At 70.6% G+C, this 57,671-nt stretch carries 48 protein-coding genes (2 of these 48 only partly in view); 32 read left to right on the forward strand and 16 right to left on the reverse strand.

Annotation, left to right across the window (positions count from 1 at the left end):
- From ACGF5O_RS24845 to ACGF5O_RS24865, 5 genes are all read right to left on the reverse strand, one after another.
- Positions 1–1,788, reverse strand: the 5' portion of a protein-coding gene (locus tag ACGF5O_RS24845; protein ID WP_393812075.1) for an NACHT domain-containing protein. 1,206 nt of this gene lie to the left of the window's left edge; the window shows 1,788 of its 2,994 coding nt (coding positions 1–1,788); it begins with the start codon at positions 1,786–1,788; the stop codon falls past the left edge of the window.
- A 367-nt stretch (positions 1,789–2,155) separates the two neighbouring features.
- A complete protein-coding gene (locus ACGF5O_RS24850; RefSeq protein ID WP_393812076.1) occupies positions 2,156–3,772 on the reverse strand; it encodes an FAD-dependent oxidoreductase in 1,617 nt (538 codons plus the stop codon).
- A gap of 53 nt (positions 3,773–3,825) precedes the next feature.
- Entirely contained in the window at positions 3,826–5,367 is a 1,542-nt protein-coding gene (gene glpK / locus ACGF5O_RS24855; protein ID WP_362594270.1) for a glycerol kinase GlpK, read from the reverse strand.
- 65 nt (positions 5,368–5,432) lie between these two features.
- Positions 5,433–6,227: an MIP/aquaporin family protein gene (locus ACGF5O_RS24860; RefSeq protein ID WP_393812077.1), complete on the reverse strand. Its 795-nt coding sequence runs from the start codon at positions 6,225–6,227 to the stop codon at positions 5,433–5,435.
- Positions 6,228–6,622: 395 nt separating this feature from the next.
- On the reverse strand, positions 6,623–7,387 hold the full coding sequence (locus ACGF5O_RS24865; protein WP_351490182.1) for an IclR family transcriptional regulator: 765 nt from the start codon (positions 7,385–7,387) through the stop codon (positions 6,623–6,625).
- Between the two features lie 361 nt (positions 7,388–7,748).
- Between ACGF5O_RS24865 and metH the strand changes: the two genes are divergently transcribed.
- From metH to ACGF5O_RS24880, 3 genes are all read left to right on the forward strand, one after another.
- Positions 7,749–11,264 carry a methionine synthase gene (gene metH, locus ACGF5O_RS24870; protein WP_393812078.1) on the forward strand — a complete coding sequence of 1,172 codons (3,516 nt, stop codon included), beginning with the start codon at positions 7,749–7,751 and terminating at the stop codon, positions 11,262–11,264.
- Between the two features lie 130 nt (positions 11,265–11,394).
- The gene (locus ACGF5O_RS24875; RefSeq protein ID WP_393812079.1) at positions 11,395–12,096 is read left to right on the forward strand and encodes an HAD family hydrolase; all 702 of its coding nucleotides are present in this window, start codon (positions 11,395–11,397) and stop codon (positions 12,094–12,096) included.
- Between the two features lie 423 nt (positions 12,097–12,519).
- Entirely contained in the window at positions 12,520–14,124 is a 1,605-nt protein-coding gene (locus tag ACGF5O_RS24880; protein WP_393812080.1) for an ABC transporter substrate-binding protein, read from the forward strand.
- 101 nt (positions 14,125–14,225) lie between these two features.
- On the opposite strand, the gene ACGF5O_RS24885 is transcribed toward ACGF5O_RS24880, so the two are convergent.
- Entirely contained in the window at positions 14,226–14,897 is a 672-nt protein-coding gene (locus ACGF5O_RS24885) for a response regulator transcription factor (protein ID WP_030608351.1), read from the reverse strand.
- A gap of 16 nt (positions 14,898–14,913) precedes the next feature.
- Positions 14,914–15,855 (reverse strand): RecB family exonuclease, encoded by a 942-nt coding sequence (locus ACGF5O_RS24890; protein WP_393812081.1) that lies wholly within the window; start codon positions 15,853–15,855, stop codon positions 14,914–14,916.
- A gap of 140 nt (positions 15,856–15,995) precedes the next feature.
- On the opposite strand from ACGF5O_RS24890, the gene ACGF5O_RS24895 reads away from it, so the two are divergent.
- From ACGF5O_RS24895 to ACGF5O_RS24905, 3 genes are all read left to right on the forward strand, one after another.
- The gene (locus ACGF5O_RS24895; protein ID WP_393812082.1) at positions 15,996–17,564 is read left to right on the forward strand and encodes a site-2 protease family protein; all 1,569 of its coding nucleotides are present in this window, start codon (positions 15,996–15,998) and stop codon (positions 17,562–17,564) included.
- A gap of 165 nt (positions 17,565–17,729) precedes the next feature.
- Positions 17,730–18,632: a tRNA (adenine-N1)-methyltransferase gene (locus ACGF5O_RS24900; RefSeq protein WP_089103073.1), complete on the forward strand. Its 903-nt coding sequence runs from the start codon at positions 17,730–17,732 to the stop codon at positions 18,630–18,632.
- 213 nt (positions 18,633–18,845) lie between these two features.
- Positions 18,846–19,427 (forward strand): hypothetical protein, encoded by a 582-nt coding sequence (locus ACGF5O_RS24905; protein WP_393812083.1) that lies wholly within the window; start codon positions 18,846–18,848, stop codon positions 19,425–19,427.
- A gap of 82 nt (positions 19,428–19,509) precedes the next feature.
- Here the strand turns inward: ACGF5O_RS24905 and ACGF5O_RS24910 are convergent, their stop codons facing one another.
- Positions 19,510–19,815, reverse strand: a complete 306-nt coding sequence (locus tag ACGF5O_RS24910) for a ferredoxin (protein WP_362584271.1) — start codon at positions 19,813–19,815, stop codon at positions 19,510–19,512.
- A gap of 537 nt (positions 19,816–20,352) precedes the next feature.
- On the opposite strand from ACGF5O_RS24910, the gene arc reads away from it, so the two are divergent.
- From arc to prcA, 6 genes are all read left to right on the forward strand, one after another.
- The gene (gene arc, locus ACGF5O_RS24915) at positions 20,353–22,119 is read left to right on the forward strand and encodes a proteasome ATPase (protein WP_366352991.1); all 1,767 of its coding nucleotides are present in this window, start codon (positions 20,353–20,355) and stop codon (positions 22,117–22,119) included.
- A 244-nt stretch (positions 22,120–22,363) separates the two neighbouring features.
- The gene (dop, locus tag ACGF5O_RS24920; RefSeq protein ID WP_393812084.1) at positions 22,364–23,875 is read left to right on the forward strand and encodes a depupylase/deamidase Dop; all 1,512 of its coding nucleotides are present in this window, start codon (positions 22,364–22,366) and stop codon (positions 23,873–23,875) included.
- Positions 23,876–24,064: 189 nt separating this feature from the next.
- Positions 24,065–24,283 carry a ubiquitin-like protein Pup gene (locus tag ACGF5O_RS24925; protein WP_132889128.1) on the forward strand — a complete coding sequence of 73 codons (219 nt, stop codon included), beginning with the start codon at positions 24,065–24,067 and terminating at the stop codon, positions 24,281–24,283.
- 402 nt (positions 24,284–24,685) lie between these two features.
- A complete protein-coding gene (locus ACGF5O_RS24930; RefSeq protein WP_393812336.1) occupies positions 24,686–24,919 on the forward strand; it encodes an endonuclease domain-containing protein in 234 nt (77 codons plus the stop codon).
- The gene (gene prcB, locus ACGF5O_RS24935; RefSeq protein ID WP_393812085.1) at positions 24,871–25,716 is read left to right on the forward strand and encodes a proteasome subunit beta; all 846 of its coding nucleotides are present in this window, start codon (positions 24,871–24,873) and stop codon (positions 25,714–25,716) included. Before ACGF5O_RS24930 ends, prcB begins: the two co-directional genes overlap by 49 nt.
- Before the next feature lie 69 nt (positions 25,717–25,785).
- On the forward strand, positions 25,786–26,553 hold the full coding sequence (prcA, locus tag ACGF5O_RS24940) for a proteasome subunit alpha (protein WP_393812086.1): 768 nt from the start codon (positions 25,786–25,788) through the stop codon (positions 26,551–26,553).
- Positions 26,554–26,635: 82 nt separating this feature from the next.
- On the opposite strand, the gene ACGF5O_RS24945 is transcribed toward prcA, so the two are convergent.
- Complete coding sequence (locus tag ACGF5O_RS24945; protein ID WP_393812087.1) at positions 26,636–27,694, reverse strand: LacI family DNA-binding transcriptional regulator; 1,059 nt, start codon at positions 27,692–27,694, stop codon at positions 26,636–26,638.
- Between the two features lie 46 nt (positions 27,695–27,740).
- On the opposite strand from ACGF5O_RS24945, the gene ACGF5O_RS24950 reads away from it, so the two are divergent.
- The 11 genes from ACGF5O_RS24950 to ACGF5O_RS25000 all read left to right on the forward strand — a co-directional run bounded on the left by ACGF5O_RS24950 (position 27,741) and on the right by ACGF5O_RS25000 (position 39,117).
- Positions 27,741–29,000: an MFS transporter gene (locus ACGF5O_RS24950; RefSeq protein ID WP_393812088.1), complete on the forward strand. Its 1,260-nt coding sequence runs from the start codon at positions 27,741–27,743 to the stop codon at positions 28,998–29,000.
- Between the two features lie 9 nt (positions 29,001–29,009).
- Positions 29,010–30,371 (forward strand): Pup--protein ligase, encoded by a 1,362-nt coding sequence (gene pafA / locus ACGF5O_RS24955; RefSeq protein ID WP_028801611.1) that lies wholly within the window; start codon positions 29,010–29,012, stop codon positions 30,369–30,371.
- A 114-nt stretch (positions 30,372–30,485) separates the two neighbouring features.
- The gene (locus ACGF5O_RS24960; RefSeq protein ID WP_393812089.1) at positions 30,486–31,484 is read left to right on the forward strand and encodes an FKBP-type peptidyl-prolyl cis-trans isomerase; all 999 of its coding nucleotides are present in this window, start codon (positions 30,486–30,488) and stop codon (positions 31,482–31,484) included.
- 74 nt (positions 31,485–31,558) lie between these two features.
- A complete protein-coding gene (locus tag ACGF5O_RS24965) occupies positions 31,559–31,930 on the forward strand; it encodes an FKBP-type peptidyl-prolyl cis-trans isomerase (RefSeq protein WP_393812090.1) in 372 nt (123 codons plus the stop codon).
- 206 nt (positions 31,931–32,136) lie between these two features.
- Positions 32,137–33,090 carry a helix-turn-helix transcriptional regulator gene (locus tag ACGF5O_RS24970; protein ID WP_393812091.1) on the forward strand — a complete coding sequence of 318 codons (954 nt, stop codon included), beginning with the start codon at positions 32,137–32,139 and terminating at the stop codon, positions 33,088–33,090.
- A gap of 19 nt (positions 33,091–33,109) precedes the next feature.
- Entirely contained in the window at positions 33,110–34,123 is a 1,014-nt protein-coding gene (locus ACGF5O_RS24975) for a WYL domain-containing protein (RefSeq protein WP_362584304.1), read from the forward strand.
- A 59-nt stretch (positions 34,124–34,182) separates the two neighbouring features.
- Positions 34,183–34,443 carry a hypothetical protein gene (locus tag ACGF5O_RS24980; RefSeq protein WP_362584307.1) on the forward strand — a complete coding sequence of 87 codons (261 nt, stop codon included), beginning with the start codon at positions 34,183–34,185 and terminating at the stop codon, positions 34,441–34,443.
- Between the two features lie 9 nt (positions 34,444–34,452).
- Positions 34,453–34,647, forward strand: coding sequence for a hypothetical protein (locus tag ACGF5O_RS24985; protein ID WP_362584310.1), 195 nt, complete (start codon positions 34,453–34,455; stop codon positions 34,645–34,647).
- Between the two features lie 260 nt (positions 34,648–34,907).
- Positions 34,908–35,192 (forward strand): Sec-independent protein translocase subunit TatA, encoded by a 285-nt coding sequence (tatA, locus tag ACGF5O_RS24990; protein WP_393812092.1) that lies wholly within the window; start codon positions 34,908–34,910, stop codon positions 35,190–35,192.
- Positions 35,193–35,239: 47 nt separating this feature from the next.
- Entirely contained in the window at positions 35,240–36,181 is a 942-nt protein-coding gene (gene tatC / locus ACGF5O_RS24995; protein ID WP_393812093.1) for a twin-arginine translocase subunit TatC, read from the forward strand.
- 83 nt (positions 36,182–36,264) lie between these two features.
- Positions 36,265–39,117 carry a DEAD/DEAH box helicase gene (locus ACGF5O_RS25000; protein WP_393812094.1) on the forward strand — a complete coding sequence of 951 codons (2,853 nt, stop codon included), beginning with the start codon at positions 36,265–36,267 and terminating at the stop codon, positions 39,115–39,117.
- Between the two features lie 78 nt (positions 39,118–39,195).
- On the opposite strand, the gene atzF is transcribed toward ACGF5O_RS25000, so the two are convergent.
- Genes atzF through ACGF5O_RS25020 form a run of 4 tightly spaced genes read right to left on the reverse strand, consistent with a single transcriptional unit; the run spans position 39,196 to position 45,825 of the window.
- Positions 39,196–40,851 (reverse strand): allophanate hydrolase, encoded by a 1,656-nt coding sequence (gene atzF, locus ACGF5O_RS25005; RefSeq protein WP_393812095.1) that lies wholly within the window; start codon positions 40,849–40,851, stop codon positions 39,196–39,198.
- A gap of 17 nt (positions 40,852–40,868) precedes the next feature.
- The gene (locus ACGF5O_RS25010; protein ID WP_393812096.1) at positions 40,869–44,381 is read right to left on the reverse strand and encodes a 5-oxoprolinase/urea amidolyase family protein; all 3,513 of its coding nucleotides are present in this window, start codon (positions 44,379–44,381) and stop codon (positions 40,869–40,871) included.
- Entirely contained in the window at positions 44,378–45,004 is a 627-nt protein-coding gene (locus ACGF5O_RS25015) for an urea amidolyase associated protein UAAP2 (RefSeq protein ID WP_393812097.1), read from the reverse strand. The genes ACGF5O_RS25010 and ACGF5O_RS25015 overlap by 4 nt, the downstream gene beginning before the upstream one ends.
- Entirely contained in the window at positions 45,001–45,825 is an 825-nt protein-coding gene (locus ACGF5O_RS25020) for an urea amidolyase associated protein UAAP1 (RefSeq protein WP_393812098.1), read from the reverse strand. The genes ACGF5O_RS25015 and ACGF5O_RS25020 overlap by 4 nt, the downstream gene beginning before the upstream one ends.
- Before the next feature lie 186 nt (positions 45,826–46,011).
- Between ACGF5O_RS25020 and ACGF5O_RS25025 the strand changes: the two genes are divergently transcribed.
- From ACGF5O_RS25025 to ACGF5O_RS25050, 6 genes are all read left to right on the forward strand, one after another.
- Entirely contained in the window at positions 46,012–46,638 is a 627-nt protein-coding gene (locus tag ACGF5O_RS25025) for a TetR/AcrR family transcriptional regulator (RefSeq protein WP_393812099.1), read from the forward strand.
- A gap of 335 nt (positions 46,639–46,973) precedes the next feature.
- The gene (locus ACGF5O_RS25030) at positions 46,974–48,593 is read left to right on the forward strand and encodes a sensor histidine kinase (RefSeq protein WP_393812100.1); all 1,620 of its coding nucleotides are present in this window, start codon (positions 46,974–46,976) and stop codon (positions 48,591–48,593) included.
- Positions 48,590–48,997 (forward strand): roadblock/LC7 domain-containing protein, encoded by a 408-nt coding sequence (locus tag ACGF5O_RS25035; RefSeq protein ID WP_089103096.1) that lies wholly within the window; start codon positions 48,590–48,592, stop codon positions 48,995–48,997. Before ACGF5O_RS25030 ends, ACGF5O_RS25035 begins: the two co-directional genes overlap by 4 nt.
- The gene (locus ACGF5O_RS25040) at positions 48,994–49,422 is read left to right on the forward strand and encodes a DUF742 domain-containing protein (RefSeq protein WP_393812101.1); all 429 of its coding nucleotides are present in this window, start codon (positions 48,994–48,996) and stop codon (positions 49,420–49,422) included. The genes ACGF5O_RS25035 and ACGF5O_RS25040 overlap by 4 nt, the downstream gene beginning before the upstream one ends.
- Positions 49,403–50,023, forward strand: coding sequence for an ATP/GTP-binding protein (locus tag ACGF5O_RS25045; RefSeq protein WP_393812102.1), 621 nt, complete (start codon positions 49,403–49,405; stop codon positions 50,021–50,023). Before ACGF5O_RS25040 ends, ACGF5O_RS25045 begins: the two co-directional genes overlap by 20 nt.
- 52 nt (positions 50,024–50,075) lie before the next feature.
- A complete protein-coding gene (locus tag ACGF5O_RS25050; RefSeq protein ID WP_393812103.1) occupies positions 50,076–51,554 on the forward strand; it encodes a cytochrome P450 in 1,479 nt (492 codons plus the stop codon).
- Here ACGF5O_RS25050 and ACGF5O_RS25055 read toward each other — a convergent pair.
- Positions 51,551–52,507, reverse strand: a complete 957-nt coding sequence (locus tag ACGF5O_RS25055) for an RluA family pseudouridine synthase (protein WP_393812104.1) — start codon at positions 52,505–52,507, stop codon at positions 51,551–51,553. The genes ACGF5O_RS25050 and ACGF5O_RS25055 overlap by 4 nt on opposite strands.
- A 110-nt stretch (positions 52,508–52,617) precedes the next feature.
- Positions 52,618–54,144 (reverse strand): amino acid permease, encoded by a 1,527-nt coding sequence (locus ACGF5O_RS25060; protein ID WP_393812105.1) that lies wholly within the window; start codon positions 54,142–54,144, stop codon positions 52,618–52,620.
- A gap of 237 nt (positions 54,145–54,381) precedes the next feature.
- On the opposite strand from ACGF5O_RS25060, the gene ACGF5O_RS25065 reads away from it, so the two are divergent.
- From ACGF5O_RS25065 to ACGF5O_RS25075, 3 genes are all read left to right on the forward strand, one after another.
- Complete coding sequence (locus ACGF5O_RS25065) at positions 54,382–55,017, forward strand: PadR family transcriptional regulator (RefSeq protein ID WP_393812106.1); 636 nt, start codon at positions 54,382–54,384, stop codon at positions 55,015–55,017.
- Between the two features lie 197 nt (positions 55,018–55,214).
- Positions 55,215–56,228: an ATP-binding cassette domain-containing protein gene (locus ACGF5O_RS25070; protein ID WP_393812107.1), complete on the forward strand. Its 1,014-nt coding sequence runs from the start codon at positions 55,215–55,217 to the stop codon at positions 56,226–56,228.
- Entirely contained in the window at positions 56,225–57,001 is a 777-nt protein-coding gene (locus ACGF5O_RS25075; RefSeq protein WP_393812108.1) for an ABC transporter permease, read from the forward strand. The genes ACGF5O_RS25070 and ACGF5O_RS25075 overlap by 4 nt, the downstream gene beginning before the upstream one ends.
- Positions 57,002–57,094: 93 nt before the next feature.
- On the opposite strand, the gene ACGF5O_RS25080 is transcribed toward ACGF5O_RS25075, so the two are convergent.
- Positions 57,095–57,671: the 3' portion of a siderophore-interacting protein gene (locus ACGF5O_RS25080; protein ID WP_393812109.1), read on the reverse strand. Its footprint extends 269 nt past the window's final position; 577 of the gene's 846 nt are visible here — the last part of the coding sequence; its start codon lies beyond the right edge, outside the window — the gene reads right to left on this strand; it ends in the stop codon at positions 57,095–57,097.

The raw sequence follows: 57,671 nt of genomic DNA on the forward strand, positions 1-57,671 counted from the left end.
CCCCGCCCCGCCGAGCAGCAGGACCGCCCCGCACAACCGGGCCGTCGCGCGTTCCCCGGCACCGCTCCACGGCAGACCGAGCGGCACCGGCCGCCGGGACAGTCCCGCGGTGCCGAAGAACAGGGTGAACAGGAGGGAGAACAGGCCCCCGCCGAGCAGATCGGGCAGCCAGCCGTCGGTCACCGACCCGAAGCGGAAGCCGAACCGCAGGTCGTCGGCGTACGCGAAGGCCGCCCACAGCACCCCGGTCACGCCGACGGCGGTCAGCCCCTGCCGGACGAGGAACCGCGGGTCGGGGCCGCCGCCCGCCGGTCCGCCGTCCGGCCGGTCCGGGCCGTCCGGCAGCAGCCGCGCCACCCCGAAGGCGAAGCCCAGGGTCTGCCCCACCAGCGCGGCGACGAGCGACAGGACGTCCTCGACACCCGTCAGCCGGTGCACGGCACGGGTGACCGTGACGGGCACCAGCAGCGCCGACAGCACGGCCATGGACAGCAGCCCCGGCCCGAACACCCGCAGCGCCCGCGGCAGCAGCGACTCCAGCTCCCACCACGCCAGCCGTCCGGTGTCCCGCCGGTGCAGCGCCCGCGCCAGCAGGGTGAGCCGCCGTACCGCGTCCGCGGCCGTACCCGGATCGGCGTCCGCGAAGGCGGCCGGTACGAAGGCCCCGAGCAGGTGCTCCTCGACCGCGCCCACCGAGGCGAAGCGCTCCCCGTCGAGCAGTTCCGAGGGGTCCCGGGAGGTGTCGCCGTAGACCGCGCGGGCCAGCGTCACCATCAGCGGGGTGGTGAGCGCCCGGGCGGGGGCGGAGCCGGGGTGCCGGGCGAGTTCCCGCAGCACCGGCGTCCACACGGTGCCGGGCGCCCCGTCCGCCGTGCGCAGCGGCCGTGCCGTCCGCTCCAGGTGGGCCGAGGCCTGGGCGAGGTCCAGGGGCAGGAGCTCGACCACCTCGGCGGCGGTGAGCACGTCGCCGTCGGCCACCGCGGCCGACCAGGCCGCGCGGCGGCTGGTGAGCAGCAGTGGCAGGTCGTCGTCGAGTTCGGCGTTGATGCGCCGCACGGCATCCCCGTAGGCGGGCCGGGCCAGTTCGTCGAAGCCGTCGAGGACCGGCAGCACCAGACCGGTGTCCAGCAGGGAGCGGGCGAGGGTGCGGGACCCGTCGAGCACGGCGCCCAGCGGCCGGTAGTCGGCGGCCAGCCGGTCCGCGAGCCAGTCGCGCAGCCCGGTGTGCCTCGGGTCCCAGCCGGCCAGCGGGAAGAGCACCGGCACCGGTCCGCCCGGGCGCCGGGCGGCGAGCCGGGCGAGGACGAACCGCATCGCCAGCACGGACTTGCCCGCGCCGGGGCCGCCCAGGACGACCAGCCGGCGGCCGGGGAGGCCCGCGAACCAGGCGGCCAGGTCCTCGACCCGCCACGCCCGGGGCGCGGGGAGCCGGCCGCCGCGTCCGACGTTCTCCGGATGGTCGGCGAGCCGCCGGTCCGCGGGCGCCCAGCCCACCTCGATCGGCTCCGGGTCCCGGAGCCGCCGCAGCCGGGCCTCCGCCGCCCACTGCTCCCGTACGGCCTCGGCCAGCGCGTCGGCGGCCCGTCGCCGGTCCTCCTCGGCCGACCGCGGGGCCGGGTCGGCATCGCCGCGCAGCACGTCGGCCACGAGCGCGGCGACCGACACCAGGGTGCCGATCGCCGAGACCAGGACGCCCTCGGTGGCGGCGTCGTCCCACGAGAACCGCAGTACCCCGGTGAGGGCGGCGAGGGCCGCCGCGCACGCCGACAACCCCAGGCGCCGCCGCACCCGGGCACTCTGCCATCCGCCGCGCATATGCCGCTCCCGGTCGTGCCGTGCCGGCACCGCATACCGCCGAGCCTGCGTGCCCGTGCCTGCGTGCCGTAACGACCCGTTCTAGTCGCAGGACCTTTGGCGAAGCCGCTGTTCGAAACACGTGTGAGGGAGCGCGCGGGTGTGTTCGGGGGGCGGCCGGTGGCACGGGCGCCCTGCCCGGGCAGATAGGGCGGGCACATGGCGGCGGCATGCGACCCGTGGGCACGGCGGGCATGCGAAAGGGGCGGCTCCCAAGGGGAGGGGGAGCCGCCCCTCGCGTGTCCGGCCCCGGTCAGGGGAGGGGCCGGTCGTCATTCACCTCTTGTCGAGCCCGTACGGCTCACTTCTTGTCGAGCAGGTCCTGGACCTTGGCCCGGACGTCGTCCGTGGCCAGGCCGCGGATGGTCAGGGTGGTCCGGCGGCGCAGCACGTCGTCCGCGGTCTCGGCCCACTCGTGGTCGCGGGCCCAGACGACCTGCGCCCAGATCTCCGGGGCGTCCGGGTGGACGCGCTCGGCGAGCAGCGGGTCCTCGTTGGCGATGCGGGCGATGTCGAAGGCCAGCGAACCGTAGTGGGTGGCCAGGTGCTTCGCCGTGTCGGCGGCCATCCGCGGGCCCGGGGCCGGGTTGTCCACCAGCAGGCGGTGGGCGACGGCACGGGGGTTGGCGACGCCGGGCAGCGGCAGCTTCTTCGGCAGCGAGGCGATGGGCTCGAAGTCGTCGCCCAGCGGATGGCCCGGCAGCGCCTCCAGCTTCTCCATCACGGTGCGGCCGATGTGCCGGAAGGTGGTCCACTTGCCGCCCGCGACGGACAGCATGCCGCCCCTGCCCTCGGTGACCACGGTCTCCCGCTTGGCCTTGGCGGTGCTGCCGGGGCCGCCCGGCAGCACCCGCAGGCCGGCGAAGGAGTAGGTGATCAGGTCGCGCTCGAGCTGCTGGTCCCGGACGGAGAACGCGGCCTCGTCCAGGATCTGGGCTATGTCCTTCTCGGTGACGGAGACGTCCGCCGGGTCGCCCTCGTACTCCTCGTCGGTGGTGCCGAGCAGCAGCATGTCCTCCCAGGGGAGGGCGAAGGTGATCCGGTACTTGTCGATGGGGGTGGCCAGCGCGGCCTTCCACGGCGCGGTCCGCTTCAGGACCAGGTGCGCGCCCTTGGACAGGCGGATGGACGGGGCCGCGTTCGGGTCCTCCATCTTGCGCAGGTGGTCGACCCAGGGGCCGGTCGCGTTGAGCACCAGCCGGGCGTTGACGCCGAACTCCTCGCCGGAGACCGCGTCCTTGAGGTCGGCACCGGTCACCCGGCCCTTGGTGAAGCGCAGGCCGGTGACCTGGGCGTGGTTGAGGACGACCGCGCCCGCCTCGACGGCCGCGCGGACCGTCATCAGCGCCATGCGCGCGTCGTTCATCTGGTCGTCGCCGTAGACCGCGACGGCCTTGAGGTTCTCGGTGCGCAGCTCCGGCACGTCCCGCTGGGCCCTTGCGGGGGAGAGCAGGTGGCCGACGCCGTCACCGAACGCGGAGAGCGCGGAGTAGGCGAAGACGCCCGCCCCGAGCTTCGCCGCGCCGTGCGGACCGCCCTTGTACACGGGGAGGTAGAAGGTGAGCGGGTTCGCCAGGTGGGGGGCCACCTGGCGGGAGACCGCACGGCGCTCGAAGTGGTTCTCCGCCACCAGCTTCACCGCGCCGGTCTGCAGGTAGCGCAGACCGCCGTGGAGCAGCTTGGAGGAGGCGGAGGAGGTGGCGCCGGCGAAGTCGCCGGCGTCGACCAGTGCCACCCTGAGCCCGGACTGCGCGGCGTGCCAGGCGGTGGAGATGCCCAGGATGCCGCCGCCGATCACGAGAAGGTCGTACGACGCCTTGGAGAGCTGCTCCCTGGTCTCGGCGCGGCTCGGAAGCGAGCCGGAGGCCGGGTGCGTCCCCAGGGCAGGTACGGACTGCAGGGTGGACTGACTGGTCATGTCGGGTTCTTACTCCTCGTCAGAGCTCGATCGTGAGAGCTTGTGCGCTCTCGTCAGCTCTCGTCGTCGTCGATCCAGCCCATGGTCCGGTCGACGGCCTTGAGCCAGTTCTTGTACTCACGGTCGCGGGTCTCCGCGTCCATGCGGGGGGTCCATTCGGCGGCCCGGCGCCAGTTGGCGCGCAGTTCGTCGGTGCCGGACCAGAAGCCGACGGCGAGGCCGGCGGCGTAGGCGGCGCCGAGGCAGGTGGTCTCCGCGACCATCGGGCGCACCACGGGCGCGTCGAGGACGTCGGCGAGCTGCTGCATCAGCAGGTTGTTGGCGGTCATGCCACCGTCGACCTTGAGGGCCACCAGCTCGTCGCCGGAGTCCTTCACCATGGCGTCCGCGATCTCGCGGGTCTGCCAGGCGGTGGCCTCCAGGACGGCGCGGGCCAGGTGCGCCTTGGTGACGTACCGGGTCAGGCCGGCGATCACGCCGCGGGCGTCGGAGCGCCAGTGCGGGGCGAACAGGCCGGAGAAGGCCGGCACGAAGTAGGCGCCGCCGTTGTCCTCGACCGAGAGCGCGAGCGTCTCGATCTCGGCCGCGGTGGAGATCAGGCCCATCTGGTCGCGCATCCACTGCACCAGCGAACCGGTGACGGCGATCGAGCCCTCCAGCGCGAACACGGTCGGCTGGTCGCCGATCTTGTAGCCGACCGTGGTCAGCAGGCCCGCGTAGGAGTTGATGATCTTGTCACCGGTGTTCATCACCATGAAGGTGCCGGTGCCGTAGGTGGACTTGACCTCGCCCTCGGAGAAGCAGCACTGGCCGAACAGGGCCGCCTGCTGGTCGCCGAGCGCGGAGGCGACCGGGATGCCGCCGAGCAGGTCGCCGAGCGATCCGCCGGTGACCTCGCCGTAGACCTCGGCGGAGGAGCGGATCTCGGGGAGGATCTGCAGCGGCACGCCGATGGACTCGGCGATCTTCTCGTCCCACTGCGTGGTGTGCAGGTTCATGAGAAGGGTGCGGGAGGCGTTGGTGACGTCGGTGACGTGCTTGCCGCCGTTGACACCACCGGTCAGGTTCCAGATGACCCAGGTGTCCATGGTGCCGAAGAGGATGTCGCCCGCCTCGGCGCGCTCCTGGAGGCCGTCGACGTTGTCGAGCAGCCAGCGGGCCTTGGGGCCGGCGAAGTAGGAGGCGAGCGGGAGGCCGGTCTCGCGGCGGAAGCGGTCCTGGCCGACGTTGCGGCCGAGCTCCTTGCAGAGGGCGTCGGTGCGGGTGTCCTGCCAGACGATGGCGTTGTGGACGGGCTCACCGGTGTTCTTGTCCCACAGCACGGTGGTCTCGCGCTGGTTGGTGATGCCGATGGCCTTGATGTCGTCGCGGGTGATGCCGGCCTTCTGGATGGCCCCGGCGACGACTTCCTGGACGTTGGTCCAGATCTCGTTGGCGTTGTGCTCGACCCAGCCCGGCTTCGGGAAGATCTGCTCGTGCTCCTTCTGGTCGACCGAGACGATCCGGCCGTCCTTGTCGAAGACGATGCAGCGGCTGGAGGTGGTGCCCTGGTCGATCGCGGCGATGAAGGGGCCTGCGGTGTGGGCGTCGGTCACTGTGTGCTCCTCAGAGGTCCGTGCTGTGTGGCGGTACGTCTGTTTCTTGGGCGAGGCCTGCTGGTCTAAGCGAAGGCGACGTTGTAGATACCCGCGGCTATCGCTCCGCCGATCAGCGGGCCGACCACCGGGATCCAGGCGTAGCTCCAGTCGGAACCACCCTTGTTGGGCAGGGGGAGGAGTGCGTGCACGATGCGCGGGCCGAGGTCACGGGCCGGGTTGATCGCGTAGCCGGTCGGGCCGCCGAGCGACAGACCGATGGAGACGACCACCAGGGCGGTGATGAGGCCGCCCAGCACACCGAGGCCGTTGCCCTTGTCGTTGAGGCCCTGGGTGAGGACCGCGAGGATCAGCACGACGGTGCCGATGATCTCCGTGGCGAGGTTCTGCACCGCGTTCCGGATCTCCGGACCCGTGGAGAAGATGCCGAGCACCGGACCGGCGCCGGTCTCCTCGGCCTCGACGGCCTTGGTCTTGGTGGCCTGTGCGCCCGGGCCGCCGACGATCTCCTTGTCGGTGAGGTGCGCGTGGAACTGGCCGTAGTAGGCGACCCATACCAGGGAGGCGCCGATCATCGCGCCGAGCAGCTGTCCGGCGAAGTAGACCGGGACGTTGCTCCAGTCGCTGTTCTTGATGGCGAGAGCGACGGTGACGGCCGGGTTGAGGTGGGCACCGGACAGCGGTCCGGAGATGTAGACCGCCGTCATGACGGCGAAGCCCCAACCGAAGGCGATGGCGAGCCAGCCGGCGTTGCGGGCCTTGGAGGCCTTGAGGGTCACGGCGGCGCAGACGCCGCCGCCGAGCAGGATGAGTATGGCGGTACCGATGGTCTCGCCGATGAAGATGTCGGAGCTGGACACCCGCGACTCCTTTGTCCTTCGTCCAGGGAAGCCGAACCCCGAGTCCCTTCGGGGTGTTGGCGCCCTCGGGGGTGAGAGCGATGTCGGCCTATGGCGTTGTCACACTCTAGCGCGTATTGCCGGTAAGTGTTCGACAATGCCGACCGATGGACGGGAGTCTTGCCCCGGCGTTACGCGCGCGTCAAGAGTTCTGTTATCGAAAGCGCGATCGTTATTGATTGCTGTGGGTTATCGATGAGTCGGGTCGTCCGCCGGGTGTCCTGCGTTAGCTCCACTGATCTGCGGATTTGACCTGTTATGTCCATCTCAGGGTACGGCTGAGGCCGGTCCGCCACACGCGAACCGGCCTCGGTCGTCGATCAGTCGTCGATCAGTCGTTGATCATGGGTGCGCCGTCAGAACCGGCCCGCGCCCAGGTCCCGCGAGACCGCGCGGGCGCAGTCCCGCACCGCCGCGATCAGGTCGGGACGCAGCTCCCCGTCCTTGCAGAGCCGCTCCACCGCACCCGTGATGCCCACCGCGCCCACCGGCATCCGGCGGCGGTCGTGGATCGGGGCCGCGACCGAGGCCACGCCCTCCCAGGTCTCCTCCACGTCGGCCGCGTACCCGCGGGCCCGCGTGATGTCGAGGATGTGCTCGAAGGCGTCCAGGTCACAGGTGGTGCGGTCGGTGAAGGGCTTGCGGTCGGCCTCCAGCGCCTCGCTGTGCGCCACCGGGTCGTAGGCCGACAGCACCTTGCCGAGTGCGGTGGAGTGCAGCGGCTGCATGGCGCCGATCTCCAGCACCTGCCGGCTGTCGTCGGGCCGGAAGACGTGGTGCACGATCAGCACGCCCTGCTGGTGCAGCACGCCCAGGTAGACGCTCTCCCCGCTGGAGCGGGCCAGGTCGTCCGTCCATACCAGGGCCCGGGCCCGCAGCTCGTGGATGTCCAGGTAGGTGGTGCCGAGCCGGAGCAGCTCGGCGCCCAGCTGGTAGCGGCCCGAGACGTCGTCCTGCTCGACGAACCCCTCCTGCTGGAGGGTGCGGAGTATGCCGTGGGCGGTGCCCTTGGCGAGGCCCAGCGACGAGGCGATGTCCGACAGGCCGAGCCGTCGCTCGCCGCCCGCGAGCAGCCGCAGCATCGCGGCCGCCCGTTCGAGCGACTGGATGTTCCGTGCCATCGCCGTTCTGCCTCCGTCCCCTGTGACCCTCACCGTCACGGCGCCGTAATCATCGTTCGGCAATGCCGAACACTACCGGTCCATGCCGACTCACCGCTAATGGGTGGTCGACATCCGTTACTTCACGCGTGACCCGCCCTTGGGTGTCCGGCCACGCACGTCCGCCCCGCACCATGACCCGTGAGCGGCCGAAACGCCATGGCCGGGGTCATACTGCCCGCCCCGCCGGTCACTCGTCCGCCACATGGACGCCCTGCCCATCCAAGCCCACTCCCGGTTACGCTGGCGCCGTGCGTCCGTACCCGGGTCCGCCCGGGGAAACCGCATAGCCGACAGCCGTCGCATCCAAGGGAGCCCTTCCATGGCCTCGTTGCCACCGTCCCCTTCCGCCGACAGCCGGACCCGTGTGTCCGCGCTCCGCGAGGCGCTCGCCACACGTGTGGTGGTCGCCGACGGAGCCATGGGCACCATGCTCCAGGCGCAGGACCCCACGCTCGACGACTTCGAGCAGCTCGAAGGCTGCAACGAGATCCTGAACCTGACCCGCCCCGACATCGTGCGCTCCGTCCACGAGGCGTACTTCTCGGTGGGCGTGGACTGCGTCGAGACGAACACGTTCGGGGCGAACCACGCGGCCATGGCCGAGTACGACATCGCCGACCGCGTCCACGAGCTGTCCGAGGCCGGCGCCCGCATCGCCCGCGAGACGGCCGACGACTTCACCGCCCGGGACGGCCGGCAGCGCTGGGTCCTCGGCTCCATCGGCCCCGGCACCAAGCTGCCCACCCTCGGCCATGTGCCGTTCGTCACCATCCGTGACGGCTTCCAGCAGAACGCCGAGGGCCTGCTCGCCGGCGGCGCCGACGCCCTGATCGTCGAGACCACCCAGGACCTGCTCCAGACCAAGGCCTCCGTCCTCGGCGCCCGCCGCGCCATGGCAGCCCTCGGCACCGAGGTCCCGCTCCTGGTCTCCATGGCTTTCGAGACCACCGGCACCATGCTCCTCGGCTCCGAGATCGGCGCCGCGCTGACCGCGCTGGAGCCGCTCGGCATCGACATGATCGGCCTGAACTGCTCGACCGGCCCCGCCGAGATGAGCGAGCACCTGCGCTACCTCACCCGGCACTCCCGCATCCCGCTGCTGTGCATGCCGAACGCGGGTCTGCCGGTCCTCACCAAGGACGGCGCCCACTTCCCGCTCGGCCCCGAGGGCCTGGCCGAGGCCCAGGACAACTTCGTCCGCGACTACGGCCTCTCCCTCATCGGCGGCTGCTGCGGCACCACCCCCGAGCACCTGCGCCAGGTCGTGGAGACGGTCCGCGGCGTCACCCCGCCCGAGCGCAGCCCGCGCCCCGAGCCCGGCGCCGCCTCCCTCTACCAGACGGTCCCGTTCCGCCAGGACACCTCCTACCTGGCCATCGGCGAGCGCACCAACGCCAACGGCTCCAAGAAGTTCCGCGAGGCCATGCTCGCGGCCCGCTGGGACGACTGTGTGGAGATGGCCCGCGAGCAGATCCGCGAGGGCGCCCACATGCTGGACCTCTGCGTGGACTACGTCGGCCGCGACGGCGTCGCCGACATGGAGGAGCTGGCCGGCCGCTTCGCCACCGCCTCCACCCTGCCGATCGTCCTCGACTCCACCGAGGTCGACGTCATCCAGGCCGGCCTGGAGAAGCTCGGTGGCCGCGCGGTCATCAACTCCGTCAACTACGAGGACGGCGACGGCCCCGAGTCCCGGTTCGCCAAGGTCACCAAGCTGGCGCGGGAGCACGGCGCCGCGCTGATCGCGCTGACCATCGACGAGGAGGGCCAGGCCCGCACCCCCGAGAAGAAGGTCGAGATCGCCGAACGGCTCATCGACGACCTGACCGGGAACTGGGGCATCCACGAGTCGGACATCCTCATCGACACCCTGACCTTCACCATCTGCACCGGCCAGGAGGAGTCCCGGGGGGACGGCATCGCCACCATCGAGGCGATCCGCGAACTCAAGCGCCGCCACCCGGACGTCCAGACCACCCTCGGCCTGTCCAACATCTCCTTCGGCCTCAACCCGGCCGCCCGCATCCTGCTCAACTCCGTCTTCCTCGACGAATGCGTCAAGGCGGGCCTGGACTCGGCGATCGTGCACGCCAGCAAGATCCTGCCGATCGCCCGGTTCACCGAGGAGGAGGTGCAGACCGCCCTCGACCTCGTCCACGACCGCCGCACCGAGGGCTACGACCCGCTCCAGAAGCTGATGGCCCTCTTCGAGGGCGCCACCGCCAAGTCCCTCAAGGCCGGCAGGGCCGAGGAACTGGCCGCCCTCCCGCTGGACGAGCGCCTCAAGCGCCGCATCATCGACGGCGAGAAGAACGGCCTGGAGGCCGACCTCGACGAGGCGCTGACCACCCGCGCCGCCCTGGACATCGTCAACGAGACCCTCCTGGACGGCATGAAGGTCGTCGGCGAGCTGTTCGGCTCCGGCCAGATGCAGCTGCCGTTCGTCCTCCAGTCCGCCGAGGTCATGAAGACCGCCGTCGCCCACCTCGAACCGCACATGGAGAAGTCCGACGCCGAGGGCAAGGGCACCATCGTGCTCGCCACCGTCCGCGGCGACGTGCACGACATCGGCAAGAACCTCGTCGACATCATCCTGTCCAACAACGGCTACAACGTCGTCAACCTCGGCATCAAGCAGCCCGTCTCCGCGATCCTGGAGGCCGCCGACGAGCACCGGGCCGACGTCATCGGCATGTCCGGCCTGCTCGTCAAGTCCACGGTGATCATGAAGGAGAACCTGGAGGAGCTCAACCAGCGCGGCCTCGCGGCCACTTACCCGGTCATCCTGGGCGGCGCCGCCCTCACCCGCGCCTACGTCGAGCAGGACCTGCACGAGCTCTACGGGGGCGAGGTCCGCTACGCCCGCGACGCCTTCGAGGGGTTGCGCCTGATGGACGCGCTCATCGGCGTCAAGCGCGGGGTGCCCGGCGCCGTGCTGCCCGAGCTGAAGCAGCGCCGGGTGCGGCCCGCGGCCACCGTCGAGACCGAGGAGCGGCCCGAGGAGGGCCACGTCCGCTCCGACGTCGCCGTCGACAACCCGGTGCCCACCCCGCCGTTCTGGGACACCCGCGTCATCAAGGGCATCCAGCTCAAGGAGTACGCGAGCTGGCTGGACGAGGGCGCCCTCTTCAAGGGCCAGTGGGGCCTCAAGCAGACCCGCACCGGCGAGGGACCGACCTACGAGGAACTCGTCGAGACCGAGGGCCGGCCCCGGCTGCGCGGCCTCCTCGACCAGCTCCAGACGGAGAACCTGCTGGAAGCGGCCGTCGTCTACGGCTACTTCCCGTGTGTCTCCAAGGACGACGACCTGATCATCCTGGACGAACAGGGCAACGAGCGCACCCGGTTCACCTTCCCGCGCCAGCGCCGCGGCCGCCGGCTCTGCCTCGCCGACTTCTTCCGCCCGGAGGAGTCCGGGGAGACGGACGTGGTCGGCCTCCAGGTCGTCACCGTCGGCTCCCGCATCGGCGAGCAGACCGCCAAGCTCTTCGAGGCCAACTCCTACCGCGACTACCTCGAACTGCACGGCCTCTCCGTCCAGCTGGCCGAGGCCCTCGCCGAGTACTGGCACGCGCGCGTGCGCGCCGAGCTGGGCTTCGCCGGCGAGGACCCGGCCGACGTCGAGGACATGTTCGCCCTGAAGTACCGGGGCGCCCGGTTCTCCCTCGGCTACGGAGCCTGCCCGAACCTGGAGGACCGTGCCAAGATCGCCGACCTGCTCCGGCCCGAGCGGATCGGCGTCCACCTGTCCGAGGAGTTCCAGCTGCACCCCGAGCAGTCCACGGACGCGATCGTGATCCACCACCCGGAGGCGAAGTACTTCAACGCCCGCTGAGCGGCACGCCCGCACCGAGACGTGTCCCACAGAGCACACTGATCGGATAAGTCGTACACTGGTCGGTCCACAGCAGGCCGGTTCCCCGCATGGGAACCGGCCTGGTCGTCCCTCAAGGAGGTGTGTGGATTTGACCAGTACGGTCCCCACGCTCGGAACCCGTACGGCGGAAGGCTCGGCCCTCCAGGCGGTGCTCCTCGACATGGACGGCACCCTGGTGGACACCGAGGGCTTCTGGTGGGACGTCGAGGTCGAGATCTTCGACCGCCTCGGCCACACCCTCGACGACTCCTGGCGCCATGTCGTGGTCGGCGGCCCCATGACCCGCAGCGCCGGGTTCCTCATCGAGGCGACCGGCGCCGCCATCACGCTCGCCGAGCTCAGCGTGCTGCTCAACGACGGCTTCGAGGCGCGCATCGGCACCGCCCTGCCGCTGATGCCCGGCGCCCAGCGGCTGCTCGCCGAGCTGTACGAGCAGCAGATCCCCACCGCCCTGGTCTCCGCCTCGCACCGGCGCATCATCGACCGGGTCCTGACCTCGCTGGGCCCCCAGCACTTCGCGCTGTCTGTCGCCGGCGACGAGGTCTCGCGCACCAAGCCCCACCCGGACCCGTATCTGCTCGCCGCCGCCGGACTGGGTGTGGATCCGGCCAGATGCGCGGTCGTGGAGGACACCGCGACGGGCGTCGCCGCCGCCGAGGCCGCCGGCTGCCAGGTGGTCGCCGTCCCGTCCGTCGCGCCGATCGCCCCCGCCGCACGGCGTACCGTGGTGACCTCACTGGAAGAGGTCGACCTGGCTTTTCTGCGCGGGCTGATGACGGAAATGGGCTAGCCGTTCACCCAGCGTACAAAGTCCATTGGTCGAAATCCCGACACCGGTCATTCAACGGAATTCGCAACTGTTCAACCGGCTGAATTCCGATACTCCGTCACAGAAATGCGCGTGTGACGTTCCCCACGTGTAGGACGCTCGACAACGTTGCCCGATTGTGCCGCCCACCCCCGTTCGGGGGGAAACGGGACGACCTTGTGTCCCGATTGGGGAGAGGCTGCACTAATCCTGCCGCTGTCGGGTTTTCGGTCCGTCCACAACCGGTTCCCCTGCGTGATGGGACCTCAACTCGCGCCGCTGCCAACCGTCCTGCGGGCGCGGACTAATCTCGTCGCGAGAACATCGCCGTAACCCCCGTGATCCGCTTCGACACCCCATGTATGCGGGATACACGGACACGAACAGCTCTGGAGAACTTCGAGCATGAACCGTAAGACTTTGGTGCTGCCGGCCGTGGTCGGCCTGCTCACTCCGGTGCTCGCCGCGTGCGGTGGATCCGACAGCGGGAGCAGCAGCAGCGACGCGATCGTCGTCGGCACCACCGACGGGTTCACTGCCACGAAGGACGCCCCGGCCCCGATCGACCCGGCGTACTCCTACGACGTCGGCGGCTGGAACATCCTGCGCCAGACCGTGCAGACCCTCATGTCCCAGCCCAAGGGCGAGGGCGACCCGGTCCCCGACGCCGCCGAGAGCTGCTCCTTCACCGACAGCGGCAGCGAGCGCTACGCCTGCAAGCTGCGCGAGGGCCTGAAGTTCTCCGACGGCAACGCCGTCACCGCCGAGGACGTCAAGTGGTCCATCGAGCGCGCCCTGCGCATCAAGTCGGACAGTGGGGTCTACGGCCTCCTCACGAACATCGACACCATCGAGACGCAGGGCGACCGCGAGGTCGTCTTCCACCTCAAGACCGCCGACGCCACCTTCCCGTACAAGCTGTCCACTCCGGTCGCGGGCATCCTGAACCCGAAGGACTACGAGAAGGACAAGCTCCGCGACGGCTTCGACATCGACGGCTCCGGCCCCTACACCTTCAAGGCCGACGTCAAGAACGACGAGCTCGTCTCCGCCACCTTCACCAAGAACCCGAACTACAAGGGCAGCGTGAAGGTGAACAACGAGCAGGTCGTCCTGCGCTCGTACAAGGACGCCGCCGCCATGGGCGAGGCGATCGACAAGGGCGACATCGACGTGATGACCCGCTCCATGTCGCCGGCCCAGATCAACAAGCTCGACGCCGGCACCGACAAGAACGTCAACCTCGTCGAGATGTCCGGCCTGGAGATCCGCTACCTCGGCTTCAACACCGACGCGCCCTCCGTCAAGGCCAAGGCCGTCCGGCAGGCCATGGCCCAGGTCGTCAACCGCGACGAACTCGTCTCCAAGGTGTACGGCCAGCAGGCCGAGCCGCTGTACTCGCTGGTCCCGGCCTCCATCACCGGCCACTCCAACGCCTTCTTCAACAAGTACGGCGACCCCAGCGTCGCCAAGGCCAAGAGCCTGCTGACCGCCGCGAACATCACCACCCCGGTCAAGCTCACAATGCACTACACGACCGACCACTACGGCCCTGCCACCAAGCAGGAGTTCGAGGTCCTCAAGCAGCAGCTCAACGACAGCGGGCTGTTCGACGTCAGCATCGAGGGCACCCCCTGGTCGACCTACCAGACGGCCGAGCGCAAGGGCGCCTACGACGTCTACGGCATGGGCTGGTTCCCCGACTTCCCCGACGCCGACAACTTCCTCGCGCCGTTCCTCGACAAGGACAACTTCCTCAAGTCGCCCTACGTCAACAACCGGATCATCAACACGCTGATCCCGGAATCCCGCCGCGAGGCCGACCGCGCCAGCGCCACCGGCAGCCTGAACGAGATCCAGGACGACGTCGCCACCGACGTCCCCGTGCTGCCCCTGTGGCAGGGCAAGCAGTACGTCGCCGCCCGCGACGACATCACGGGCGTCGCCTACGCCCTCAACTCCTCCGCCAGCCTCCAGCTGTGGGAGCTCGGCCGCGGCTCCAGCAGCTGACACCCGGTCACACCACGTGAAGGGGCCCCTCTCCCGGCCGGGAGAGGGGCCCCTTCACACAGGCAGCCGTGTCACAGGCGCAGCCGCGGCCGTACCGCCGTCTACTGCGCGCCGGGGCGCACCAGACCGCTCTCGTACGCGTACACCGCCGCCTGCACCCGGTCCCGCAGCCCCAGCTTGGTCAGCACGTGCCCGACATGGGTCTTCACCGTGGTCTCGCTGACGAACAGGTCCGCGGCGATCTCCGCGTTCGACAGCCCCCGCGCCACCAGCTTCAGCACCTCCACCTCACGGTCGGTGAGCGTGTGCAGGGTGTCCGGCACCGGCTCCTCACCGGACGGCAGATGCGTCGCGTACTTGTCCAGCAACCGGCGCGTGATGCTCGGCGCCAGCATCGCCTCGCCGTTCGCCACCACCCGGATCGCCTGCACCAGCTCGTTGGCCGGGGCGTCCTTCAGCAGAAAGCCGCTGGCCCCCGCCCGCAGCGCCTCCACCACGTACTCGTCCAGATCGAACGTGGTCAGCACCAGCACCTTCGCCGGACCGTCCCGTCCCGGACCGGTGATCTGCCGGGTCGCCTCCACGCCGTCCATCCGCGGCATCCGGATGTCCATCAGCACCACATCGGGCTGGAGGGCGCGCACCTGGTCGAGTGCCTGCAGGCCGTCTCCGGCCTCGCCCACGACCGCGATGTCCTGCTCGGCCTCCAGAATCATCCGGAACCCGGTACGCAGCAGCGGCTGGTCGTCGACCAGTAGGACGCGGATGGCCACGGTGAGTCTCCTTCTGCTAGTCCGCGCCCATTCTGCCCTGCGCCACGTCCCCGGACGCGGCCGACCTCACCGGCAGCGGATACGGCGGGGGTGTGCCGCCGAACTCCGGGCAGTGCGCCTGGTGGTCGCACCAGCCGCACAGCTTCGTCGGCCGCGGCCGCCACTCACCCGACTCCGTCGCCTCCCGGATCGCCTCCCACAGCGCGAGCAGCTTGCGCTCGACCCGCTGCAGATCGGCGAGGACCGGGTCGTACGTCAGCACGTCACCGCTGCCGAGATAGACCAGCTGCAGCCGCCTCGGCACCACGTTCTTCAGCCGCCACACCACCAGCGCGTAGAACTTCATCTGGAACAGCGCGCCCTCGGCGTACTCCGGCCGCGGCGCCTTGCCCGTCTTGTAGTCGACGATCCGCACCTCACCCGTCGGCGCCACGTCGACCCGGTCGATGATCCCGCGCAGCCGCAGCCCCGACTCCAGCTCCGTCTCCACGAACAGCTCCCGCTCCACGGGCTCGAGACGGACCGGATCCTCCAGCGTGAACCAGCGCTCGACCAGTTGCTCGGCCTCACCCAGCCAGCGCGCCAGCCGCTCGCCCCGCGGATCCTCCGCGAACAGCTCCCCGAGCTCCGGCCTGGACTCCCGCAGCCGGTCCCACTGCCCGGGGACCAGCGACTTGGCCCGCGGCGCCGTCCGCTCCGCCGCGGGCGCGTCGAAGAGCCGCTCCAGCACCGCGTGCACCAGCGTCCCCCGCGTCGCCGCCTCACTCGGCTTCTCCGGCAGCCGGTCGATCACCCGGAACCGGTACAGCAACGGACACTGCATGAAGTCACTGGCCCGCGACGGCGACAGCGAGACGGGCGGCGCGGCCGCCCGCCCCGAAACCGCCGTGACCGGCTCGTCTCCCCGCGCGACGACCGCGCCCCGATCCCGCGCGGCGTCCTCGATGCTGCTGTCCATGACCACAGACCATACGGCCCGCCACTGACAGTCACCCAACCCGCACGACGCCCCGGCCAACACAGGGGGTGCCGGGGCGGAACACGCCACGACAGCCGCATACCATCGACCAGAGAAGACGCATCTATCGAGGGGACACCGTGGACGTGAGCGGCGGCAGCGGGCAGCCCCGGTCGGACAGTGCCGAACCGACACGGCAGACGACCGGCGAGGAGCCCGCACCCCCAGTCCCGCAGACCCCCGGGAAACCGGCGACCACGGCGGCGCCGGAAGAGCCCGGGCAGCCCGGGCAGCCCGAGACGGCCGGCGCACCGGACCCCGCGCCCGCACCGCACACCGATACGACCCCCGAGACCCCCGAGATTCCCGAGACCCCCTCGGCGTCCGAAGCCCGCGAGGCCCCGGAACCCCCTGAGGCCCAGAAGGCGCCCGAGGCCCGCGACGACGCGCCCCCCGCCACTCCCACTCCCACCGCCGCTCCCGGCCCAGGCGACGGACCGGCACCCGCGCCGTCCCCGCCCGGCATGACCAAGGGACAGCCGCCGCAGCGGCCCAAGGAACCCGGCGGCGGACTGCTCATGGGGCGGCCCTTCGGCGTCCCCGTGTACGTCGCGCCCAGCTGGTTCGTCGTCGCCGCACTGATCACCTGGGTCTTCGGCGGCCAGCTCGACCGCGTGCTCCCCGAACTCGGCGCCGCCCGCTACCTCGTCTCCCTCTTCTTCGCCATCGCCTTCTACGCCTCCGTCCTGATCCACGAACTCGCCCACACGGTCGCCGCGATCCGCTTCAACCTCCCCGTCCGCCGCATCCAGCTCCAGTTCTTCGGCGGCGTCTCGGAGATCGAGAAAGAGGCCGAGACCCCCGGACGCGAGTTCGTGCTGGCCTTCGTCGGGCCCCTGCTCTCCCTGGTCCTCTCCGGCCTCTTCTACCTCGCCATGCAGCCCGTCGAGCCCGGCACCGTCCCCGGCGTCCTGCTGGCCGGCCTGATGGTCTCCAACCTCATCGTCGCCGCCTTCAACCTGCTGCCCGGCCTGCCCCTCGACGGCGGCCGGATGCTCCGCGCCGTCGTCTGGAAGATCACCGGCAAGCCCATGAGCGGCACCGTCGCCGCCGCCTGGGTCGGCCGCGCCCTCGCCGTCTCCGTCCTCATCGGCCTCCCGCTGCTCAACCACTGGGGCTCCTTCGGCGGCGGCACCGACGACAGCACCGGCATGGACGCCGTCACCGACGCCCTGCTCGCCGCCATCCTCGCCGCGATCATCTGGACCGGCGCCGGCAACAGCCTCCGCATGGCCCGGCTTCGTGAACACCTCCCGGAACTGCGCGCCCGCACCCTCACCCGCCGCGCCGTCCCCGTCGAGACCGACACACCGCTCTCCGAGGCCCTGCGCCGCGCCAACGCCGCCGGCGCCCGCGCCCTGGTCATCGTCGACGCCGACGGCAACCCGCTCTCCCTCGTCCGCGAGGCCGCGATCGTCGGCGTACCCGAACACCGCCGCCCCTGGGTCGCCGTCAGCGGCCTCGCCCAGGACCTCACCGACGGCATGCGCGTCTCCGCGGAACTCGCCGGCGAAGACCTCCTCGACGTCCTGCGCGCCACCCCCGCCACCGAATACCTGGTCGTCGAGGAGACCGGCGAGATCTACGGCGTCCTGTCAGCCGCAGACGTCGAACGCGCCTTCGTCAGGGCCATGGCCAGGCCCGCCTGAAACGCCCCGCCCCGAAAGCGCCCCGCCCTGAAAGCTCCCCGCACCGGAGCGCCCCGTAAGGGGCGCGGGGAACTGCGCGACCAGCCCCCACGGCCCGCACCCGACGCACCCACCCCCGCCCCCCTGTCGGTCAGGCCCCCTGCCGGGAACCGGTAGGCTGTTCACATGTCCGAACCGACCGGTGCCGCCCGCAGGCGCGGGCCCTTCAAGGTCGGGGACCAGGTACAGCTGACCGACCCCAAGGGTCGCCACTACACGTTCACGCTCGAAGCCGGGAAGAACTTCCACACCCACAAGGGCTCCTTCCCGCACGACGAACTGATCGGCGCTCCCGAGGGCAGCGTTGTCCGGACCACCGGCAACGTCGCCTACCTCGCGCTGCGCCCCCTGCTCCCCGACTACGTCCTGTCCATGCCCCGCGGGGCCGCCGTCGTCTACCCCAAGGACGCGGGGCAGATCCTCTCCTTCGCCGACATCTTCCCCGGCGCCCGCGTCGTCGAAGCCGGCGTCGGCTCCGGATCGCTCAGCAGCTTCCTGCTGCGCGCCATCGGCGACCAAGGCATGCTGCACAGCTACGAGCGCCGCGCGGACTTCGCCGAGATCGCCCAGCAGAACGTCGAGCGCTACTTCGGCGGCCCGCACCCCGCCTGGCAGCTCACCGTCGGCGACCTCCAGGACAACCTCTCGGACACCGACGTCGACCGGGTCATCCTCGACATGCTCGCCCCCTGGGAATGCCTGGAGGCCGTCTCCAAGGCGCTCGTCCCCGGCGGCATCCTGTGCTGCTACGTCGCCACCACCACCCAGCTCGCCCGGACCGTCGAGTCCATCCGCGAGATCGGCTGCTTCAACGAGCCGACGTCCTGGGAGACGATGATCCGCAACTGGCACGTGGAAGGCCTCGCCGTCCGCCCCGACCACCGGATGATCGGCCACACCGGCTTCCTGCTCACCGCCCGCCGCCTCGCCGACGGTGTCGAGCCGCCCATGCGCCGCCGCCGCCCCGCCAAGGGCGCCTACGGCGAGGACTACGACGGCCCCAACGCCGACGGCGGCGCCGGCCGCTGAGCCCGTCCCCGCAGCCGGTCCAACGGACGAGTGCCGCCGCCGAGTTCCCCGAACCCCCGGGAACTCGGCGGCGGCACTCGTCCGTTGACGGCCCCCGCACAGCCCGGCACCCCACCAGCAGCGAAAGCCCACCCCGCCGTTCCCTCCCCACTGTGACGTGTGGCACGATGCAGGCCACCCCCACCGGCACAGGCCTCACAGGAGACACTCCTAGTGCAGCAATCCGTGGTCCCGGAGCTCGCGCACACCGACACCCGCCCCATGCACTGGCTGGCCACCGCCGCCGCGCTGGCCGGTGTCGTCGCTCTGTCGTCCCTCTTCCAGCCGGGCTCGGCCAAAGCCGCCCAGCCCACCGCGGGATCCGGGACGAAACCCGCCCCCGTGGCCGCCGCGCCGCCCGGCACCACCGGCGTGGACTTCCCCCTCGACTGCGGCCCCGTGAAGGAACTGGTCGTCAAGAAGGCCAGCGGCGACCTCGACGGCGACGGCAGGCCGGAAACCGTGGTCGTCGTCCACTGCGACTCGGCCATGGGCACCCCGCCCGACGCCGTCTACGTCCTCACCCAGGCCGCCGGCGCCACCAGCCCCCGCGTCGTCGCCACCCTGGTCGACCCCAAGGACCGCTACACCGTGACCGACTTCGCCGTCACCGGCGGAGCGGTCACCGCCACCCTGCTCGGCTATTCCTCGGACAATGTGCCCAGTTGCTGCCCGGACCTGAAGTCCGCCGCCAAGTGGCGGTGGGACGGCCACGCGTTCGTCCGCTCCACCCCCGCCGCCGCCCACAGCGTCTGACGGCCGCGCCGGTCGGGCCGGTCACGCGGACCGCGCCGGCCCGACGGACCCGCCGCCCACGCCACGCGGAGTGGCCGGAAAGTCACTCCGCGTCCGGCCCGTACACCTCCACGCGGTCCGCGACCCGGCGCACATGGATGCACTCGCCCGGACACTCCCGCGCCGAGTCCACCACGTCCGTGAGCAGCGGCAACGGCACCGGCACCGACGCCCCCGGCGCCTGCAGCAGCTCGTCGTCCGCGCCCTTCACATAGGCCAGGCCGTCGATGTCCAGCTCGAACACCTCCGGGGCGTACTGGGCGCAGATCCCGTCCCCCGTACACAGATCCTGGTCGATCCAGACCTCCAGCGCCTCGCCGCCGGCCAGGGCCTCCTGCTGCACGGTCATCTCTCCTGCCGTCGAAAGCGCCGGGCAGCCGGACCCGGGGTCACCCGGTCCCGCCCCGGCGGGTGTTGAACGACTTCGACCCTACCTCCGGCCCACAGCCCCCCGCGCACCCTCCTCGCGCCCCTCCGTGCCCACCCTCCGGGCGCCCCCTCCGCCCGCGCACACGGCGCGTCCCACCGCGCGGGCGGCGGCGCCCGGCCACCGGAGCGATCGACTTGAGCCAACCCGCGGCCCGGCCCCGCGAACACGCCCCACATCCGTCCGGTCGCTCTGTGTAAGAAATGCGCCACCGGGGCACAACCCCTGAACCGGCACTGGAGCGGACAACTCCGGTCAGTAACGGAGGGTTTTGACCACTCCAGGCCTGGAACACGCCGCTTCTGAATCGCGTTGAGTGGGTATCCACCCGGCACGAGGGAGAACGCAATGGGTGACCGACGACACACCTTGACAGTCTTTGTGATCTAGGGGTTTCAATCGACACCCACCCAGGTAGGGTCTGGAAGCGTCCAGCTCCCCTTGGAGGAGGTGAGGACCGTGGCAGCCCACGACGACGACATGAACCGCGGCATCCGCCCGGGACGAGGGTCCGACGACCCGTCCGAGCAGATCGCCTATCTTGAGCAGGAGATCGCCGTCCTGCGACGCAAGCTCGCCGACTCTCCGCGACACACGAGGATTCTCGAAGAGCGGATCGTCGAGCTGCAGACGAACCTGGCCGGCGTGTCCGCCCAGAACGAGCGACTCGCGAACACCCTCCGCGAGGCCCGCGACCAGATCGTGGCCCTCAAGGAAGAGGTCGACCGACTCGCACAGCCGCCCGCCGGCTTCGGTGTCTTCCTCACAGCGAACGAGGACGGCACCGCCGACATCTTCACCGGCGGCCGCAAACTGCGGGTGAACGTCAGCCCAAGCGTTGACCTGGACGACCTCAGGCGCGGCCAGGAAGTCATGCTCAACGAAGCGCTCAACGTGGTCGAGGCCATGGAATACGAGCGCGTCGGCGACATCGTCACCCTCAAGGAGATCCTTGAGGACGGCGAGCGCGCCCTCGTCCTGGGGCACACCGACGAGGAACGGGTGGTGCGGCTCGCCGAGCCACTCCTGGACGTCACCATCCGCCCCGGCGACGCCCTGCTCCTCGAACCCCGCTCCGGCTACGTCTACGAGATCGTTCCGAAGAGCGAGGTCGAGGAACTCGTCCTCGAAGAGGTCCCCGACATCGGCTACGAGCAGATCGGCGGTCTCGGCGGCCAGATCGAGGCCATCCGCGACGCGGTCGAGCTGCCGTACCTCTACCCGGACCTGTTCAAGGAGCACGAACTGCGCCCGCCCAAGGGCGTCCTGCTCTACGGGCCCCCCGGATGCGGCAAGACGCTCATCGCCAAGGCCGTCGCCAACTCGCTGGCCAAGAAGGTCGCCGAGGTCACCGGCCAGGCCCAGGGCAAGAGCTTCTTCCTCAACATCAAGGGCCCCGAGCTCCTGAACAAGTACGTCGGCGAGACCGAGCGGCAGATCCGCCTCGTCTTCCAGCGTGCACGGGAGAAGGCCAGCGAGGGCACCCCCGTCATCGTCTTCTTCGACGAGATGGAATCCCTCTTCCGGACCCGTGGCTCCGGCGTCAGCTCGGACGTCGAGAACACCATCGTCCCGCAGCTGCTCGCCGAGATCGACGGTGTCGAAGGCCTGCAGAACGTGGTCGTCATCGGCGCCTCGAACCGCGAGGACATGATCGACCCCGCCATCCTGCGGCCCGGCCGGCTCGACGTGAAGATCAAGATCGAGCGTCCCGACGCCGAAGCGGCCAAGGACATCTTCGGCAAGTACCTCACCGAGCGCCTCCCGCTGCACGCCGACGACCTCGGCGAGCACGGCGGCAGCAAGGCCACCACCGTCGAAAGCATGATCCAGACGGCAGTGGAACACATGTACGCCGAATCCGAGGAAAACCGCTTCCTGGAAGTCACCTACGCCAACGGCGACAAGGAAGTCCTCTACTTCAAGGACTTCAACTCCGGCGCCATGATCGAGAACATCGTCGGACGCGCCAAGAAAATGGCGATCAAGGACTTCCTCGACCACAACTCCAAGGGCCTCCGGGTCTCCCACCTCCTCCAGGCCTGCGTGGACGAGTTCAAGGAGAACGAGGACCTGCCCAACACCACCAACCCCGACGACTGGGCCCGAATCTCCGGAAAGAAGGGCGAACGGATCGTGTACATCCGTACCCTCATCACCGGAAAGCAGGGCGCGGACACCGGACGCTCCATCGACACGGTGGCCAACACCGGACAGTACCTGTAAAACACAGGGCGGCTGCGGGTGCCCTCACCGGGTACCCGCAGCCGACTGTTTTTCCGGCCAAAACCGGAACCGAGGCGAGCAAGGCAATGACGCAAATGATCTCCCCACCAGCGCAGAGGCGTTCTAGGCTCTTTCCTACCGCCGAGTCGCGCAGTGCGGGGACGGGCACCGCACACGCACCGGAGCGCCAGCGGTACGCGAGCGCAGCCCACGACCGAGGGCTCCGCCGGGCAAGGAGGGCCGCATGACCGTACGGCGAGTAATGGGCATCGAGACGGAGTACGGAATCTCCGTCCCCGGCCACCCCAACGCCAATGCCATGCTCACCTCGTCCCAGATCGTCAACGCCTACGCGGCGGCGATGCACCGGGCCCGACGGGCCCGCTGGGACTTCGAGGAGGAGAACCCGCTACGGGACGCCCGAGGCTTCGACCTCGCACGCGACGCCGCCGACGCCAGCCAGCTCACCGACGAGGACATCGGCCTCGCCAACGTGATCCTCACCAACGGCGCACGCCTCTACGTCGACCACGCACACCCCGAATACAGCGCCCCCGAGGTCACCAACCCCCGCGACGCCGTCCTCTGGGACAAGGCCGGCGAACGCATCATGGCCGAAGCCGCCGAACGAGCCGCCCAGCTCCCCGGCGCCCAGCCCATCCACCTCTACAAGAACAACACCGACAACAAGGGCGCCTCCTACGGCACGCACGAGAACTACCTGATGAAGCGGGAAACCCCCTTCTCGGACATCGTGCGCCACCTCACCCCCTTCTTCGTCTCCCGCCAGGTCGTCACCGGCGCCGGCCGCGTCGGCATCGGCCAGGACGGCCACGAACACGGCTTCCAGCTCAGCCAGCGCGCCGACTACTTCGAAGTCGAGGTCGGCCTGGAGACCACCCTCAAACGGCCCATCATCAACACCCGCGACGAACCCCACGCCGACGCGGAGAAATACCGCCGCCTCCACGTGATCATCGGCGACGCGAACCTGTCCGAGATCTCGACCTACCTGAAACTCGGCACGACGGCCCTCGTCCTCTCCATGATCGAAGACGGCTTCATCGCCGTCGACCTCGCCGTCGACCAGCCCGTACGCACCCTCCACCAGGTCTCCCACGACCCCACCCTCAAGCGCCTCGTCACCCTCCGCAGCGGACGCACACTCACCGCCGTCCAGCTCCAGATGGAGTACTACGAGCTGTCGCGCAAATACGTCGAGGAACGCTACGGAGCCGACGCCGACGACCAGACCAAGGACGTCCTCGCCCGCTGGGAAGACACCCTCAACCGCCTCGAACACGAACCCATGAGCCTCTCCGGAGAACTCGACTGGGTCGCCAAGCTGGAACTCATGGAGGGCTACCGCCGCCGCGACGGCCTCGACTGGGACGCCGCCAAGCTGCACCTCCTCGACCTCCAGTACGCCGACGTAAGGGCCGAGAAGGGCCTCTACAACCGCCTCGCGGCCCGCGGACGCATCAAGCGGCTCCTGGACGAGGCAGACGTCGAGCGCGCCCGCACCAGCCCGCCCGAGGACACCCGGGCCTACTTCCGCGGCCGCTGCCTGGAGCAGTACGCCGACGACGTCGCCGCCGCGAGCTGGGACTCGGTCATCTTCGACCTCCCGGGCCGTGACAGCCTCCAGCGCGTCCCAACCCTGGAACCGCTACGCGGAACGCGAAATCACGTCAAGGAGCTCCTGGACCGCTGCCGCACCGCAGAAGACCTGGTCAGGGTCCTCTCCGGCGGCTGAACGGACCCCCGGACCACACCGGGCGGCCGGGGTCAAAACCCCGGCGCCCGGGAATCATCGAGGTGGCCCCCGTACGTTGGAGAAACTGCGGGGCCGATGTCGGACCCGGCTTGTAGGGTCTGATCATCACCGATCGGCAGGAATGCCGACCTGTCGACCATGTCGGGCGAACTGAGCGGGGTGAGTGTCATGGCAACCAAGGACACCGGCGGCGGACAGCAGAAGGCGACGCACTCCACCGAGGAGGTCGAGGAGCAGGCGGCAGAGTCGCAGGGCTCCGAGGACCTCAAGGAGCGGCACGAGAAGTTGTCGGACGACGTGGACTCCGTCCTCGACGAAATCGATGATGTGCTTGAGGAGAACGCAGAGGACTTCGTTCGAAGCTTCGTTCAGAAGGGTGGGCAATAAGCCCATTTTTCCTTCGAATCGAAGGTCGCGGGGGAGCTTGAGTTGGCAAGCGAAGAGGGCGTGAAGCGCTGCTCACGGTGCAAGCAGCACAAGCCGTGGGCGGCGTTCGCGCGAAACAAGGCGATGCGGGACGGCCACCAGGCGTACTGCAGGGAGCGCGCGGCGGCGTATCACCAGCAGCGGCAGGTGGCCAAGGGGCGCAACGTTCGACCGAGAGTCGACGCGCCCCCAGGTCATAAGTACTGCCGCACGTGCGGCGAGACCAAACCGCACAGCGAATGGACGCGGAACCGCAGTGCCTCGGACGGTCTGGCCACTCTCTGCAAGGCGTGCAAGGCGGCGAAGGGACGGGTGCACCACCTCAAGCGCAACTACGGCCTCACTGAAGCCGAGCGCGACGCGATGGTCGCCTCCCAGTACGGGATCTGCGCGATCTGTCTATCTGCCCCGCCCGTGCATGTGGATCACTGCCACAAGACGGGTAGGGTCCGAGGCGTACTGTGCTTCAACTGCAATTCGGCCATCGGCAAATTGAGGGATGATCCTGACGCCGCTCGCCGAGCCGCTGCTTATCCGGAAGGAAACTTGTGGAAGCCAACACTCGTAGCACCGGGCGTCTACCAGCTGCCTTCCTGACGCCTGGGTCCTCTTCGTTCATTGACTTTCTCGGTGAGCACCAGCCGGAGTTGCTGCCCGGCAGGCGGCAGTTGCCGCCGACGCAGGGGGTGATCGAGGCGCCGCACGGGACGACGATCGTGGCGGTGACCTTCCCCGGGGGCGTGGTGCTCGCCGGTGACCGTCGGGCCACGATGGGCAATGTGATCGCGCAGCGGGACATCGAGAAGGTGTTCCCGGCCGACGAGTACTCGGCCGTCGGTATCGCCGGCACCGCCGGTCTCGCCGTGGAGATGGTGAAGCTCTTCCAGCTGGAGCTGGAGCACTTCGAGAAGGTCGAGGGCGCCCAGCTGTCGCTGGAGGGCAAGGCGAACCGGTTGTCGACGATGATCCGGTCCAATCTCGGCATGGCGATGCAGGGGCTGGCCGTGGTGCCGTTGTTCGCCGGGTTCGACGTGGACCGGAACAGGGGGCGGATCTTCTCGTACGACGTGACGGGCGGCCGTTCCGAGGAGCACAACTTCGCGGCGACGGGCTCGGGCTCGGTCTTCGCGCGGGGCGCGATGAAGAAGCTGTTCCGTGACGACCTGTCCGAGGAGCAGGCGACCACGCTGGTGGTGCAGGCTCTGTACGACGCGGCCGACGACGACTCCGCGACCGGTGGTCCGGATGTCGCGCGCCGGATCTACCCGATCATCACCGTGATCACCGACGACGGTTTCCGCCGGCTCACCGAGGACGAGGCGTCCGAGCTGTCGCGTGCGGTGCTGGCGCGCCGTCTGGAGGAGCCGGACGGCCCGCGCGCGGCGCTGCTCTAGGGCTTCGGCGTTCTTATCAAGGTGATCCCAGTGACTTCGACGGAACCCTAAGGAAGGGGACGGATACCGGTGTCGACGCCGTTCTATGTCTCACCTCAGCAGGCGATGGCGGACCGTGCCGAGTACGCCCGCAAGGGCATCGCGCGTGGCCGCAGTCTGGTTGTGCTCCAGTACGCCGACGGCATCGTGTTCGTCGGTGAGAACCCGTCCCGTGCGCTGCACAAGTTCAGCGAGATCTATGACCGGATCGGTTTCGCGGCCGCCGGTAAGTACAACGAGTACGAGAATCTGCGGATCGGTGGGGTGCGCTACGCCGACCTGCGTGGTTACACCTATGACCGTGACGATGTGACGGCGCGTGGTCTGGCGAACGTGTACGCGCAGACGCTGGGCACGATCTTCTCGTCGGCGGCGGAGAAGCCGTACGAGGTGGAGCTGGTCGTCGCGGAGGTGGGGGAGACTCCGGAGGGTGACCAGATCTACCGGTTGCCGCATGACGGTTCGATCGTGGACGAGCACGGTTCGGTGGCGGTCGGTGGCAGTGCGGAGCAGATCAGTACGTATCTGGACCGTGAGCACCGGGAGGGTATGACTCTTGCGGAGGCTCTGAAGCTGGCTGTGACGGCGTTGTCGCGGGAGTCGAACGGTACGCAGCGGGAGATTCCGGCGGAGCGTCTCGAGGTCGCGGTGCTGGATCGGACGCGTCCGCAGCAGCGGAAGTTCAAGCGGATCGTGGGTCCGCAGTTGTCCCGTCTTTTGGAGTCGGGCGGTGCGGCGACGGCCGCGGAGGCCGAAGGGGCCGACGAGGCCGAGGAGTCCGGCGGGGACGTCGAGTAGTCCTCGGTATCGGTCCCGCTCTGCGCGCCCCGTCCGGTGTCACCGGACGGGGCGCGGGCGTTCTGCGGCTGCGGGTGGGTGGCTACGACGGCGGTGGGGGCGCTGTGGAGCCGCGTACGACCAGTTCCACGGGGATGTCTCCGTGCTCAGGTTCCCGGCCGTCCAGGACGGCGAGGAGGGCTTGCATGCCGCGTTCGCCGAAGAGTTCCGCGTCGAGGCGGACGGTTGTCAGCTCGGGGTCGATGGCGGTGGCGAGGGCGAGGTCGTCGAGGCCGGTGACGGAGATGTCGTCGGGGATGCGGAGGCCTTGGCGGCGGAGGGCTTTGTAGGCGCCGGCGGCGAGTTTGTCGTCGTCGCAGACGAGGGCGGTGGGGCGGGGGCCGGGGGTGGTGAGGGCGGCCTGCGTGGCGGCCAGGGCGCCTTCGATGGAGATGGGGGCGTGGATGGTGCGTACGGAGGTGCCGGGGACGTCTGCGGTGCGGGTGGCGAGTGCGCGGGCGCGTGCTTCGAAGGTCCAGGAGGCGACGTCGGCGGCCAGGTGGAGGAAGTGGCGGTGGCCGAGGTCGAGGAGGTGGTCGGTGACCTGGCGGACGCCGTCGGCGATGTCGAGGTTGACGGTGGCGGCGCCGAGGCTGCCGTGGGGGTCGCTGTCGAGCATGACGAGGGGGAGCTGGTCGCCGCGGATGGCGGTGAGGGCGTCGGCGGCCATGGAGGAGGCGATGACGCCGTCGAGGGCGGCCTGGGCGGAGGTGAAGGGGTTGCGGGCGGGGCCGATGCCTTCGGGGGAGGGGTAGAGGACGACGCCGAAGCCGTGGGTGGCGGCGATGCGGGCGGCGCCGGTGTAGACGCCGGCGAAGAATTCGGTGGTGAGGGCGGGGACGACGAGGAGGACGGTGCGGGTGCGGCCGAGGCGGAGGTTGCGGGCGGCGAGGTTGGGGCGGTAGCCGAGGTCGTGGGCGGCTTCGCGGACGCGTTGGGCGGTGGCTTCGGAGACGCGGCCGCGCCATTTGTCGCCGAGCACGAGCGACACGGCTGCCTGGGAGACGCCGGCTGCCTGGGCGACGTCGCGGCTCGTGGGGCGCGTGCTGCTGGGTGGCACCGGGGGTGGGCTCCTTCGTCTGGACGTGTGAACAGCGCACATGGTACGTATGGGAGCCGGGGTTATACGTAAAACGTGGAGGTGGGACATGGCCGCGGGGTACCTGGAGATCCTCAGGGCGAGGCACGCGGCGCGGCTGCTGACGGGGACGCTGGTGGGCCGGCTGCCGAATGCGACCGCGGCTCTCGCGATCGTGCTGTTCGTGCGGGCGGAGGGTGGCACGTACAGCCTCGCGGGGGTGCTCGCGGCGGTGTACGGGGTGGCCAACGCGGTGGGGCAGCCGGTGCTGGGGCGGCTGGTCGACCTGTGCGGGCAGCCGCGGGTCCAGTTGCCGGCGGCGCTGGCGTCGGCCGTGGCGATGGCGGTGTTCGCCTTCGCGGGTACCGGGTCGTTGCCGGTCGCGTATGCGGCCGTGGCGGCGGCCGGGTTGTGCACGCCGCCGTTGGAGGGCGGTCTGCGTGCCCTGTGGCCGAGTGTCCTCGGGGAGGGGGACCGGGTGCACACGGCGTATGCGATGGACGCGGTGGCGCAGGAAGTGATGTTCACCGTGGGGCCGTTGCTGGTGACGTTGTGCGTGTCGCTGTGGTCGGCGCAGGCGGCGCTGCTGGTGGTGAACGTGGTGGGGGTGCTGGGGGCGCTGTCGGTGGTGGTCTCGCCGCCGTCGCGGGCGTGGCGTTCGGCGCCGCGGGAGGCGCACTGGCTGGGGGCGCTGCGGTCGCCGGGGTTGTTGGCGCTGCTGGCGGTGTTCGTGTTCGTGGGGATCGCGATGGGGTCCATCACGGTGGCGTCGGTGCCGTACGCGGACGGTCATGGTGGTGACGCGGTGTACGGCTGGATGATGGCGGGGCTGGGGCTGGGGGCGCTGCTGGGGGGCAGTGTCTACGGTGCGCGGCGGTGGGCGGGGGAGCCGGCGCGGCGACTGCGGGTGCTGGTGGGCCTTCTGGCGGTGTGTTATCTGCCGTTGATGCTGATGCCCGATGCGTTGGCCATGGTGTTGCTCACAGTGCTGGCCGGGGTGTTCCTGGCGCCGTCGATCGCGTGTGCGTTCGTGCTGGTGGACCGGCATGCGCCGAGCGGGACGGTCACCGAGGCGTTCTCCTGGCTTGTGACGACGTTCACGGTGGGGGCGTCGGTGGGAACGGGCCTGGCGGGTCCGGTGGTAGAGGCGGGCGGGGCCCTGTGGGGGTTCGCCGTGCCGGGTGCGGCGGGGGGTGTGTCGTTGCTGGTCCTGGCGGTCACGGGACGGGTCCTCGCAGCTCCCGGTGGGGGTGCGGTGGTTGCGGCCGGTTCGGAAAATGATCCAAATCGTGCTGTCGAACCCCGTTTCAGCTCGGGGGATCGGGCGTAATGTTCAGTCATGGACCGCCGCATTTTCGGGCTGGAGAACGAGTACGGCGTCACGTGCACGTTCAGGGGACAGCGCCGCCTGTCGCCTGACGAGGTGGCGCGGTACCTCTTCCGCCGTGTCGTGTCATGGGGCCGTAGCAGCAATGTCTTTCTGCGGAACGGCGCCCGGCTCTATCTCGACGTGGGCTCACATCCGGAATACGCGACACCCGAGTGTGACAATGTGACCGAACTGGTCACCCACGACAAGGCCGGCGAGCGCATTCTCGAAGGGCTGTTGGTGGACGCCGAACGACGCCTGCATGAGGAAGGAATCGCGGGCGACGTCTACCTTTTCAAGAACAACACGGACTCGGCGGGCAACTCCTATGGTTGCCACGAGAACTATCTGGTGGCGCGGCACGGGGAGTTCTCCCGGCTCGCTGACATCCTCATTCCGTTCCTGGTGACCCGGCAGCTGCTGTGCGGCGCCGGGAAGGTGCTGCAGACGCCGCGCGGTGCGGTGTACTGCGTCAGCCAGCGGGCGGAGCACATCTGGGAGGGCGTCTCCTCCGCGACGACGCGTTCCCGGCCGATCATCAACACACGCGACGAGCCGCACGCGGACGCGGAGCGCTACCGCAGGCTGCACGTCATCGTCGGCGACTCGAACATGTCCGAGACGACGATGCTGCTGAAGGTCGGCGCCACCGACCTGGTGCTGCGCATGATCGAGGCGGGCACGGTGATGCGGGACCTGACCCTGGAGAACCCGATCCGGGCGATCCGCGAGGTCAGCCACGACATCACGGGCCGGCGCAAGGTGCGCCTGGCCAGCGGCCGGGAGGCCTCCGCGCTCGAGGTGCAGCGGGAGTACTACGAGAAGGCCGTCGACTTCTGTGAGCGCCGCGGTATCCGGACCGGCACGGTCGAGCAGGTGCTGGAGCTGTGGGGCCGGACCCTGGACGCGATCGAGGCCGAGGACCTGGACCGGATCGGCACCGAGATCGACTGGGTGATGAAGTACAAGCTCATCGAGCGGTACCGGGCCAAGCACAACATGACCATGTCGCATCCGCGAGTGGCGCAGATAGACCTCGCTTATCACGACATTCACCGTCGTCGGGGTCTGTATTACCTGCTGGAGAAGAAGGGGCAAGCCGCGCGGATCTGCAATGACTTGAAGATCTTCGAGGGCAAGTCGGTGCCGCCGCAGACGACTCGGGCGCGGTTGCGCGGTGACTTCATCCGGCGGGCGCAGGAGCAGCGCCGGGACTTCACGGTCGACTGGGTGCATCTGAAGCTCAACGACCAGGCGCAGCGCACGGTGTTGTGCAAGGACCCGTTCCGTTCGGTCGACGACCGGGTGGAGAAGCTCATCGCCGGTATGTGAGAGATCGGCACAGAACGCCACACGGGCGCCGTACGTTTTCCGTACGGCGCCCTTCTCACGTCGTAGAGTTGCGCGCACGCCATCCGCAAGATCGACCGATTACGAGGCTCTTCCGTGCGCCGACGCTCTCTTCTCCTTGCCGCTGTTCCCGCGGGACTGGTCACGCTCGCCGGGTGTGGTGACAACTCGTCGTCCTCCAGCAAGGCCAGCGCGTCGCCGTCGGCCTCCGCCTCGGTGCCGCCGCCGAAGATCGTGGACGGGCCGCTGCCGGCGATCACGGCGGGCACGAAGTTCGACGAGAAGCCGACGGTGGCCAAGGGCAGCGGGGATCCGTCGAAGAACCTGGCGGTCAAGACGGTGATCGCGGGCAGCGGCAAGGCGGTCGCGGAGAACGACTTCATCCAGGCCAACTACCTGGGGCAGATCTGGTCCTCGGCGAAGGTCTTCGACCAGTCGTACGACCGTACGCCGCTGCTGATGCAGCTGGCCGCGGGCAGCATCATCGACGGGTGGCGGTACGGGCTGGCCGGGAAGAAGGTCGGCAGCCGGGTGCTGATGGCCGTGCCGCCGACCTGGGGGTACGGCACCGCGGGCAACTCGCAGGCGGGGATCAAGGGCACGGACACGCTGGTGTTCGTGGTGGACGTGCTGAACTCGTTCAACTCGAAGAGCTCCAGCACGGGCAAGGAGGTCGCGCAGAGCGACGCCGCGCTGCCGAAGGTCGGCACGAACACGGACGGCAAGGCGCCGTCGATCGAGATTCCGAAGGTGGACCCGCCGAAGAAGCTGGTGGCGAACTACGTGCTGGAGGGCGACGGCGCGGAGGTGCAGTCGGCGCAGACCGTCCTGTGCCAGTTCAAGGGCGAGGTCTGGGACAGCGGCAAGGTCTTCGAGCAGACGTACGAGAGCGGGCGGCTGGCCCAGTTCTCGCTGGAGCAGATGCAGCAGGTTCTCAAGGGCCTGGCGCAGGGGATCACCGGCAAGAAGGTGGGCAGCCGGATCGTGGTCGTCACGCCGCCGGACCTGGCGTACGGGAACAACCCGCCGAGCGGTGGTGTGGTGAAGAAGGGTTCGACGCTGGTCTTCACGGTGGACATTCTTGCGGCGATGTAGTCGCGCGGGCATGACCCGGGCGGGGATGACAGACTGTCCCGGTTCAGTGTCGTACACAAGCAGGAGCCCAAGACGTGAGCATCGACAAGCCCGAGATCGACTTCCCCGAGGGCGAGGCCCCGGCCGACCTGGAGATCAAGGACATCTGGGAGGGCGACGGCGAGGTGGCCCAGGCGGGTCAGACCGTCACCGTCCACTACGTGGGCGTCGCGTTCAGCACCGGCGAGGAGTTCGACGCCAGCTGGAACCGGGGCGCGCCGTTCCGCTTCCCGCTGGGCGGCGGCCGGGTCATCAAGGGCTGGGACCAGGGCGTGCAGGGCATGAAGGTCGGCGGGCGTCGCCAGCTGACCATCCCGGCCCACCTCGCCTACGGCAACCAGAGCCCGACCCCGGCGATCAAGCCCGGCGAGACGCTGATCTTCGTCGTGGACCTGATCGCGGTCTGATTCCCCCGCCCGGCCCGGCGCTGTCAGGCGCTGACCGGGCATGGCCGGAACCGGCTGGTCGAGGGCCCGTGCCGTGCGCGCGGGCCCTCGGTGTCTGTCCGGTCGTGTCCGTTTCGGCCCTCGTCATTTGTACCGGCTTTTGCCGTGACGCTCCGGAGCGGTACGGTCATCGGTCAGAAGCACCATAGGGAAGGCGAAGGGCGTCGATGGCCATTGCCAAGGCCGAGCGGCTGATGAACCTGGCGCTGTGCCTGCTGGGGACGCGGCGGCCGCTCAGCAAGCGCGAGCTGCGGGAGTCCATCGAGGCCTACCTGGAAGCGGGCAGTGACGACTCCTTCAGCCGGATGTTCGAGCGGGACAAGGACGATCTCCGCGAACTCGGACTGGTGATCGAGACCGTCGAGAACCTGGACGGCGAGGTCGGCTACCTCGCGCGCCGGGACAGCAACCGCCTGCCGCCCATCACCCTGGACGCCGAGGAGGCCGCCGCCCTCGGACTCGCCGCCAAGGTCTGGCAGCAGGCCCGGCTCGCCGGCGCCGCCAGCGGTGCCCTGCAGAAGCTGCGCGCGGCAGGCCTTCCCGAGGACGTCGACCCGTACGAGTCCCATGGCGCCCTGGAGCCGCGGATCCCGGTGCACGAGGCCGCGTTCGAACCGCTGATGCTGGCCTGCCGGGACCGCCGCCAGGTCGTCTTCGACTACCGCAAGGCCACCGCCGCCCACCCCGAGACCCGGAACGTGGAGCCCTGGGCCCTGGAGTGCTGGCGCGGCCACTGGTACCTGGCGGGCTGGGACCGCGACCGGGGCGCCGAGCGGGTGTTCCGGCTCTCCCGGATCACCGGGAAGGTCCGCTCCCGGGGCACCGCCTTCACCGCGCCGGTCCCGGACGTCGTCACCGTCCGTGAGACGGTGGCGAGCTGGGCCGGCGAGATCGCCGACCGCTCCGCGCTGATCCGGCTGCGTTCGGGGTCCGGCTACCCCCTTCGGGCGAAGGCCACCGCGGTGCGGGAACTCGGCGACGGGTGGGACGAGTTGGAGATTCCGTACGGGCACGGGCTGGACGCCTGGCTGGTGGAGTTCGGGCCGGACGTGGTGGTCCTGGAGCCGTCCGAGCTTCGGGCGGACGTCGTGGACCGGCTGCGTGCCGTGGCCAAGGGCTGAGGGGGAGCGGAGCAAGGCAGTGGCAGGCAAACCGGTCAGGCCCGTGAACGCCATCGACCAGACCCGGCGGATGCTCTCCCTGGTGACCTATCTGCGCGAGCGCCCCGGCGCCCGGATCGCGGACGTGGCCCGCGCCTTCGGCGTCACCGAGGACGAGCTGGTCTCCGACCTCGACGTGCTGCCCATGTGCGGCACCAGCTTCCGGGGCGGCGATCTGCTGGACATCGACACCGACGGCGAGCGCATCTGGTGGCACAACGCGGCCGCGCTCGGCGAGGAGGCCGCCGAACCGCTCAGGCTCGCCGCCGACGAGGCGACCGCGCTCCTGGTCGCCGCCCGCGCGGTGGCCACCCTGCCCGGGCTGCGCGAGGGCGACCGGCAGGCACTGCTGCGGGCCACCGCCAAGGTGGAGACCGCGGCCGGCGAGGCGGGCGACGCCAGCGCCCGGCTCTCGGTGACCTTCGAGTCCGAGGGCGGGGTCTTCGCCGACGTCGACCGGGCCATCGCCGAGCGCCGCCGGCTCTGGATCCGCTACTACTCACCGGCCCGCGACGAGCTGACAGAGCGCGAGATCGACCCCATCCGCCTGGTCAGCGTCGGCCACACCTACGTCGAGGCCTGGTGCCGCCGCTCCGAGGCCCGGCGCACCTTCCGGCTCGACCGGGTCGCCGAGATCAGGATCCTCGACGAGCCGTCCGCACCCCCCGAGATCGAGCTGCGCGACCTGTCCGAGGCGCTGGTGCAGCCGGCCGCAGAGGACCCCGAGGTGGTCGTCGAGGTCGGCCCGGCCGGCCGCTGGGTCGCCGAGTACTACCCGCACGACAGCGCGGATGAGCTTCCCGACGGCGGGCTGCGTATTACCCTGCGCACCCCCGATCCGGCCTCCCTGCGCCGGCTGGCGCTCAGGCTCGGCGGCGACGGCCGGATCGTGTCACCGCCCGAGCTGGCTGACAGCGCCCGCCGGGCGGCACGTGACGCACTGGCGGCGTACGACCAGGTTGGGCACGGCGACGAGGAAGGGCAGGGGCTTTGAACGAGTCTTCGGGCGTTCTGAGCGAGTCTTCGGGTTCCGGTGGCACGAGCGCGCGGGAGATGACGGTCGCCGCCGCCTTCGCCGGGATGAGAAGAGTGGTCCCCGTGGTGTTCCGGGCCGGCTGCCCGGACTGCCGGGGCAGCTTCGAGCTCACCGCGAGCGCCCTGCGGCTGGCCATCGGAGCCACCAGCAAGACGACGTTCTACTCGTTCACCTGCCCCGACTGCGGGACCGCCGTCCGCAAGCCCGCCGGCGAGCGGATCGTCGAACTCCTCACCGGCGGCGGGGTCAGGACACTGCGGCTGCACCCCACCGTCTAGGCTCGTCCCATGTTCTGGGCGATGGTCGCGGTAGCTGTGGGTTTCGTGGGTCTCGCGGTGCTCGGCGTGCTCGCCGTCCGGGTCTTCCTGGAGGCGCGGCGGCTGGGCGCGCAGGTCACGGACTCGGCTCGGCGCATCAGCCGGGCCGCGGAGGACCTGGAGCGGGCCGCGGAGAGTGCCGCCCGCACTGTCGACGCACTGTGACGCCCGCTGTGCAAGCGATGTGAGTAGTGGGCCATAAGCGGTTTGCGTCACTTCGCCCTGTCACGGTGCCCGCAGGGAAAGGTACGCTGCTGAACGCGGCACGGAGAACGAGGCCCGTTCCGCGGACCGGGAGTACGCACGGGGATTGCCTCACGTTTACCCCTGAGCGTTACGATCGCTGAGAGCACGATCACTCGGACACATGTCCGGCGGATCGGACAGCACCCCACCCAGCCGCCTCGGTGAGAAGGTAAAGACTTATGTTCGGAAGGCTCGGAGCCCCCGAGATCATTCTCATCCTTGTCGTCGTCATCCTGCTGTTCGGCGCGAAGAAGCTTCCGGACATGGCCCGCTCGCTCGGCAAGTCCGCGCGCATCCTCAAGAGCGAGGCCAAGGCGATGAAGGAAGAAGGCAACAGCCCCACCTCCGCCCAGGCGCCCGCCTCCGGCGAGCAGTCCCAGGCCCAGCGCACGATCCAGGCGGCCCCCGGCGACGTGACCAGCTCCCGCCCGGTCAACGAGCCGTCGGACACCACCCAGCGCTGACGCAAGGCCGGTAGCCCCCGGCCTGCCGCACGAGATGAGGACGTGGGTTGCCAAAGTCTGCCCGCAAAGAGGAGAAGGATCCCGAGGGGCGGATGCCTCTCGCGGATCACCTTCGTGAGCTCCGCAACCGGCTCGCGAAAGCGATGCTGGCCATCATCGTCATCACGGTGGTCGCCGCTTTCTTCTACAACAACATCATCGACTTCCTCACCAAGCCGATTCTCGAATCGGTCGGTTGCGCGCACACCTTCTCGGAGATGAACAAGACCACCGGTGACGAGCAGTGCGCCCAGATCACCATCAACGGTCTGCTCGCGCCCTTCACGCTCGCCCTCCAGGTCTCCCTGATGGCCGGTGTGGTCTTCGCCTCCCCGGTCTGGCTGTACCAGCTGTGGGCGTTCGTCGCCCCGGGTCTGCACCGGCACGAGAAGAAGTACGCGTACGCGTTCGTCTGCACCGGTGTCCCGCTCTTCTTCGCCGGCGCGTTCTTCGCGTACCGGGTGCTGCCGACCACCGCCAAGGTGCTCATCGGCTTCACCCCGCACGGGGTCAGCAACCTGCTGCCCCTCGACGACCTGCTGCAGCTGGTCACCCGCATGGTGATCGTCTTCGGTCTCTCCTTCGAGCTGCCGCTGCTCCTGGTGATGCTCAATCTCACCGGCATCATCACCGGCAAGCGCATGCTCGGCTGGTGGCGGGCGATGATCCTCGGCATCACGATCTTCGCGGCCGTGGCCACCCCGAGCACCGACCCGCTCTCCATGCTGGCGCTCGCCGGACCGATCTGGGTGCTGTACTTCGGCGCGGTCGCGTTCTCCCTCCTCAACGACCGGCGCAGGCGCCGCCGCGACGACGACGGCCTCGACGACGACGAGGCCTCCGACCTCGACCTCACCCCCGAGGACGTCGGCGAGATCGAGACCGTCTCCGCCAGCCGCGCGCTGACCGAGGGCCCGGACCGGGTCAACGGATACGACGACGTGACCTGACAGGGCGACCCATGCCACCGGGAGGTGTCCGCGTCCCATGACGCGGGCACCTCTTCGTCGTCCGTTGTCCCATGTTCCGGATAATGATCGTCCTGTTGTCAGTGGGGACCGGTACGCTCGAAAGCACGATGACAGAGGACCTCTCACCGGCCGAGCGGTATGCGGCGGCCCGCAAGCGGACCACCGAGCAGGCCACCGCGCTCGCGTCCTTCCGCGAGATGTACGACTTCGGCCTCGACCCCTTCCAGATCGAGGCCTGCCAGGCACTCGAAGCCGGAAAGGGCGTCCTGGTGGCCGCCCCCACCGGCTCCGGCAAGACGATCGTGGGCGAGTTCGCCGTCCACCTCGCCCTCATGCAGGGCAAGAAGTGCTTCTACACGACACCCATCAAGGCGCTGTCGAACCAGAAGTACGCCGACCTCTGCCGCCGCTACGGCGACGGCATGGTCGGGCTCCTCACCGGTGACAACAGCATCAACCCGGACGCCCCCGTGGTTGTCATGACCACCGAGGTCCTGCGGAACATGCTGTACGCGGGCTCCCAGACCCTCATCGGCCTCGGCTACGTGGTCATGGACGAGGTCCACTACCTCTCCGACCGGTTCCGCGGCGCCGTCTGGGAAGAGGTGATCATCCACCTCCCGGAGTCCGTGACCCTGGTCTCCCTGTCCGCGACCGTGTCCAACGCCGAGGAGTTCGGCGACTGGCTCGACACCGTCCGCGGCGACACCGAGGTCATCGTCTCGGAGCACCGGCCCGTCCCGCTGTTCCAGCACGTGCTCGCCGGACGCCGGATGTACGACCTGTTCGAGGAGGGCGAGGGCCACAAGAAGGCCGTCAACCCCGACCTCGCCCGGCTGGCCCGCATGGAGGCACAGCGTCCGTCGTACCAGGACCGCAGACGCGGCCGTGCCATGCGCGAGGCCGACCGGGAGCGGGAGCGCAGGCAGCGGTCCCGGGTATGGACACCGGGCCGCCCCGAGGTCATCGAACGCCTCGACAACGAGGGCCTGCTGCCCGCCATCACCTTCATCTTCAGCCGCGCCGCCTGCGAGGCCGCCGTCCAGCAGTGCCTGTACGCGGGCCTCAGGCTCAACGACGAAGAGGCGCGGGACAAGGTGCGTGCCCTGGTCGAGGAGCGCACCTCCTCGATCCCGCCGGAGGACCTGCACGTCCTCGGCTACTACGAGTGGCTCGAAGGCCTGGAGCGCGGCATCGCCGCCCACCACGCCGGCATGCTCCCGACCTTCAAGGAGGTCGTCGAGGAACTCTTCCTCCGTGGCCTGGTGAAGGCCGTGTTCGCCACCGAGACCCTCGCGCTCGGCATCAACATGCCCGCCCGCTCGGTCGTGCTGGAGAAGCTCGTCAAGTGGAACGGCGAACAGCACGCCGACATCACCCCGGGCGAGTACACCCAGCTGACCGGCCGTGCGGGCCGCCGCGGCATCGACGTCGAGGGCCACGCGGTGGTGCTCTGGCAGCGCGGCATGAGCCCCGAGCACCTCGCCGGGCTCGCCGGCACCCGCACCTATCCGCTGCGCTCCAGCTTCAAGCCGTCGTACAACATGGCGGTCAACCTGGTCGAGCAGTTCGGGCGGCACCGGTCCAGGGAACTCCTCGAGACGTCGTTCGCCCAGTTCCAGGCAGACAAGTCGGTCGTCGGGATCTCCCGCCAGGTCCAGCGCAACGAGGAAGGGCTCGCCGGCTACAAGGAGTCCATGACCTGCCACCTCGGCGACTTCGAGGAGTACGCGCGGCTGCGGCGGGAGTTGAAGGACCGCGAGACCGAACTGGCCCGGCAGGGCGCCTCCGAGCGGCGCGCCGAGGCGGCCGTCGCCCTGGAGAAGCTCAAGCCGGGGGATGTCATCCACGTCCCGACGGGCAAGTACGCGGGTCTGGCGCTCGTGCTGGACCCCGGGCTGCCCGCCGGGCGGTCCAACGGCCACCGCGGCTTCGAACAGCACGACGGGCCCCGCCCGTTGGTGCTCACCGCCGAGCGGCAGGTCAAGCGGCTCGCCTCCATCGACTTCCCGGTGCCGGTCGAGGCGCTGGAGCGGATGCGGATCCCCAAGTCCTTCAACCCCCGCTCCCCGCAGTCCCGTCGCGACCTCGCCTCCGCGCTGCGCACCAAGGCCGGGCACATCCCCCCGGAGCGGGCCCGCAAGAAGCGGTCGCAGGCGGCGGACGACCGGGAGATCGCACGGTTGCGCACCGCGATCCGGGCCCACCCCTGCCACGGGTGCAACGACCGCGAGGACCACGCCCGTTGGGCCGAGCGCTACCACCGGCTGATCCGGGACACCTCGCAGCTGGAGCGGCGCATCGAGGGCCGGACCAACACCATCGCCCGGACCTTCGACCGGATCGTGGCACTCCTGACCGAGCTGGACTACCTGCGCGGCGACGAGGTCACCGAACACGGCAAGCGGCTGGCGCGCCTGTACGGCGAACTCGACCTGCTCGCCAGCGAATGCCTGCGGGCCGGCGTCTGGGAGGGCCTCAGCCCCGCCGAACTCGCCGCCTGCGTCTCGGCGCTGGTGTACGAGGCCCGGGTCGGCGACGACGCGATGGCCCCGAAGCTGCCCTCCGGGAAGGCCAAGGCCGCGCTCGGCGAGATGGTGCGGATCTGGGGGCGGCTCGACGCCCTTGAGGAGGACTTCCGGATCAACCAGACCGAGGGCGTCGGACAGCGCGAACCGGATCTCGGCTTCGCCTGGGCCGCCTACATGTGGGCCACGGGACTGGGCCTGGACGAGGTGCTGCGGGAGGCCGAGATGCCGGCCGGCGACTTCGTGCGGTGGTGCAAGCAGGTCATCGACGTGCTGGGGCAGGTCGCGGCGGCGGCCCCCACGGAGGGGTCGACGGTGTCGAAGAACGCCCGCAAGGCGGTCGACCTGGTGCTGCGGGGGGTTGTGGCCTACTCGTCCGTGGGGTGATCGCTGCACGGCGGGTGCGGGTGGGTGGGGGCTGGTCGCGCAGTTCCCCGCGCCTCCAAAAAAGAAGGGGCGCTGGTGTCAGGCCTCTTTCAGGAAGTTCCGCCAGCCGCCGTATCGGGTGATGTCCTCGGCGTCGGTCAGCGCGCTCGGTTCGCAGAGGAAGCCGGGGATGCTGGTGCCGTCCGAGAGGTCGACGCGGCCCAGTGTCATGGGGTGGGGGAGGGTGGCGAGCAGGCGGCCCAGGCCCTCGGCGGGAAGGGACCAGACCTCCGTCTCGATCGGGGCGCCGCCCTCGCCCACGTGCACCAGGCCGGGCTTGGGCGGGGTCGTCCGCAGGGCGTAGCAGCGGTACGTGGGTGCGGTGGTCGTCGTGCGGTCGAGTACCGCGCCCAGCGCGAGGAGCTGGGGGTTGAGGGGCTGGCCCGTCAGGTGGGCGCCGGCCACCGCTAGGCGCACCCTCGGTTCCAGGGCGCGGGCGATCGTGGCGAGGCGGTCGTCCGTGAACGCCGGGCCGATCAGCATCACACCGAACGGCAGGCCGTTCACCTCGCCCGCCGGGACCGCCACGGCCGCGAGGTCGAAGAGGTTCGTGGAGTTGGTGAAGCGGCCCAGGCGGGCGTTGGCGCCCAGCGGGTCCGCCGCCACCTCCGCGAAGGTGGGGTGGCCCGGGGCGGTGGGGAGCAGCAGGGCGTCCGCGTCGGCGAGCTCGGCCAGGGCGCGGGCGCGCAGGTCCGCCAGGCGGTCCTGGTCGGTGAAGAGCCGGTGGGCCGGGATGTCGCGGGCCCGGGTGATGATGCCGGCCACGGTGGGGTCGAGGCCCTCACCGCCGGACGACGTCAACTTGTCGATGAAGGGACCCACGGCCGTGTAGCGCTCGGCCACGAAGGCGCCCTCGTAGAGCATCGCCGCCGCTTCGGTGAACGGGGCGAGGTCGAGCGGGCGGATCGAGGCGCCGGCGGCGGTCAGGCGGTCCACCGTCTCCTCGTAGGCCTCCGCCCAGCCCTCGTCCAGCTCGCCGAGCTGGGCGAGCGGCGGGACCGCGATCCGCCAGGGACCCGGAGCCCGCTGGGGGAGCGGCGGCAGGCTGCGGTCCGACGGGGCCGCCAGGTACGACAGCGCCTGCTGCGCCTCCGGGAGGGTGCGGGCGAACACCGTCACGCAGTCGAGGGACGCGCAGGCCGGGACGACCCCGGTGGTCGGGACCAGGCCGCGGGTCGGTTTCAGGCCGACGATACCGTTGAAGGCGGCCGGGATCCGGCCCGAGCCCGCGGTGTCCGTGCCGAGGGCGAGGTCGACGATGCCGAGGGCCACGGCGACGGCCGAGCCGGAGCTGGAGCCGCCGCTGATCCTGCCGGGGTCGATCGCGTTGCGGACCGCGCCGTGCGGGGAGCGGGTGCCGACCAGGCCGGTCGCGAACTGGTCGAGGTTGGTGGTGCCGAGGGCGAGTGCGCCGGCCGCGCGCAGCCGGGCCACCGCGGGGGCGTCGGCCTGTGGTTCGTACGCGTACGCCGGGCAGCCCGCCGTCGTGGGCAGGCCGTGCACGTCGATGTTGCCCTTGGCGGCGAACAGGCGGCCGGCGAGGGGGAGGTGTTCCCCCGCGGCCACTCGCTCGTCGATGGCGCGGGCCTCCGCCTCGGCCTCCGCCCGAGGGCGCAGGTCGATCCAGATCTCGGGCCGGTCGACCGCTTCGATGCGCGCGTAGGCGGCACGGACACGGGAGACGGTGCTGGGCATGCTCTTGCTCCTGTCGCTCAGTTCGCGGCCGGCGCCAGGACGAGCAGGGCCGTCCCCGCCTCCACCTGGTCGCCGGGCCGGGCCAGGATCTCCGTCACCACACCGGGCATCGGCGCGTGCACCCTGGACTCCATCTTCATCGCCTCCAGGGCGAGGAGCGGCTGGCCCGCCGTCACCTCGTCACCCGGCCGCACGTTCAACTGCCATACGGAGGCCGCGAACTCGGCCTCTATCAGCCGGCCGCCCGGCGGCACGGACACCTCGGCCGGTGCGGCGGCGGGGGCGGCCGAGGCCTCCGCCCTCGCGAACTCGCCCGCCGCCTCCCACGCGTCGCGCTCGGCCGCGAAGGCCGTCTGCTGCCGTGCCCTGAACTCCTCGATGGACGCGGCCTGTTCGGCGAGGAACGCCTGGTAGGCGGAGAGGGAGAAGGTGCCCTCCTCGATCCGCGGCACGAACCGGCCGGAGGTGATGTCGGCACGCAGGTCGAGGAGTTCGTCCGCGGACACCGGGTACCACCTGATCCGGTCGAAGAACCGCAGCAGCCACGGCCTGCCCGGCTCGAACGCGCCGCGCTGCTGCCAGCCCGACCACACCTGGGTGGTACGGCCCACGAACTGGTAGCCGCCCGGGCCCTCCATGCCGTAGATACACAGGTAGGCGCCGCCGATGCCGACGGAGTTCTCGGCGGTCCAGGTGCGGGCCGGGTTGTACTTGGTGGTGACCAGGCGGTGGCGGGGGTCGAGCGGGGTGGCGACCGGGGCGCCCAGGTAGACGTCGCCGAGGCCGAGGACCAGGTACTCCGCGTCGAAGACCGTGCGGTGGACGTCGTCGACCGAGTCCAGGCCGTTGATCCGGCGGATGAACTCGATGTTCCACGGGCACCAGGGGGCGTCGTCGCGGACGCCCGCCATGTAGCGGGCGATGGCCTCGCGGGTCGCCGGGTCGTCCCAGGAGAGGGGGAGATGCACCGTGCGGGAGGGGACCACGAGTGCGTCGGTGGGCGGGAGCGAGGTGACGATCTCCCGTACCACGGCGAGGAGTTCGGACTGAGGGAGTGCGGCCGGGTCCGTCTGGACCTGGAGCGAGCGGATGCCGGGGGTGAGGTCCCTGACCCCGGGCAGGGCCGCCGCCGTCACCGCCTCCATCAGGGCGTGCACGCGCATCCGCAGGGCGAGGTCCAGCTGCATCGGGCCGAACTCGACCAGCAGGTTGTCGTCGCCGCTGCGCCGGTAGGTCACGTCCCCGTCCCGGGCCAGGACACCGCCGTCGACGATCTCGGCGCGGGGTGCGCCCGTCACGTCGACGGGGGTGAAGCGGACCGTGTCGCCGGGACGCAGCTGGCCGAGCTTCCAGCGTTCGCCGCTCAGGACCGTCGCCGGGCAGACGAAGCCGCCCAGGGAGGGGCCGTCGGGGCCGAGCAGGACCGGCATGTCGCCGGTGTAGTCGACGGCGCCGACCGAGTACGGCGTGTCGTGGATGTTGGAGGGGTGCAGGCCCGCCTCGCCGCCGTCGGTGCGGGCCCAGCGCGGCTTGGGGCCGACCAGGCGGACTCCGGTGCGCGCCGAGTTGAAGTGCACCTTCCACTCGGCCGCGTAGAAGTCGCGGATGTCGTCCTCGGTGAAGAACTCCGGGGCGGCATGCGGGCCTTCGACGGCCGCGAGCTGCCAGTCGGCGGTGAAGCGCGGGCGTTCGGCGACCGGCTCCCCGTCCGTGACGGTCCCGCCGTGCAGGACGTCGCCGGTGCGCAGGGCCCGGCCGCCGTGGCCGCCGAACCGGCCCAGGGCGAAGGTGCTCGCGCTGCCGAGGAAGGCCGGGACGTCCAGGCCGCCGCCGGCGAACAGGACGTAGGTGCGCAGGCCGTGCCCGGCGGGCGCGCCGACCTCCAGCAGGGCGCCGGCCGGGACCGTCACCGGTTCCCACTGGGCGGCCGGGGTGCCGTCGACCGTCACCGGGGCCGGGGCGCCGGTCACACAGACCGTGGTGGGGTGGGTGAAGCGCAGGGACGGGCCCCGGAGGGTGCATTCGAGGCCGGGCGCGCCCTCCGGATTGCCCAGGGCGCGGTTGCCGAGGCGGAAGGAGCGGTCGTCCATCGGGCCGCTCGGGGGGACGCCGACCTGCCAGTAGCCGGTGCGGCCCGGCCAGTCCTGGACCGTGGTGAGCGTGCCGGCGGCGACGACCTCGATCCGGGGGGTGGGGTCGGTGACCCGGGCGAGGGTGGCCGTGGAGTGGGCGGCGGAGCGGAAGTCCCGGTCGGCGAGGGCCGCGCGGACCAGGCCGAGGTTGGTCTCGATGCCGTCGACGCGGGTGCCGGCCAGCGCCTCGTCCAGCCGCCGCAGCGCCTCGGCGCGGTCGGGGCCGTACGCGATGACCTTGGCGAGCATCGGGTCGTACGACGTCGTCACCTCGGTGCCGGTCTCCACCCAGCCGTCGACGCGCACGCCCGCCGGGAACTCCACCCGGGTCAACAGCCCTGCGCTGGGCCGGTGTTCGCGGGACGGGTCCTCGGCGTAGACGCGGGCCTCGACGGCGTGGCCGCGCGGTGCGCCCGGGTCGCGGACGACGTCCCTCTCGCCTCGTGCGAGGCGCAGCATCCAGGCGACCAGGTCGACGCCGTAGATCTCCTCGGTGACCGGATGTTCCACCTGGAGGCGGGTGTTGACCTCCAGGAAGTAGGCCTCCTCGCGGGCCGCGTCGTACACGAACTCGACCGTGCCGGCGGAGCGGTAGCCGACCGAGGCGCACAGTTCGCGGGCGTCGGAGGTGAGTTGAGCGCGGACGTGGTCGGGCAGGCCGGGGGCCGGGGCCTCCTCAACCACCTTCTGGTTGCGGCGCTGGAGCGAGCAGTCGCGGTCCCCGAAGGTGACGACCCGGCCTTCGCCGTCGCCGAAGACCTGGACCTCGACATGGCGGGCGTGCTCGACCAGGCGCTCCAGGAAGACCCCGGCGGAGGAGAAGGAGGCGGCGGCGACGCGCTGGACGCGGTCCCAGGCATCGGTCAGTTCGTCGGCCGACCGACAGGCCGACATGCCGATGCCGCCGCCACCGCCGGTGGCCTTGAGCATGACGGGGTAGCCGATGGCGGACGCCGCGCGGCGGGCCTCGGCCACGTCCGCCAGCAGTCCGGTGCCCGGTGCCAGGGGTACCCCCGCGGCCTGTGCGGCGGCCCGTGCGGTGTGCTTCGCGCCGAACAGCTCCAGCTGTTCGGGCGTCGGGCCGACGAAGACGATCCCGGCCTCCGCACAGCGCCGGGCGAAGGCGGCGTCCTCGGACAGGAAGCCGTAGCCGGGGTGGATCGCGCCCGCCCCGGTGTCCTTGGCCGCCTTGAGGACCAGGTCGGCGTCGAGGTACGACTCCTTCGCCGGGGCCGGGCCGAGCCGGACCGCCTCGTCGGCGAGGCGGACGTGCGGGGCCGAGCGGTCCGGGTCGGAGTAGACGGCGACCGTGCGCAGGCCCAGTTCGCGGGCGGTGCGGATGACGCGGACGGCGATCTCGCCCCGGTTGGCGACCAGGAGCTTGTCGAAGGAGGTCATCCGGCGGCTCCGGTGATCGTCGTCTCGACGGCCGTGGGGTCGAAGCCGTTGCAGGGGTTGTTGATCTGGGGGCAGTTGGAGACCAGGACGAGGACGTCGCGGTCGGCGCGCAGGGTCAGCTTGCGGCCGGGGGCCGAGAGGCCGTCGACGATGCCGAGGGTGCCGTCCTTCTCGACCGGCACGTTCATGTACCAGTTGATGTTGGAGACCAGGTCGCGTTTGCCGAGGCCGTGCCGCGCGCCCTCCGCGAGGAAGTTGTCGACGCAGGCGTGCTGGGACCAGGTGTGGTGGCCGTAGCGCAGGGTGTTGGACTCCTTGGAGCAGGCGCCGCCGACCGTGTCGTGCCGGCCGACCTCGTCGGCGGTCACCGTCATCAGCGGGGTGTGCTCGTTGGAGAGCAGCACGCTGCCGGTGGTGAGGAAGATGTTGCCCTGGGCGTGGACGGTGTCGGGCGCGCTGTAGCGGACGGCCGTGTCGTGGGCGTCGTAGACGAGGAAGTCGACGGCCTGGTTGCCGTGCAGGTCGGTGAGGGTGAGGGTCTCGCCCTCGCGGATCACGGCGGACCAGGCGGCGCGGGCCGGGACGACGACGGTCCGCGTGCTCGTGCTCGTGCTGGTGGTCATGCGAGCCCCCTCGCGGCGAGGAATTCACGGGTGTTGAGGAAGGCGCGGCGGCCCTCGGGGGTGGCGTCCCAGAGCGGGGCGCCGGGTGCGGTGGGGGCGGCGCGCCAGGCCAGGACCTCCAGGGGGGTGCTGACGTAGTCGGGGCGCGGGTCGGCCGGGTGCGGGACGTTCGCGATCAGCACGGTCACGTCCTGCTCGGCGCGGAGTGTGACGCTGCCGCCGGGGCCGGCCGAGCCGGTGAAGTCCAGCGTGCCGTCCTCGCGTACCTCCACGCCCTGGAAGAACGACAGGGACGGCGGCAGGTCGCGCGGCTCCAGGCCGTTCTTGGCCGCCGCCAGCTTGAACAGCTCGCGGCCCGCGGGGGAGGGGGACTGCGGGGTGCCGTCGCCGTACCGGTCGGTGTTGCGGACCAGGGTGGAGGTGCCGCACAGGGCGTCGTGGCGGCCGGAGGTGTCGGCGACGACGGAGGCGAGGACCCGGCCCTGGTCGGAGAGGAGCAGTACGCCCTCGCCGAGGTAGGCGTTCCACTGCACCTTGACCGTGTCGGCGACGTTGAGCCGCTCCCAGGGGCGGCCGTCGGCGTACAGCAGGAGGTGGGCGCAGGCGTCGCCGTTCAGGTCGGTCAGACGCAGTTCGGTGCCACGGGCCAGGACGCGGTGCGTGTAGTTGCCGCCCGCCACCGTCTCGGCCCACACCAGGTGGCCGGCCTCGCAGGGCGGGTCCGGCCAGTCGGCGGCCGGTACGACGGGCATGGCCTCGGCGCGGGTGCCCTCCTGGGCACGGGCGTGCGCGCGGGCTCCGTACGTGGTCGCTGTCGCCATCGCTGGCCTCCGGCTCCTTCGGCTGCGGGGTGGTTTCTGTCGCCCGACAGAAATTAGGGGCGGGCCGGGTCGGCGGCGTTGCCGTCGCGTTCCGGCCCGGTTACCGAGGGCTCACCGATGGCGGCGGTCCGGTGGCGGCGGCGTCGGCGTGATCGCCGTACGGCGTCGTGTGCGAGGATCGAACGCATGGGGACGAGCAGTGGCCGCCGGGTCGGCCGGCCGCGGGTCGCGCAGCGGCCGGACAGCGGCCTTGAGCCGCGGGCCGAACTGCTCGCGGCAGCCGCCGAGTTGTTCACCACCCACGGCTACGCGGCCACCACCACCCGGGCCGTCGCCGAGCGGGCGGGCATGCGACAGGCGTCGATGTACCACTACGTCTCCGGCAAGGAGGAGCTCCTCGCCGAGCTCCTCGAGTCCACCGTCACGCCCTCCCTGGCCTGCGCGCGCGAGCTGCTCGCCGACGACGCGACCCCGGCCGAGGAGCGGCTGCGGATCCTGTGCCGGGCCGACGTGGAGCTGCTCTGCGCCGGACCGCACAATCTCGGCGCGCTCTACCTGCTGCCCGAGGTGCGCGCCGAGCGGTTCGCCGGCTTCCATGCCGTGCGCGCCGAACTCAAGGACGCCTACCGGCAGTTGATCGCCGCCACGGCGCCCGGCGGGACGCTGGCCAAGGGGGAGCTGGAGCTGCGGACCGATCTCGTCTTCGGGCTGATCGAGGGCGTCATCCTCGTCCACCGCTCCGAACCCGAGCGCCCCGCCCACGAGTTCGCCCGCGCCACGGCCGAGGCCGCCCTGCGGATCGTAGGGGTCTGAGGGGACCCGAGGGGGCGGCGGGGGTTTCGCTCCGGAAGGCCCTTTCACCCGTCACGGTGAGTGGTCTCCGTACGCCCGCGCGTCGTGACAGGCCGTGTTCGAATGAGTGCCCTCCGTGCAAAACGACCGAGGGTACTCCAGTCCTTCGGGCGTTTTCAGGTGCTTGCCGAATATGACACGGCGTTGATCCGGTCGGACTAGGCTCGCCCGCGGCGCACCGAGTTGAGATGAATTCGTGCGTCTGTTCCCAAACATACGGAAGATCCAGACTGCTCCATGAACCTTCCCCCCACGAGCTCCCCCGACACCCAGCCGATTCGTCTCAGAAGGCATACATGGTGAGTGTGCAATCGCCTCCCGATGGCCGTGAACTTTCCCTGGCGCGCGTGCTGTTGCTGCCCGCCATACTGATGGCCGCGGCGACCGCCGCCGCCGTCGTCCTGGTGGCGGGGTCCGCCCGGATCGCCGTCGGCGTGTGCGGTGCCGTCGGCATGCTGCTGGTGCTCGCGACGGCGGCGGAAGCGGTGCGCCGCGGCCGTGGGCTCCGGGACGCCCGGGCCGAGCACGACCGTCACAGCGCGTATCTGGAACGGCGCCTCGCCGCGAGCGAGGAGGAGGTCGAGCACCTCGGCCGGGAGGTCTTCCCGACCGCGCTCTACCGGCTGAAGGCCGGCGAGTCACCCAAAGAGGTGGTCCGCCAGCTCTTCGACGTCGACCCGCGGATGCGCCACGCCCCCGAGTCGCAGCGCCGGCTGATCCGCATCATGCTCGACATCGTCGACGAGGAGGACCTCCAGCGCGACTCCCTGGAGCGCTCCTTCGTCAGCGTCGCCCGGCGCGTCCAGGCCATCGTCCACCAGCAGGCCCACGAACTGCGGGAGATGGAGGAGGACCACGGCCGCAACCCCGAGGTCTTCGACGACCTGCTGCGCATCGACCACGGCACCGCGCTGATCGGACGCCTCGCCGACTCGGTCTCCGTGCTCGGCGGCGGCCGGCCGGGCCGCCAGTGGCCCAACCCCGTCGCCCTCTACAGCGTGCTGCGCGGCGCCATGTCCCGGATCCTGGAGTACCGGCGCATCGAGTTGCACTCCATCTGCCAGGTCAACATCAAGGGCACCTCCGTCGAGCCGGTCATCCACGCCGCCGCGGAACTCCTCGACAACGCCACCCGCTACTCGCCGCCCTCCACCAAGGTGCACGTCACCGCCGTCGAGGTGCAGTCCGGCGTGTGCATCGAGATCGAGGACGCCGGCGTCACCCTCAACGAGGAGGCCCGCGACCGCCTGGAGGGCCTGCTGGAGAAGGCCAAGCAGGGCAAGGACATCCAGGTCCTCGGCGAGAACCCGCGCCTCGGCCTCTCGGTCGTGGGCCGCCTGTGCAAGACGTACAACATGGACGTCTCGCTGCGCGCCTCCGCGTACGGCGGTGTCCGGGCCGTCCTCATCGTGCCCAGCGACATGATGACCACCGACCCCGCCCCCGGCATCGCCCACGGCATCGGCGCCACCGGCATCCCCAAGCCCGAGCTCGGCGCCCTCGAAGGCCCCAAGCGCCCGCCCAAGCGGCGCCGGCCCACCAGCCCCCGCATCCCCGCCGGGATCTCCATGGAGGACGACGTCCCCGAGGTCACCGAATGGACCGCGGGCGGGCTGCCGCAGCGGCGCAGCCGGATGAAGACGCCGCTCAGCCAGCGGATCGCCGAGCAGGCCGCCATCGAGCGCGCCGAACGTGAGGGCAACCCGACCATCTGGTCGCAGCACAAGGAGCCCGAACCCGAGCCGGAGCCGGAGCGCCGCGAGCCCGGCCTCTGGGTCGAGGCGTTCTGGGAGGGGCTCAAGAGGAACAACCCGGGTGTCCACCCCACCGACTTCACCCGGAACCCCACCAAGTACCTGCATCTGATCAACGATCCGGCCGGCACCGAGGCCGACGACGAGGGGGACCTCAAGTGATCCAGCAGCGAGGCAACTTCGACTGGATGCTCAAGCAACTCGCCGACGGCGTACCGGGCGTCGAGATGATCGTCGTGCTCTCCGCCGACGGCCTGCGCATCGCCCGGCACGGCGGCGACCCCGACGCCGCCGACCGGCTCGCCGCGGCCTGCGCGGGCGTGCAGAGCCTGGCCAGTGCCGTCGCCCAGGAACTCCCCATCAGCAACGGCGACATGAACCTCGTGCTGATCGAGATCGACAGAGGTTACTTCTACCTCATGTCCGCCGGCGCCAACGCCTACCTTGCCGTGCTCGCCGACGTCACCTGCGAACCGGGCCGGATGAGCGAGATGATGCGCGACCTCGTCGTCCGCATCGGCGCCCACCTCACCAGTCCGCCCCGGCGGAACGGGCAGACCGTATGACTCCTCCGCAACGCAAACGGCGCCGGCCCAGGCCGGAACTCGCTCCGTCATCGGTCCCGTCCGCGCCGCCGGCCCCCGAGAGCGGCGGCGAGGACGAGGACAACAAGAACCCCGAACGGCTCTACGTCATCAGCGGCGCCGACGGCGCCCGGGCCGAACTCGACCTGGTCACCTTAATCGTGGCGCGCGCCGCCGCACCGCCCTCCGTCACTCCGGAGCAGGCGGCGCTGCTCCGGCTCTGTCTCGCCCCGCTGTCCGTGGCCGAGCTCTCGGCCTATCTCAACCTGCCGTTCAGCGCGATGACGGCACTGATCACCGAGCTGATCACGGCCGAACTGGTGCAGGCGCGCGCCCCCATCGTCCGCCAGGCGCTCCCCGACCGTTCACTTCTCGAAGCGGTGATGCATGGACTTCAAAGGCTCTGACACGATCCCCGGCCCCCGCACCGAGGACCATCTCCCGCACACCGCCCAGGCCGCGGTGAAGATCGTGATCGTGGGCGGCTTCGGGGTCGGCAAGACCACCATGGTCGGTTCCGTCAGCGAGATCAGGCCGCTGACCACCGAGGAGACCATGACCCAGGCCGGCATCGGGGTCGACGACAACTACGGCTCCGACTCGAAGACCGCCACCACCGTGGCCATGGACTTCGGCCGCATCAGCATCACCGACCAACTGGTCCTCTACCTCTTCGGCACCCCCGGCCAGGAACGCTTCTGGTTCCTGTGGAACGGCCTGTTCGAAGGCGCCCTCGGCGCGGTCGTCCTCATCGACACCCGGCGCCTGGAGGTCAGCTTCGACGTGATGGGGCGCCTGGAGGAGCGCGGGGTGCCGTTCGTCGTCGCCGTCAACTCCTTCCCGGACGCGCCCCGTTACCCCGTCGAGGAACTGCGCACCGCGCTGGACCTGCCGCCCGACGTCCCCATCATCGAGTGCGACGCCCGCCGCCGGGCCTCCAGCCGTGACGTCCTCATGACCCTGATGCGCTTCCTGCACTCGCTCGCCATGTCCGGCGCGCTCACCTGACCCCCCTTTCGCTGTCTCTCGAACTCTTTCGGATCTCTTCGGAGCGATCACTGTGACGCCTGAATCCCCCCTCTCGGCCGGCGCCAGCACGGGCCCGGTCCCGCCGCCCGGCTGTCCGGCGCACGACCGCGGCCCCGGCGGACTCCAGCGGCTCTACGGCGCCGACGCGGACCACCTCGGCGAGCTGTACGAGAAGCTGCGCGAGGAACACGGCTCCGTGGCCCCGGTCCTGCTCCACGACGACGTACCGGTCTGGGTGGTCCTCGGGCTCACCGAGAACCTGCAGATGGTCCGCACCCCCGCCGTCTTCACCCGGGACAGCCGCGTCTGGACCCCGCTGCGCGAGGGCATGGTCAAGCCCGACCACCCCCTCATGCCGCACATCGCCTGGCAGCCGATCTGCTCGCACGCCGAGGGCGACGAGCACCTGCGGCTGCGCGCGGCGGTCCAGGGCGCCATGACCACCATCGACCACCGCAGCATCCGCCGCCTCATCGGCCGCTACACCCAGCTGCTGGTCAACGAGTTCTGCGAGAAGGGCCGCGCCGAACTGGTCTCCCAGTACTCCGAGCACCTGCCGATGGCCGTCATGTGCGAACTGCTCGGCATGCCCGAGGAGTACAACGAGCGGATCGTGGAGGCCACCCGGGACGCGCTCAAGGGCACCGAGACCGCGATCGCCAGCAACGAGTACGTCATGGGCTGCCTGACCCGGCTCACCGCCCGCCGCCGGGCCCGCCCCGAGGACGACTTCGCCAGCCACCTCGTCAACCACCCGGCCGGACTCAACGACGACGAGGTCGCCCAGCACCTGCGGGTCGTCCTCTACGCCGCCTACGAGACCACCGCCAACCTCCTCGCCAACGCCCTGCGCATGGTCCTGACCGAACCCGGCTTCCGAGCCCAGCTCAACGGCGGCCAGATGACCGTGCCCGAGGCGATCGAGCAGTCCCTCTGGGACGAGCCGCCGTTCAGCACCGTCTTCGCCTACTTCGCCAAGCAGGACACGGAACTCGGCGGCCAGCGCATCCGCAAGGGCGACGGCCTGCTCTACGCGCCCGCGCCGGGCAACGTCGACCCGCGCGTCCGCCCCGACCTGAACGCCAACATGCAGGGCAACCGCTCCCACCTCGCCTTCGGCGGCGGCCCGCACGAATGCCCCGGTCAGGACATCGGCCGTGCCATCGCCGACGTGGGTGTGGACCAGCTGCTGACCCGGCTCTCCGACATCCAGCTCGACTGCGACGAGGAGGAGCTGCGCTGGCGCGCCTCCATCGCCTCCCGGCACCTGGTGGAACTGCCGGTGCGCTTCGACCCCAAGCCGAAGCAGGACGTCACCCTCATGCCGAGCCCGGCCCTCGTCCCGCCGCAGCGCACCGACTGGCAGGCCGGCGTCCCCCGCCCGGCAGCCCCGGAACCGGTCCCGGTCCCCGAGCCCAGGCCCGCCCCGCCGGTGGCCGTGTCCGCCTCCGAACCGGCCAGGCCGCACGGCATCTGGCCCAGGCTGCGCCGCTGGTGGCTGGGCCGTTAGACGATCTGGTCACCGGCCCACGCCGGGTACGACTCCCAGGCCCGCAGCGTCCGCCCGCTGCACAGCCGGTGCTCCACCCCCGTGACCGGGTCGGTGAACTCCAGCCGCCGCGCCAGCAGTTGCAGCGGCCGCCGGAAGTCACCGTCCGGCACCGGGCCGGCCACCTCGGGATACAGCGGATCCCCGAGGATCGGCACCCCCAACGCGTTCATGTGCACCCGCAGTTGATGGGTCTGGCCGGTGTGCGGGGTGAGCCGGTACCGGCCCAGGTCACCGCTGCGCCCGACCAGCTCGACGACCGTCTCCGCGTTGGGCTCCCCCTCGATCTCCCGGGCCGCCAGCACCCCGCGCTCCTTGAGGATCCGGCTGCGCACGGTCCGGGAAACGGTGAGCGAAGGGTCGTACGGCGCGATCGCCTCGTACTCCTTGCGCACCCGCCGCTCGCTGAACAGCCTCTGGTACGCGCCGCGCTCCGCGGGCCGCACGGTGAACAGCACGAGCCCGGCCGTGAGCCGGTCCAGCCGGTGCGCGGCCCCCAGCGCGGGAATCCCCAGTTCCCGCCGCAACCGGGCGAGCACGGTCTCGGTGACATGACTGCCGCGGGGCGTGGTGGCGAGGAAGTGCGGCTTGTCGGCGACGACGAGGTGCTCGTCGCGGTACACGACTTCGAGGGGGAAGGGGACGGGGACCTCGGGCGGCAGGTCGCGGTGGAACCAGAGGTAGCGGCCGGGGGAGTAGGGCGCGCGAGCGTCGACGGGCTGTCCGTCCACGCCCACGACGCGCCCCGAGTCCAGCATCCGCTCGACAACGCCGGGTCCGGCTCCGGAGAGCCGTTCCATCAGGTAGTCGCCGACCGTGGCCCAACCGTCCGAGAAGGGCAACCGGATCCGCACGGGGTCCACCCCTTGGCGCTGGGGGAGGGGGGAAGGCGGTACGGAGGTCTTGCGTCTCATTTGCAGCCAAGGGTACGGGGAGCGCCCCTTTCCTGGGGGCGCCGGGCTGTGTCGATATGCGGCTCCGCCGCGTGGGCGCGACCAGCCCCCGCCCACCCGCACCCGATCGACTACGCCACAGCCTCCGGCACAGCGACCGCACTTCGGGACTCCGCCCGGGTGAGCCGCCAAACCCCGCCCACCACCACCGTCCCGACCAGGAACAACACGGTGAACCACTGGAAGTACCAGTGGCCCCCACTGGGGTCGTACACCGCACCCCGAGGCCACGCCAGGTTCACGGTCATCACCAGCCCGTACAGCAGCGCGGCCGCGTTCACCGGCACCCCCCACCGCCCCAGCGAGAACAGCGGCGCCCCGGTCTCGTCCGTCCCCTCGACCCGGAACTCCCTGCGCAGCCGCCGCACCAGCAGCGGCCCGGTCACCATCGCGTACGCGAGGTACAGCATCACGATGCACGTGGTCCCGATCGCCAGGAACGCGTCCGGCGACGCGAAGTTGAGCAGCAGCAGTACGGCGGCCAGCACCCCGACCACCACGGCCGGCGCCCCCGGCATCCCGGTCCGCGGATTCACCCGCGCCAGCCGCTCGGCGAACGGCAGCTGCCCGTCCCGCGCCATGGAGAACAGCATCCGCGAGGCCGCGGTCTGGATCGCGAGCGTCGCCACCGCGATGGCCACCACCACGTCGGCCAGCAGCACCCGTCCCACGCCGTCCCCGAGGCTGCTGGTGAGGACGTAGCTCAGCCCGTCGACCCCGAGGCGCCCGTCGGTCAGGCTGGGCGCGGCCAGCAGGCCGCCGAGGATGACCAGGCCGCCGAGCAGGCCCGCGGCGGACAGCGCCGTGAGGATCGTGCGCGGCGCCGTACGCCGCGGGTGGTGGGTCTCCTCGCTCATCTCGCCCGCGCTGTCGAAGCCGATCATCACGTACGCGGCCGTGAACGAGCCGACCAGGAGAGCGCCCAGCAGACCGCCCTCGGCGGCCGTACCGGTGTGGAACGTGATGCCGGGGGAGCGCTTGGAGTGGGTGAGCAGCAGTACAACGATCAGCACCGCGCCGATGATCTCGGCGGTCACCCCGACCCGGTTGATCACGGACATCACCCGGTTGTCCATGACGTTCACGAGGGTGGTCAGCACCAGCAGGACGACGCCGAGGACGGCCGCGTTGGCGGCTCCGTCGGCCGAGGTCACCGCGGTGTCCGTGCCGATCAGCTGGAAGCCGGACCAGAGCGCGGGCAGGACCATCTGGAGGGCGAGCGCCGCCGCCGCGACCACCACGATCTGCCCGATCACCATGATCCAGCCGGCGAACCAGCCGAAGGACGGGTTCGACAGGCGTGAGGACCACTGGTAGATGGCGCCGGAGATCGGGTAGCGGCCGGCCAGTTCGGCGAAGCACGCGGCCACCAGCAACTGGCCGATCAGGACGGCCGGCCAGGCCCAGAAGAAGACCGGGCCGCCGAACGCGTACCCGAAGGCGAAGAACTGGAAGACGGTCGTCAGTACGGAGATGAAGGAGAACCCGGCGGCGAACGAGGCGTACCGGCCGAGGCTGCGGTGCAGCTCCTGGCGGTAGCCGAACTCCTCAAGGGAGCGGTCGTCGGGTTCCACTGAGCGGTCGTCGAGTGTCGTCACGGCGGCACCTGCCTGTCAGGGCGGACGTCCTGGCGAGGACGGAAAGCGCGGATTTCCTGTCGGGCGACAGAAATTAGGGACGCGCTGTTTCGGACGCGTCACGCGGGCGTGTCCGGGGCGGGCCCAAGTCCTCACGCTCTTGCGGAGTCCGCTCAGACGCGATACATCGTGTGTATTGACGGTCTGCCCCACTCGCGATATGTTCTGCCACGGATATTCGGAGACGAGGTGGTCGGTATGGCGGTGAAGCGGCGCAAGCTCAGCAATCCTCTGGCGCTCGTTGTGCTGACCACCCTGTGGCAGAAGCCGATGCATCCGTACGAGATCGCCCAGACCATGCGCCGTCAGGGCAAGGACACCAGCACCCGGATCAACTACGGCTCGCTCTACACGGTCATGCAGAACCTGGAGAAGCACGGCTTCGTCGAGGTGGCCGACGTGGAGCGGCAGGGCAACCGCCCCGAGCGCACGGTGTACGGCATCACCGACGCCGGGCGCGAGGAGATGGTCCACTGGCTGTCCGACCTGATGGCCGTCCCGGTCAAGGAGTACCCGATCTTCGAGACGGCGCTCTCGCTGATGGGCGCGCTGCCGCCCGACGAGGTCGTGCGCCTGCTGGAGGGGCGGCTGAGCTCCCTGGAGGTCGAGGTCGCCGGCGGCAGGGCCGTGCTGGAGAAGCTGCACGAGACGCTGCCCCGGCTCTTCGTCGTGGAGGTCGAGTACCACCTGCACATGCTGGAGGCGCAGACCGACTGGGTCCGCGGCTTCGTGCGGGAGATACGGGACGGTTCGCTGCCGGGCGTCGAGGGCTGGCGCCGGTTCCACGAGACCGGTGAGGTCCCGCCGGAGTTCACGGAGGTGGACCAGCAGTAGAGGAAGCTGCGAGAGAAACAGACCCCGGCAGAGCTGTTGCAGCAGCTCCGCCAGGGTCTCGAACCCCGAGCTGAACCCGCCGTGAGGCAGATCCGGGCGATCGAGGTGCGGCACACCCAGGATAGCCCGGTGCTCCTCAAGCGGATCAGCTGTCATCCCCTGTCATCTGTCATCCGCTCACTCAGGAGAGCCCTGTCATGAACACCCGTGCGCCCGCAGTGCAGGCGCGCCAGCTGATCAAGACCTATCCCGGCGACGTCACCGCGCTGAACGGCATGGACGTCACCGTCGAACCCGGCACCGTTTTCGGGCTCCTCGGACCCAACGGCGCCGGCAAGTCCACCACCGTCAAGATCCTCACCACCCTGGCCCGCCCCGACTCGGGCACCGCCACCGTGGCCGGCCACGACGTGCTGCGCCACCCGGACCGGGTGCGCCGCGCGATCGGCGTGGTCGCCCAGAACTCCGGGGCCGACCCGGTCGCCACCGGCCGGGAGAACCTCCAACTCCAGGGCAGGCTCTACGGCCTGCGCGGGGTCGGGCTGAACCGCCGGGTCGACGAGCTGCTGGACCGCTTCACCCTCACGGAGGCCGCCGGCCGCCAGGTCAAGGGCTACTCCGGCGGCATGCGGCGCCGGCTCGACGTGGCCCTCGGCCTGGTCCACCGCCCCGAGGTGCTCTTCCTCGACGAGCCCACCACCGGTCTCGACCCCGAGGCCCGCACCGCGATGTGGGACGAGATCGGCCGGCTGGCGGGCCAGGAGGGCCTGACCATCCTGCTCACCACGCACTACCTGGAGGAGGCCGACCGGCTCGCCGAGCGCATCGCGATCGTCGACCGCGGCCGGGTCGTCGTCGAGGGCACCCCGGACTCCCTCAAGGGCGAACTGCGCGGCGACGCCGTCCACGTGGAGCTGCGCGAGGCTCCCGGGGAAGCCGGCCGCACCCTGCTCACCGGCGCGCTGACCGGGCTGCCGGGCGTGCACGAGACGCTGTTCGACGGGCGCCGGATCAGCGTCCGTGCCGACGACGGGGCCGCCGCGATGCCGGCGCTGCTGGCCGCCCTGGAGCGGGCCGGGGTGACCGTGGTCGCCGCGACTGTCGCCCGGCCCTCCCTCGACGACGTCTACCTGCGCTACGCCGGCCGCCGTTACGCCGAGGCCGACGCCGCCGACTCCGGCTCCCTCGCCCTGGCCGGAGGTGCGCGATGAGCAACGCCCTGTCCCAGACCTGGTACATGACCCAGCGTCAGCTGGTGGTGTTCGCCCGGCAGCCGGCGTTCGCCGTCATCACCCTGATCCAGCCGGTGATCTGGCTGTTCCTGTTCGGCAACCTGTTCAGGAAGGTCGTCGAGCTGGGCGGCTTCGGCACCACCTCCTACCTCGACTACCTGGTGCCGGGCGTGGTCGTGATGAGCGCCCTCAGCTCCAACATGTGGGCGGGCATGGGCACCCTGGAGGAGATCCAGCGCGGCACCCTGAACCGCTTCCTGACCACACCGGTCAGCAGGGCCGCGCTGATGAACGGCAACGTCGTGAACAACGGCCTGGTCACCGCCGGCCAGTCGCTGATCATCGTGCTGCTCGGCCTGCTGGGCGGCGCCGACTACCCGGGCGGGATCGGCGGTGTGGCCGTCCTGCTGGTCTCCTCCGTGCTGCTCGGCACGGTCTTCGGCGCGCTGTCCAACGCGCTCGGCATGCTGGTGCGCGAGCGGGAGTCCATCATCGGGATCAACACCTTCCTGCTGCTCCCGCTGACGTTCCTCTCCAGCGCCTTCATGGCGCCGTCCCAGATGCCCGGCTGGATGCGGCACATCGCCGACTTCAACCCGCTCAACTGGGCGATGGTGGCGAGCCGTTCGGCCCTGTCGGCGGACCCCGACTGGGGTGCGGTGCTCGGCCGCGGCGGGGCGCTGCTGGCCCTGGCGGTGGCGGCCGTGTGGCTGTCGATCAGGACCTTCAGGTCGTACCAGCGGTCGGTGTGACGGCACGGAACGGCGGCACCTCCTGGAGAGGTGCCGCCGTTCCGTGGTCCGGCCGTTCCGCGGTAGGGCCGGTCTGCGGTGTTGCCGGTCGGCTCAGGCCGCGGCGGCGTCGTTCTCCTGCTCCGCCTCGATCCGGGCGTTCCACTCGCGCTTGGAGGCCTGCCAGCCGTCCTCGTTGTGGCCGAGACGCCAGTAACCGGAGATCGAGAGATCCTCGCGCGGGATCTGGCGCTCGACGCGCAGCAGTGCCCGCAGCTCCTTCACGAAGCTCGCCTCGCCGTGCACGAAGGCGTGCACCCGGCCCTCCGGGAACTCCAGCGTCCGTACGGCGGTGACCAGGGCCTCGCCGACCGGCCGATCGCCCCGGTGCAGCCAGACGACCTCCACGTCGGAGTCGATCTTCTGCTCCTCCTCGGGGCCGGAGACCTCGATGAAGGCGAAGGCCTTCGCGCCGGCCGGCAGGGATTCCAGGGCGCGGGCGATCGCGGGCAGTGCGCTCTCGTCACCGGCGAGCAGATGCCAGTCGGCGCCCGTGTCGGGGGCGTAGGCGCCGCCCGGGCCCATGAAGCGCACGGTCTCGCCGGGCTGGACACGGCAGGCCCACGGCCCGGCCAGGCCCTCGTCGCCGTGCACCACGAAGTCCAGGGTCAGCTCCCGGTGTTCGGGATTC

The organism is Streptomyces sp. NPDC048291 (assembly GCF_043201715.1).
Classification (GTDB): domain Bacteria; phylum Actinomycetota; class Actinomycetes; order Streptomycetales; family Streptomycetaceae; genus Streptomyces.

What these genes read in the sequence shown, in the direction of transcription:
- ACGF5O_RS24850 (WP_393812076.1), bottom strand. Translation starts at nt 3,772, where the DNA reads ATGACCAGTCAGTCCACCCTGCAGTCCGTACCTGCCCTGGGGACGCAC.
- ACGF5O_RS24865 (WP_351490182.1), bottom strand. Translation starts at nt 7,387, where the DNA reads ATGGCACGGAACATCCAGTCGCTCGAACGGGCGGCCGCGATGCTGCGG.
- metH (WP_393812078.1), top strand. Translation starts at nt 7,749, where the DNA reads ATGGCCTCGTTGCCACCGTCCCCTTCCGCCGACAGCCGGACCCGTGTG.
- ACGF5O_RS24880 (WP_393812080.1), top strand. Translation starts at nt 12,520, where the DNA reads ATGAACCGTAAGACTTTGGTGCTGCCGGCCGTGGTCGGCCTGCTCACT.
- ACGF5O_RS24890 (WP_393812081.1), bottom strand. Translation starts at nt 15,855, where the DNA reads ATGGACAGCAGCATCGAGGACGCCGCGCGGGATCGGGGCGCGGTCGTC.
- ACGF5O_RS24900 (WP_089103073.1), top strand. Translation starts at nt 17,730, where the DNA reads ATGTCCGAACCGACCGGTGCCGCCCGCAGGCGCGGGCCCTTCAAGGTC.
- ACGF5O_RS24910 (WP_362584271.1), bottom strand. Translation starts at nt 19,815, where the DNA reads ATGACCGTGCAGCAGGAGGCCCTGGCCGGCGGCGAGGCGCTGGAGGTC.
- dop (WP_393812084.1), top strand. Translation starts at nt 22,364, where the DNA reads ATGACCGTACGGCGAGTAATGGGCATCGAGACGGAGTACGGAATCTCC.
- ACGF5O_RS24925 (WP_132889128.1), top strand. Translation starts at nt 24,065, where the DNA reads ATGGCAACCAAGGACACCGGCGGCGGACAGCAGAAGGCGACGCACTCC.
- ACGF5O_RS24930 (WP_393812336.1), top strand. Translation starts at nt 24,686, where the DNA reads ATGGTCGCCTCCCAGTACGGGATCTGCGCGATCTGTCTATCTGCCCCG.
- ACGF5O_RS24945 (WP_393812087.1), bottom strand. Translation starts at nt 27,694, where the DNA reads ATGTGCGCTGTTCACACGTCCAGACGAAGGAGCCCACCCCCGGTGCCA.
- ACGF5O_RS24950 (WP_393812088.1), top strand. Translation starts at nt 27,741, where the DNA reads ATGGCCGCGGGGTACCTGGAGATCCTCAGGGCGAGGCACGCGGCGCGG.
- pafA (WP_028801611.1), top strand. Translation starts at nt 29,010, where the DNA reads ATGGACCGCCGCATTTTCGGGCTGGAGAACGAGTACGGCGTCACGTGC.
- ACGF5O_RS24970 (WP_393812091.1), top strand. Translation starts at nt 32,137, where the DNA reads ATGGCCATTGCCAAGGCCGAGCGGCTGATGAACCTGGCGCTGTGCCTG.
- ACGF5O_RS24980 (WP_362584307.1), top strand. Translation starts at nt 34,183, where the DNA reads ATGACGGTCGCCGCCGCCTTCGCCGGGATGAGAAGAGTGGTCCCCGTG.
- ACGF5O_RS24985 (WP_362584310.1), top strand. Translation starts at nt 34,453, where the DNA reads ATGTTCTGGGCGATGGTCGCGGTAGCTGTGGGTTTCGTGGGTCTCGCG.
- tatA (WP_393812092.1), top strand. Translation starts at nt 34,908, where the DNA reads ATGTTCGGAAGGCTCGGAGCCCCCGAGATCATTCTCATCCTTGTCGTC.
- ACGF5O_RS25000 (WP_393812094.1), top strand. Translation starts at nt 36,265, where the DNA reads ATGATCGTCCTGTTGTCAGTGGGGACCGGTACGCTCGAAAGCACGATG.
- atzF (WP_393812095.1), bottom strand. Translation starts at nt 40,851, where the DNA reads ATGCCCAGCACCGTCTCCCGTGTCCGTGCCGCCTACGCGCGCATCGAA.
- ACGF5O_RS25010 (WP_393812096.1), bottom strand. Translation starts at nt 44,381, where the DNA reads ATGACCTCCTTCGACAAGCTCCTGGTCGCCAACCGGGGCGAGATCGCC.
- ACGF5O_RS25015 (WP_393812097.1), bottom strand. Translation starts at nt 45,004, where the DNA reads ATGACCACCAGCACGAGCACGAGCACGCGGACCGTCGTCGTCCCGGCC.
- ACGF5O_RS25020 (WP_393812098.1), bottom strand. Translation starts at nt 45,825, where the DNA reads ATGGCGACAGCGACCACGTACGGAGCCCGCGCGCACGCCCGTGCCCAG.
- ACGF5O_RS25025 (WP_393812099.1), top strand. Translation starts at nt 46,012, where the DNA reads ATGGGGACGAGCAGTGGCCGCCGGGTCGGCCGGCCGCGGGTCGCGCAG.
- ACGF5O_RS25030 (WP_393812100.1), top strand. Translation starts at nt 46,974, where the DNA reads ATGGTGAGTGTGCAATCGCCTCCCGATGGCCGTGAACTTTCCCTGGCG.
- ACGF5O_RS25040 (WP_393812101.1), top strand. Translation starts at nt 48,994, where the DNA reads ATGACTCCTCCGCAACGCAAACGGCGCCGGCCCAGGCCGGAACTCGCT.
- ACGF5O_RS25045 (WP_393812102.1), top strand. Translation starts at nt 49,403, where the DNA reads ATGGACTTCAAAGGCTCTGACACGATCCCCGGCCCCCGCACCGAGGAC.
- ACGF5O_RS25055 (WP_393812104.1), bottom strand. Translation starts at nt 52,507, where the DNA reads ATGAGACGCAAGACCTCCGTACCGCCTTCCCCCCTCCCCCAGCGCCAA.
- ACGF5O_RS25065 (WP_393812106.1), top strand. Translation starts at nt 54,382, where the DNA reads ATGGCGGTGAAGCGGCGCAAGCTCAGCAATCCTCTGGCGCTCGTTGTG.
- ACGF5O_RS25070 (WP_393812107.1), top strand. Translation starts at nt 55,215, where the DNA reads ATGAACACCCGTGCGCCCGCAGTGCAGGCGCGCCAGCTGATCAAGACC.
- ACGF5O_RS25075 (WP_393812108.1), top strand. Translation starts at nt 56,225, where the DNA reads ATGAGCAACGCCCTGTCCCAGACCTGGTACATGACCCAGCGTCAGCTG.